The organism is Psychroserpens sp. Hel_I_66, assembly GCF_000799465.1.
GTDB lineage: Bacteria > Bacteroidota > Bacteroidia > Flavobacteriales > Flavobacteriaceae > Psychroserpens.
Genome location: NZ_JUGU01000001.1, coordinates 1,095,758 through 1,153,428, shown reverse-complemented (window position 1 = coordinate 1,153,428; position 57,671 = coordinate 1,095,758). Strand labels below are relative to the sequence as shown.

At 32.6% G+C, this 57,671-nt stretch carries 39 protein-coding genes (2 of these 39 running past the window's edge); 6 read left to right on the top strand and 33 right to left on the bottom strand.

The window, feature by feature from the left end; all coding sequences use genetic code 11:
* Positions 1 to 554, bottom strand: the 5' portion of a protein-coding gene (locus tag GQ40_RS05160) for an ExbD/TolR family protein (protein ID WP_047546353.1). The gene continues 13 nt to the left of window position 1, outside the view; only the first 554 of its 567 coding nucleotides appear in the window; it begins with the start codon at positions 552 to 554; its stop codon lies beyond the left edge, outside the window.
* Between the two features lie 636 nt (positions 555 to 1,190).
* On the opposite strand from GQ40_RS05160, the gene GQ40_RS05155 reads away from it, so the two are divergent.
* Positions 1,191 to 2,705: a DEAD/DEAH box helicase gene (locus GQ40_RS05155; protein WP_047546352.1), complete on the top strand. Its 1,515-nt coding sequence runs from the start codon at positions 1,191 to 1,193 to the stop codon at positions 2,703 to 2,705.
* A gap of 88 nt (positions 2,706 to 2,793) precedes the next feature.
* The gene (locus tag GQ40_RS05150; protein WP_052184155.1) at positions 2,794 to 3,510 is read left to right on the top strand and encodes a hypothetical protein; all 717 of its coding nucleotides are present in this window, start codon (positions 2,794 to 2,796) and stop codon (positions 3,508 to 3,510) included.
* Here the strand turns inward: GQ40_RS05150 and GQ40_RS05145 are convergent.
* From GQ40_RS05145 to GQ40_RS05130, 4 genes are read right to left on the bottom strand one after another with little or no spacing between them, the layout of a single operon-like run.
* Complete coding sequence (locus tag GQ40_RS05145; protein WP_231565544.1) at positions 3,507 to 4,943, bottom strand: TolC family protein; 1,437 nt, start codon at positions 4,941 to 4,943, stop codon at positions 3,507 to 3,509. The two genes, GQ40_RS05150 and GQ40_RS05145, sit on opposite strands and share 4 nt — an antisense overlap.
* Positions 4,912 to 6,264 (bottom strand): HlyD family secretion protein, encoded by a 1,353-nt coding sequence (locus tag GQ40_RS05140; RefSeq protein WP_047546350.1) that lies wholly within the window; start codon positions 6,262 to 6,264, stop codon positions 4,912 to 4,914. Before GQ40_RS05140 ends, GQ40_RS05145 begins: the two co-directional genes overlap by 32 nt.
* A 4-nt stretch (positions 6,265 to 6,268) precedes the next feature.
* Complete coding sequence (locus GQ40_RS05135) at positions 6,269 to 7,933, bottom strand: peptidase domain-containing ABC transporter (protein WP_047546348.1); 1,665 nt, start codon at positions 7,931 to 7,933, stop codon at positions 6,269 to 6,271.
* Complete coding sequence (locus tag GQ40_RS05130) at positions 7,933 to 8,610, bottom strand: TetR/AcrR family transcriptional regulator (protein WP_047546346.1); 678 nt, start codon at positions 8,608 to 8,610, stop codon at positions 7,933 to 7,935. The genes GQ40_RS05135 and GQ40_RS05130 overlap by 1 nt, the downstream gene beginning before the upstream one ends.
* A 155-nt stretch (positions 8,611 to 8,765) precedes the next feature.
* Between GQ40_RS05130 and GQ40_RS05125 the strand changes: the two genes are divergently transcribed.
* Positions 8,766 to 9,224, top strand: a complete 459-nt coding sequence (locus tag GQ40_RS05125; RefSeq protein WP_047546344.1) for a cold-shock protein — start codon at positions 8,766 to 8,768, stop codon at positions 9,222 to 9,224.
* An 83-nt stretch (positions 9,225 to 9,307) separates the two neighbouring features.
* Here GQ40_RS05125 and GQ40_RS05120 read toward each other — a convergent pair whose 3' ends face one another.
* The 4 genes from GQ40_RS05120 to aroB form a co-directional block, all read right to left on the bottom strand.
* Positions 9,308 to 9,880 (bottom strand): pseudouridine synthase, encoded by a 573-nt coding sequence (locus GQ40_RS05120; protein WP_047546342.1) that lies wholly within the window; start codon positions 9,878 to 9,880, stop codon positions 9,308 to 9,310.
* Complete coding sequence (locus tag GQ40_RS05115) at positions 9,880 to 12,204, bottom strand: type IA DNA topoisomerase (RefSeq protein ID WP_047546340.1); 2,325 nt, start codon at positions 12,202 to 12,204, stop codon at positions 9,880 to 9,882. Before GQ40_RS05115 ends, GQ40_RS05120 begins: the two co-directional genes overlap by 1 nt.
* A 56-nt stretch (positions 12,205 to 12,260) precedes the next feature.
* Entirely contained in the window at positions 12,261 to 12,830 is a 570-nt protein-coding gene (locus GQ40_RS05110; protein ID WP_047546338.1) for a hypothetical protein, read from the bottom strand.
* A 353-nt stretch (positions 12,831 to 13,183) separates the two neighbouring features.
* On the bottom strand, positions 13,184 to 14,260 hold the full coding sequence (gene aroB, locus GQ40_RS05105; protein ID WP_047546336.1) for a 3-dehydroquinate synthase: 1,077 nt from the start codon (positions 14,258 to 14,260) through the stop codon (positions 13,184 to 13,186).
* A gap of 70 nt (positions 14,261 to 14,330) precedes the next feature.
* Here aroB and GQ40_RS05100 point away from each other — a divergent pair, with 70 nt between their 5' ends.
* Positions 14,331 to 15,503 carry a proline dehydrogenase family protein gene (locus GQ40_RS05100; RefSeq protein ID WP_047546334.1) on the top strand — a complete coding sequence of 391 codons (1,173 nt, stop codon included), beginning with the start codon at positions 14,331 to 14,333 and terminating at the stop codon, positions 15,501 to 15,503.
* A gap of 109 nt (positions 15,504 to 15,612) precedes the next feature.
* On the opposite strand, the gene GQ40_RS05095 is transcribed toward GQ40_RS05100, so the two are convergent.
* The 24 genes from GQ40_RS05095 to GQ40_RS17035 form a co-directional block, all read right to left on the bottom strand.
* On the bottom strand, positions 15,613 to 17,967 hold the full coding sequence (locus GQ40_RS05095; RefSeq protein ID WP_047546332.1) for a GumC family protein: 2,355 nt from the start codon (positions 17,965 to 17,967) through the stop codon (positions 15,613 to 15,615).
* 16 nt (positions 17,968 to 17,983) lie between these two features.
* Entirely contained in the window at positions 17,984 to 18,784 is an 801-nt protein-coding gene (locus GQ40_RS05090) for a polysaccharide biosynthesis/export family protein (RefSeq protein ID WP_047546330.1), read from the bottom strand.
* Between the two features lie 24 nt (positions 18,785 to 18,808).
* Positions 18,809 to 20,701: a polysaccharide biosynthesis protein gene (locus GQ40_RS05085; RefSeq protein ID WP_047546327.1), complete on the bottom strand. Its 1,893-nt coding sequence runs from the start codon at positions 20,699 to 20,701 to the stop codon at positions 18,809 to 18,811.
* On the bottom strand, positions 20,698 to 21,822 hold the full coding sequence (locus GQ40_RS05080) for a DegT/DnrJ/EryC1/StrS family aminotransferase (RefSeq protein WP_047546325.1): 1,125 nt from the start codon (positions 21,820 to 21,822) through the stop codon (positions 20,698 to 20,700). The genes GQ40_RS05085 and GQ40_RS05080 overlap by 4 nt, the downstream gene beginning before the upstream one ends.
* 218 nt (positions 21,823 to 22,040) lie before the next feature.
* Positions 22,041 to 22,796, bottom strand: a complete 756-nt coding sequence (locus GQ40_RS05075; protein ID WP_047546323.1) for a 4'-phosphopantetheinyl transferase family protein — start codon at positions 22,794 to 22,796, stop codon at positions 22,041 to 22,043.
* The gene (locus GQ40_RS05070) at positions 22,789 to 26,802 is read right to left on the bottom strand and encodes a non-ribosomal peptide synthetase (protein ID WP_047546321.1); all 4,014 of its coding nucleotides are present in this window, start codon (positions 26,800 to 26,802) and stop codon (positions 22,789 to 22,791) included. Before GQ40_RS05070 ends, GQ40_RS05075 begins: the two co-directional genes overlap by 8 nt.
* A gap of 31 nt (positions 26,803 to 26,833) precedes the next feature.
* Positions 26,834 to 33,481 carry a type I polyketide synthase gene (locus GQ40_RS05065; protein ID WP_047546319.1) on the bottom strand — a complete coding sequence of 2,216 codons (6,648 nt, stop codon included), beginning with the start codon at positions 33,479 to 33,481 and terminating at the stop codon, positions 26,834 to 26,836.
* A gap of 426 nt (positions 33,482 to 33,907) precedes the next feature.
* Positions 33,908 to 34,768: a methyltransferase domain-containing protein gene (locus tag GQ40_RS05060; RefSeq protein ID WP_081990174.1), complete on the bottom strand. Its 861-nt coding sequence runs from the start codon at positions 34,766 to 34,768 to the stop codon at positions 33,908 to 33,910.
* Positions 34,769 to 34,792: 24 nt separating this feature from the next.
* Complete coding sequence (locus GQ40_RS05055) at positions 34,793 to 35,368, bottom strand: hypothetical protein (protein ID WP_156115515.1); 576 nt, start codon at positions 35,366 to 35,368, stop codon at positions 34,793 to 34,795.
* Positions 35,369 to 35,702: 334 nt separating this feature from the next.
* A complete protein-coding gene (locus GQ40_RS05050; protein ID WP_047546312.1) occupies positions 35,703 to 36,842 on the bottom strand; it encodes a glycosyltransferase family 4 protein in 1,140 nt (379 codons plus the stop codon).
* Positions 36,843 to 37,838: a polysaccharide deacetylase family protein gene (locus GQ40_RS05045; protein WP_047546311.1), complete on the bottom strand. Its 996-nt coding sequence runs from the start codon at positions 37,836 to 37,838 to the stop codon at positions 36,843 to 36,845. It lies immediately after the preceding gene.
* Between the two features lie 77 nt (positions 37,839 to 37,915).
* Positions 37,916 to 38,932 (bottom strand): peptidoglycan bridge formation glycyltransferase FemA/FemB family protein, encoded by a 1,017-nt coding sequence (locus GQ40_RS05040; RefSeq protein ID WP_047546310.1) that lies wholly within the window; start codon positions 38,930 to 38,932, stop codon positions 37,916 to 37,918.
* Between the two features lie 259 nt (positions 38,933 to 39,191).
* Entirely contained in the window at positions 39,192 to 40,223 is a 1,032-nt protein-coding gene (locus GQ40_RS05035; RefSeq protein ID WP_047546309.1) for an ATP-grasp domain-containing protein, read from the bottom strand.
* A complete protein-coding gene (locus GQ40_RS05030) occupies positions 40,223 to 40,843 on the bottom strand; it encodes a sugar transferase (protein WP_047546308.1) in 621 nt (206 codons plus the stop codon). The genes GQ40_RS05035 and GQ40_RS05030 overlap by 1 nt, the downstream gene beginning before the upstream one ends.
* Positions 40,840 to 41,988, bottom strand: a complete 1,149-nt coding sequence (locus GQ40_RS05025) for a glycosyltransferase family 4 protein (RefSeq protein ID WP_047551500.1) — start codon at positions 41,986 to 41,988, stop codon at positions 40,840 to 40,842. Before GQ40_RS05025 ends, GQ40_RS05030 begins: the two co-directional genes overlap by 4 nt.
* Positions 41,989 to 42,005: 17 nt before the next feature.
* Positions 42,006 to 43,907, bottom strand: coding sequence for an asparagine synthase (glutamine-hydrolyzing) (gene asnB, locus GQ40_RS05020; protein ID WP_047546307.1), 1,902 nt, complete (start codon positions 43,905 to 43,907; stop codon positions 42,006 to 42,008).
* A 2-nt stretch (positions 43,908 to 43,909) separates the two neighbouring features.
* Positions 43,910 to 45,070 (bottom strand): glycosyltransferase, encoded by a 1,161-nt coding sequence (locus GQ40_RS05015; RefSeq protein ID WP_052184154.1) that lies wholly within the window; start codon positions 45,068 to 45,070, stop codon positions 43,910 to 43,912.
* Positions 45,070 to 46,149, bottom strand: coding sequence for a glycosyltransferase (locus tag GQ40_RS05010; protein WP_047546304.1), 1,080 nt, complete (start codon positions 46,147 to 46,149; stop codon positions 45,070 to 45,072). Before GQ40_RS05010 ends, GQ40_RS05015 begins: the two co-directional genes overlap by 1 nt.
* A gap of 3 nt (positions 46,150 to 46,152) precedes the next feature.
* Positions 46,153 to 48,003, bottom strand: coding sequence for an asparagine synthase (glutamine-hydrolyzing) (gene asnB, locus GQ40_RS05005; protein ID WP_047546302.1), 1,851 nt, complete (start codon positions 48,001 to 48,003; stop codon positions 46,153 to 46,155).
* Positions 48,004 to 48,187: 184 nt separating this feature from the next.
* The gene (locus GQ40_RS05000) at positions 48,188 to 49,135 is read right to left on the bottom strand and encodes a glycosyltransferase family 2 protein (protein WP_047546300.1); all 948 of its coding nucleotides are present in this window, start codon (positions 49,133 to 49,135) and stop codon (positions 48,188 to 48,190) included.
* A 70-nt stretch (positions 49,136 to 49,205) separates the two neighbouring features.
* Positions 49,206 to 50,330, bottom strand: a complete 1,125-nt coding sequence (locus GQ40_RS04995) for an O-antigen ligase family protein (protein WP_047546298.1) — start codon at positions 50,328 to 50,330, stop codon at positions 49,206 to 49,208.
* A gap of 24 nt (positions 50,331 to 50,354) precedes the next feature.
* Positions 50,355 to 51,470: a glycosyltransferase gene (locus tag GQ40_RS04990; RefSeq protein WP_047546297.1), complete on the bottom strand. Its 1,116-nt coding sequence runs from the start codon at positions 51,468 to 51,470 to the stop codon at positions 50,355 to 50,357.
* Positions 51,471 to 51,486: 16 nt separating this feature from the next.
* Positions 51,487 to 53,034 (bottom strand): lipopolysaccharide biosynthesis protein, encoded by a 1,548-nt coding sequence (locus GQ40_RS04985; protein ID WP_047546295.1) that lies wholly within the window; start codon positions 53,032 to 53,034, stop codon positions 51,487 to 51,489.
* A 43-nt stretch (positions 53,035 to 53,077) separates the two neighbouring features.
* Positions 53,078 to 54,106 carry a glycosyltransferase gene (locus GQ40_RS17035; protein ID WP_052184153.1) on the bottom strand — a complete coding sequence of 343 codons (1,029 nt, stop codon included), beginning with the start codon at positions 54,104 to 54,106 and terminating at the stop codon, positions 53,078 to 53,080.
* A gap of 236 nt (positions 54,107 to 54,342) precedes the next feature.
* Between GQ40_RS17035 and GQ40_RS04975 the strand changes: the two genes are divergently transcribed.
* Positions 54,343 to 55,158, top strand: a complete 816-nt coding sequence (locus tag GQ40_RS04975; RefSeq protein ID WP_047546293.1) for a class I SAM-dependent methyltransferase — start codon at positions 54,343 to 54,345, stop codon at positions 55,156 to 55,158.
* A 453-nt stretch (positions 55,159 to 55,611) separates the two neighbouring features.
* Positions 55,612 to 57,671 carry the 5' end (the start) of a hypothetical protein gene (locus GQ40_RS04970; RefSeq protein ID WP_047546291.1) on the top strand. The gene runs 2,743 nt beyond the window's last position, so only the first 2,060 of its 4,803 coding nucleotides appear in the window; the start codon lies at positions 55,612 to 55,614; the stop codon falls past the right edge of the window.

Genomic DNA, 57,671 nt, shown 5'->3' with positions numbered 1-57,671 from the left:
TCAGCTTCAGATAAAATAAAGGGATAGGCTTCTTTTACTTGTTTTAATTCTTCCGAAGATAACTCAGCAGTGGATTTTTTAATCATATCTCTAGCGTAATCATCTCTTAGTTCATAATAGGCTTTGGTAATTTCATCCTGTACTTTTATGTAGAACTTGTAGGTCGTCATTTTGTCGTTAACCAATGATATAACTGCTTTATTGGGATTCTCTGATAAGTCAGTGACTTGTGGTCCAACACAATAATCGCAAGTGCCATCGCCATTATTGTCGAGAAAACCTTTAGCGATGTCTTTAAGTTCTTCTACAGAAACCATTTCATTTTCTACGAGTAATTCGTCATTTGCATTGATGCGAACTTCTAAAATATTGCGCTCCTTTGTTTTGTTGCCAGAGCAATCTTCGTTTTGAGGACAGGGTGGTGGTAATTTTCTGTGTAGACCTTTGTCATTGGGAATTACAGAAGTCACCAAGAAAAAAATGAGCAGTAAAAATGCGATGTCTGCCATAGAACCTGCATTAACTTCAACGTTTTGTCGTCTTAAGCTTTTCATAATAAATAGTTTTTAGATTCCTCTTGTAATTAGAGTTATAGAGAAATGATTGTTAATGATGCTCAATTCACAAAAACGATACCATTAATTTTTTTAAGACTAATACAATCAAAAAGACCAGCAAAAATTATGTTTGCTGGTCTTTCTGGATTATATATTGAAAAAGATTCAATATAAAAGTTGATTGATGAAATGATTAATAATTAACACATACTTCGTAACGTCTCTAAGTCGTCATTTGTTGTGTGTGACGTGTTGATAATTTTAGATAAGACTTTCATGATTGATTGATTTTTTGATTGATACATTAAAAAGTTCTTATCTGTAACGTCTTTTCTGGTTCCAAGTGTAGATTCTTGTTTCTGTTGCTGTGTTTGATAATTGGTTGTTGTTTAAAGTTCTCATAATATTTTGATTTTATGCTGAATGTAATTTCAGCTGGTTTGATTGATGTTATACTTTATAGACGATGCAATAATTGTTTTGTTACAGTACTTTGTATTGCATAGTAGTAATTTAACATATTTTAACAAAAATAGGGTGTAATTAATTTTCAATTGTTTTTAACAAAATGCCTTGATAACCTTATAAAAGATTAATTTTGTGAGAATTTTTTTTTCAGAAGCTATTAATTCTATGTCCGACACTCTAGCAGTATCAACAAAAAACGAATCGAAAAAGCGTTTATACGATTATCAAATTGCCGATTTAAAGCGCATTTTTAATGTATTTCAATCTGCCCCAGATAATTATAATTTACTTTACCAACTACCAACAGGTGGAGGGAAAACGGTAATTTTTTCTGAAATTGTAAGACAGTACATTAAGAAGCATAAGAAAAAAGTGGTTATCCTAACCCATCGTATTGAGCTTTGTAAGCAAACCTCTAAGGTGCTTCATGGTTTTGGGGTTAAAAATAAAATCATAAACAGTAAAGTAAAAGAACTGCCAGATCAAGACCAATTTGAGTGTTTTGTAGCAATGGTAGAAACGTTGAACAACCGACTTAACGATAAGAAACTCAATCTTGAGGATATAGGTTTGGTGATCATTGACGAGGCACATTATAACTCTTTTAGAAAACTATTTAAATTTTTTGAAAACTGTTTTATTTTAGGAGTAACAGCAACACCTTTGAGTAGTAATATTAAATTGCCAATGAAAGACAACTACAAAGAGTTGATCGTTGGTGATAATATCTCAACTTTAATAAAAAACGGATTTTTAGCTTCTGCGGATATTTACAATTATGACGTATCGCTTAATTCTCTTAAAATTGGGATAAATGGGGATTATACTGTAAAATCTTCCGAAGCATTATATACCAATACTGCGATGCAAGGTAAATTGCTATTTGCATACGAGGAACTGGCAAAAGGGAAGAAGACCCTTATTTTCAATAATGGAATCAATACGTCTAAAGAAGTGTATTACACATTTAAACGTGCGGGTTATAACATTCAGCATTTAGATAATACAACAAGTAAACAGGAGCGAAAAGATATTTTAAAATGGTTCAAGAGCGCAGAGGATGGTATTTTGACTTCCGTTAGCATATTGACAACTGGTTTTGATGAACCTTCTGTAGAATCTATTATTTTAAATAGAGCAACGCGATCCTTAACCTTGTATTTTCAAATGATAGGTCGTGGTTCAAGGATTTACAAAGACAAATCGGAATTTAAAGTTATTGACCTTGGTAATAATGCAGTGAGATTTGGACCATGGAGCCAACCTGTTGATTGGCAGCATATTTTTAAAAATCCTGATTTTTATCTTGAAAATCTTCGTAATGATGAGGATATAGAGCGTGAGTTCGTTTATGCTATGCCAGAGTCTTTAAAAAAGCGTTTTAAGAAAAACCCTAATGACGATTTTGATATCAAAAAGGAATATAAAAAAGTAACGAGAGCAGGCCATAAGTCAATGAAGGCTATAGAAAACAGTATTGATCAACATTCAAAACTGGTGATTGCAAATAGCGAAGATGTTTTTGAAGCCAGAGAATTGGCAAAATTGCTTCATGACGATATTTGCTACCGCATAAAACAGTATTGTTATTGTATTATGAACAGTACAACCAATTATAAAGACTGGTTATTAGAAGAGTATGTACGTAAACTTCGCTTAAGTTTTAACGGAAAGTTTTAACTATTTATTTAAATAATTACGTTTTAAACACGTTACTTTTGAAAATAGGTATAGTTTTTGAAATACATTACCAAACAAAAAACACGTGATGAAAAAACACATCATCTTAGTATTATTTTCATTTTTTGCCCTACAACTGTTTGCGCAACCAGACACTAATGAGAAAAAATCTATAAAAATTCCTGCAAAGGAAACCGAAAAAAAGGACACCACTCAAGTTAGGTTAGATATCAAGCCAAATTCTAGCATTAGTATAACAAATACCAAAAAGAATATCTCAGGTATTACTGTGCCTAAAGAGAGTAAAGAGTCTTTAACTACACCAACCAAAGAATTCTCAATGATAGACAACAGTGGTTTGCGAAATCCTGGCGAACTTTTTGAGAAACGTTTTAATAAAGTGGCTGTAGAGCAAGGACTTAAAATAGAAACGATGGCAGATGTCTTTTTAGGAGAAATAAAAAGTAATGGAGCCTTTGTTAAAATTATTTGTCGAGATCATGAGTATCCAGATGGTGATTTGGTTCAAGTTAAAGTTAATGATGATGTCATTATACCAAGATTATTATTAACTGGAGGCTACAAAGGATTTAATGTAGATTTACTCGTCGGAAATAATAAAATAGAATTTTTAGCTTTAAATCAAGGAGATTCTGGACCAAATACAGCAGAGTTTATAGTTTACGATGACAACGGAAATCTAGTATCCTCTAAAAAATGGAATCTTCTCACAGGCGTAAAAGCTACCGTAATGGTTATTAAGGATGCTAATCCTATTACCGAAAAAACAAAGGAAGACAATTAAAGGTTTTCTAAATCTTTGGATAAACTATTAAATAGCTTAGCCTTTGTATTCAAGAATTTATTCTGAAGTTCTATCGCTTTCAACTGCGTATCTATTAAATTCTTTTCACGGGAGTTGATCAAAAAAATAGAACTTTCTCCAAAATTGAATTTCCGTTCTTCGGCATTAAGCATCGTTTCATAATCATCTATAATATTGTCGATAAGCTCGTTTTGGGTTTCAAAAGATTCCAGCTCTCTGTAAATTGCCAATACTTTATTCTGAATTGTGATTTTTGCATTCGCAATATCAAATTGTGTATCTTGTAATTTAAATTTGGCAAGCTTTAAATCACCGCGTTCTTTCCGAAGAAAAAGGGGAAAAGCAATATTGAATCCTCCTTTATATTGGTTGCTGTTAAAGGATCTGGCGATGTCTGGATCTTGGGTTATAAAATTATATTGTATGTCTATTATTGGTAATAATTTATTGGCTTTTAATCGTTTATCAACTTCCAAACCTTGGAATTTATAATTTAATGATCGCAATTTTGGGTGGTTTTCCAATACAAAATCGGTGAGTGGTAACCCTGAAATTTCTAGTACGTCATCAACTGAATCTTCAATGAAAGCATCTGGTACGACATTAGATTGGAGTTCTACGGGAATATCATCGTTAAGCCATAAATAGGTGGATAACTCTAACGAAGCTTTCATGAATTTAACCTTTGCCTGTTCTAAGCCAAGTAATCTGTTTTTTACTGTAATTCCTGCTTCAATAGAATCTATTGCTGCTTTATCACCATTTTCTACACTACGTTTTACACCATTTAACCGTATTGTGGCATTTTCTAAAAACTGCTCATAAATTTGAGTCTCCTTAAAAGCTTGTAACCAATCAAAATAGGCTAAAGAGGCGTCAAATAAGATTTGATTGATTAAGATTTCTCTGTCTGCAACAGTTTGCTCCCTAAAAAATTTTGCTCTTTTCAAATCTGCCATACGTTGGTTTATAAACAATCCTTGTCCAAGCGATGCAGAAATTCCTGCACCATACAATCCGTCGTCTGGAACGTTTTCTTGAGGATTTAAATATTCACCTTCATTTTGCTCAAAGTTCCCTTTAAGTTCAATGCCATACCAAGTTGGGATTTTAAATGTCGCATTTAGTAGGTCATAATATTCAGTATTCTTAAAAATCTTACGATAATTATCAACTTCAATTTTAGGGTCAAAACCGCCTCGAGCTTTCATTAAGTTCGCTTGACCAATTTGTATGGTTAATTCGGCTTGTTTTGCAATAGGATGAAATTTCTTAACGTAACCTAGATACTCACTAAAACCCAATACAATGGTATCATTTGATTGGCTATAAGAGGTCAAGGAAAAAAGTGTAAAAACAATACTAAAATATCTGTTCATTTTATTTCTCCTTTTGAGTTGCTTTTGCTTCATTAGGCTGGTAGTAATTTGGTGGAAACCCATTGAGTTTTCGCCACATTTCAAACCAAATAGGCACATCTTCTAAAAGTGCAATTGTTTTAGCCCCAGAGCCTACACGTATGGCTTCTGGCCAATCGTGTTCAGTTTCGTCTGGAGCAAGTAAAACTCTAAATTTTCCGTTGGGACTTATAAAATTTTCTATGGCAACTATTTTTGCTCCGTAAGTTCCGTAGGAGACATTTGGCCACCCGCTAAAAACAATTGCAGGCCAACCATCAAACTGTACACGTACTTTTTCATCTAGATGTAAAAGTGGCAAATCAATAGGATCTACATAAGTTTCTACAGCTAAGTCATAATTGGATGGCATAATCCCGACTAATTGTTCACCTTCCTTAAACGTTTCACCAATACCACCTTTTATAGCTTTGTTGATATATCCATTTTGGGGTGCCTTTATATAATACATCTCATTACGCATTTCGTAATTTGTAAAATCACTTTCTAATTTAGTTACTTGAGCTTCAGCATCAAAACCACCAGACTCTGCAGTGTATTTATCACTCTGTGCTTTAGATATTTTATCAGCATATTCAGCCTGTACACGATTGATTTCTATCATTGCGTTTATCACCTCATTTTTTGCTGCTAGAAACTTATTTTCTTGTGAAATCAATTTAGCTTGAGATTCTTGAAATTTTGAACGTTTTTCTTCTAACTCTGTTAAGGACTTAAGTCCTTCGTTGTAGAGTTCTTCAATAGCACCAATTTGTCTTTCTGCGATGCCTAGATTAATTTTCACAGCTTGTAAATCTATACTATCGCTTTTAACTTTAAGTCTTGATTGTAATAACTTATTTTGAGCTTGGTCCAGTTTTAATTGACGTTCTCTGCTCAAAGCACCAATTTGATTGTTAAGTGCATTTACTTTTGAACTATAGGATACTACAGATGCCTCTTTGGCTTTAATTTGTTGGCCTGTGCGGTCAATAAGATTGGGGTCAAAATATTCATTTTTTACTTCAGAAATAAACAATATCGTATCACCTTTCTTTACAAAATCACCTTCGCGTACATACCACTTTTCGATTCGTCCTGGTATTGGTGATTGGATTGTTTGTGGTCTTTGGTCTGGAGTTAATGTCGTCACACTGCCACGACTGTTAATGTTTTGTGTCCATGGTAAAAACATAACAATAAAAACAACGACAGCAAATGCTAGCAAAAAGCGATTAAAATGTTTAAAATGCCTTTTGTGAAATACTTTTTGGACAGATTTAAATCTAGATAAATCTACTGTTTTGTTTAATTTATTATATGAAATGTTGAGCATAATCTTAACTATTTGAAACTATTTTACCGTTTTCTAGATTAATAAGTCTTGTGCAATGCGCTTTCCACTCTGTATTGTAGCTTACCACAATAAGTGACCATGGTTGTTGCGGGTTTGTTAGAAACTCCATAATACTTTTAGCTTCCTTTTTTTCAAATTGATCTAAAGGATCTTTAAGTAATAACAATTTAGGCTTCTTAAGAATACTTCTCGCTAAAATTAATTTTTTGGATACTGTAGAGGATAATCTTTTGCCTTCAGGATATAAAATAGTATTAAGACCTTTAGGTTGCGATCTTACAAAAGCAACTAATTTAATTTCTTCTAATACAGTATTGATGTCTTCATCTGTAATAGTCGTATCTCCAAATGTTAGATTTTCTCTAATAGTACCTTCAAAAGGAGATTCCTCAGGTAATGATTGCCCTATGTTTGAACGGTATTCGTTTAAATTAATACCTTGAATTGCCGAATTATTAATAAGAAGTGATCCAGAGGTTGGTTGGTTGATTCCTGCTATTAATTTCAACAGAGAAGTTTTGCCAGAACCGTGTGAGCCATAAACCATTATGCGATCTTTAGGGGTTATTTTTAAAGTCACATTATCAATTATTGGTTTTGACATATCGGGAACTTTATAGCTTAATTCATCCAATTCTACTATAAATTCTTTTGAGAGGTTAATGTGTCCACCTTCCTGGGATTCTAATTCTTTATCCACAACTTGACCTAATTTTTCAATTGAGGTTAAGACATCGTAAAATGGTTCTAATCCTAAGATTAATTTTTCTACGGAAGTTATGACCAAAAGTATAATGATTTCCGCAGCAACAAATTGTCCAATATTCATTTCTTGACTTAATACCAAAAAACCACCAATCACCAATAATCCTGCAGTCACCAAAACTTTAAAGCCTATCAGTTTAATAAATTGTTGTACTAAAATTCTAAAGTGGCTTTCTCTGGAGTCTAAATAATCAGAAACTAATTCATCATTTTTATTAAGAGCCAAACTAGTTCTGCCAGAAAGCTTGAAACTTAAAATGGAACGAGCTATTTCTTGAAGCCAATGTGCTACTTTATATTTTTGCTTAGACTCATCTAAACTTGTATCCAAACCACGTTGAGCAGAAAATTTAAAAACCAGATATATTAAAAGTATAAGTAAAATCCCATAAATAATAAAAAATGGGTGATAAAAAGAAAGTAACATCAAACCTAGAACAATCTGTAAAATTGCAGCAGGAAAGTCTATTAATATTTTTGACAATCCTTTTTGAATAGTAAGCGTATCAAAAAATCTATTAGCAAGTTCTGGCGGGTAATAATTACGTAGCTCACTCGATTTTATCTTCGGAAAACGATAGGCAAACTCAAAAGAAGATCTTGTGAAGATTTTTTGCTGTACATTCTCTGTAATACGTAATTGCATAAGTTGCAAAACACCAACAAATGCAACACCAAGCGTTACTAGAATTACAAGAACAATCCATGAACTACTAATTTGTGCGCCCTGTAAAAGATTGATAATGGCTTGAATACCCAACGGAAGTGATAAATTCACCAAACCAGCAAAAATCGCGTAGTAAAATATTTGTCTAATATCTTTTCTATCGAGTTTTAAAAGGCCTACTAAACGTTGCCAGGAAGTTAAAATCGTTTTTGCCATTATTTGCTTTTTATTACGTTGGTTACTAAATGTGTAAAATAGTCTGATGTTTTTGTTTTATCATCACAATCTGTTAAGGATTTAAAGTGATCTTTCAAAAAATGTTGATGAAGCGCTCCCTCAATAACCGTACTCGCCAAGCTATGAGGGAATTTATAATTGGGATTGACCTCAATGATCATATCGTGCAGACGCGTAACTAAACGCTTATATATCGCAAAATACCCCTCTTTGTTTTCGTCATCTACTTCTTTTGTTAAATATGATTTAGAGTACTCATTTATAACAACCTTGTTCAATATCACTTCATCTATATGTTTAAATGTAGAATCAGACTTGATTGTTCGGGTTAATAATGTAATGGCTTTATTTAATTTTTCTACTGGATTGGACATATTGGTCGTAGAAAAAACCAGCTGATATTCCAGCCATGCCCAATACCAGGACGTTAAATAGAGGAGAAGCTTATGTTTACTTTCAAAATATCTGTAAATTGAACTTTCGTTAGAGCCAATGATCATCCCTAGTTTTTTAAATGTGAAATTATCAAAACCTATCTCATCTATAAGCTTGATACTTTGCTCAATAATTCTCTTTCCAAGATCTGAAGATTCTGGATCTTTTAAATAGATATTTTCATTGATATCTATTTTAAGATTTGATAGTAAAGTTTTCATGATAAATTAAATTACACGCAAATATAATAGTAATACTATTAATGTCAATTTGTTTAACTTTTTGTTAACTATTATAATTAATTCAATATTTACACTTATCTTTACAAGAATTGATGTATTGTGCATCATATTAACAAAACCCCTGAGGATAAAGAATGGCAAAGTCGCAACAGACATTTAGTAAAAGTGAAAAAGAAAAAAAACGTTTAAAAAAACGCGAAGACAAACGTAAAAAAATGGAAGCGCGTAAGTTGGATAAAGAAGAAAACGGAGGAGAAAGTATACCATTTGCTTATGTAGATCAATTTGGTAATCTTACAGATACTCCACCAGATCCAGCAGACAAAGTAAAAGTTAAGGCAAAGAACATCGTTCTAGGTGTGCCTAAAAAAGAGGATATCGAAGAAGAAGAATACGATCCAATTAGAAAAGGAAAAGTATCATTTTTTGATCACTCTAAAGGATTCGGTTTCATTATTGATACTGAAGATCAAGAAAAATATTTCTGTCACGTTAGTGGATTAATCGACGAGATTAATGAAAATGACAAAGTACAATTTGAATTAGAAAAAGGGAATCGTGGTATGAATGCGGTTCGTGTAAAAGTAATTTAAGTTCTATTTTGCACACATTTAATTTGATGTGCTAAAAAAAAGATTTGAAGTCAAAATTGAATACAATCAGTTTTGACTTTTTTTTATGGAATACGTTCTAATTCTTCAACTTCTCCCATCTTTATTCCTTCTAAAGTAATCTTCCCAACACGAACTCTTACCAGGCGCAACGTGGGAAAACCAACCACAGCAGTCATTTTACGAACTTGTCTAAATTTCCCTTCCGTAATGGTAATAGAAATCCATGTGGTTTTACCATGACGCTCGTCTCTAATTTTTTTTACACGCTCAGGAAAATTTGGATGACTTTCTAATTTAGATACTTTGCAAGGTTTCGTTTGGTAAAGCTCTTTTCTATGGCTAATTTTTACACCATCCCGTAGCATAGAAATTGCTTCCTCTGTAATTTCGCCATCCACTTGCACATAATATTCCTTTTCGGTGTTTGCGCTCGTTACGTCATAGCTCACTTTTCCGTCTGTGGTGAGTAGGAGTAGACCTTCCGAGTCTTTGTCTAATCTGCCAATAGCCATCGTTCCTTCCGGAAAATCAAATAATTCTCCCAAGAATTTTTTATTGATCTCGTGTTTAGCATTGGTTTGAAATTGGCTTAAATAGCCATAGGGTTTAAAAAGTCTGAAATGGCGTTGGTGCATCACGCCTCATTTTTTAAAATAGAATACACTAAGTCTTTGGTGAGCTTTCTATCTTTTGCCTTCTCGCGAATGGTATCAAAAGACATCCTAAAATCACAACCCGTTTTATAGGCACTGCAGCCATAAGCAGTTTTTCCTCTTACTATTGTTCCGTTTTGGCATTTTGGACAGGGTATACTATCATTTTTCTGATTCTGATTTTTTACTTCGGAAATTTTAGCGCTTCCTTTTTTTGCTTCTAAAACCATTTTGAAGCTATCATCAAAACGCAACAAGCCTTCGGTCGTTCCACTTTCCGAAGAAAACCCTTTTAAATTCACGGTTGATCCTTTTTTTAGAAGTCTGATAAATTGCTTTTCTGAAATTTTCTTTCCGAAGTTTTCAAAAGGCATTACAAAATTGCAACCCGATTTAAAATCACTACAGCCATAAGCCGATTTACCTTTTAAAATGTTTCCTTTTTTGCATTTCGGGCACATTTCCGCAGTAATACCAGCTGCTTTTTTAGTTTTGGCTTTGGCTTGTCTCTGTTTCACAACGCTGGCTTGAGAGATATTGGCACGATTGGTTTCGGTTCTTACATCGTACACGAGTTCATCTACCATCTTTTTCATGTTATTGATAAATTGACTCGCACTATATTCTCCTTTTTCGATATCCTTGAGTTGTTTTTCCCAAAGACCGGTGAGCTCTGCAGATTTTAGCAATTCATTTTGAATCGTGTCAATTAGTGCAATCCCAGTAACGGTTGGTAAAATTTGCTTTTTGTTTCGTTTTATATATTGTCTTTTGAATAACGTCTCAATAATATTGGCACGCGTTGATGGTCTGCCAATACCGTTTTCTTTCATTAAGTCACGAAGTTCGTCGTCATCAACCTGCTTGCCTGCGGTTTCCATGGCGCGTAGGAGTGAGGCTTCTGTAAATTGATTTGGCGGTTTGGTCTGCTTTTCTAAAAATGAGGGTTCGTGCGAACCTTTTTCTCCTTTTGTGAATGTTGGTAATGTGTCTTTATCTGATGTGTTTGAGGATGACGATTTTCCGAAGTTAAATACCACTTTCCAACCATCTTTTAAAATCTCTTTTCCTGTTGTTTTAAAATTGACATCTGCAGCTTTACCGATAACCGTAGTGTTTGATACGTCACAATCTGGATAAAAGACAGCAATAAAACGTTTTACAATGATATCGTAAACTTGTTGTTGGTTGTATTGCAAATTAATTTGAATGCCTGTTGGGATAATGGCATGGTGATCGGTTACTTTTTTATCGTTGAATACTTTTGAGGATTTCTTTATTTTTTTACCTAAAAGTGGTTGCGTCAATTCACTGTATTTTGTGAGATTTTTTAAGATCCCAGCCACTTTTGGGTACACGTCATTAGGTAAAAATGTGGTATCCACTCTTGGGTAGGTCACTACTTTTTGTTCGTATAGCTTTTGTACGATTTTAAGTGTTTCATCTGCTGAAAATCCAAATTTTGTGTTACAATAGACTTGTAAACCTGTTAGGTCAAATAGTTTTGGTGCGTATTCTTTTCCTTTCTTTTTTGTAGTTGATACGATTTCGAAATCCTCTTCCTTTACTTTTTTGGCTAATATTTCTCCGTCTTCCATTTTGAGAAAACGTCCGTCCTCATAAGCAAAAAGTGTATCGCGATACATGGTTTGTAATTCCCAATAGGGTTGAGGCTGGAAGTTCTCAATTTCCTTGAATCGGTTTACGACCATTCCCAAAGTTGGTGTTTGCACACGACCAACCGATAATACTTGTTTATAACCACCATGTTTTACAGTATATAAACGGGTTGCATTCATGCCCAACAACCAGTCACCAATTGCTCGGGAAAATCCTGCGTAATACAGGTTATCATAATCTTTTGAATCCTTGAGATTATTAAATCCTTCTTTTATAGCTTCCGTAGTTAAAGAAGAAATCCATAAACGCTGTACTTTACCTTTATAATTCGCTTGGTCTAAAACCCAACGTTGAATGAGTTCACCTTCTTGACCAGCATCACCGCAATTGATAACCACATCTGCTTTATCAAACAAGGATTTTACTATTTTAAATTGTTTTTGAATACCTGAATTTTCTGTAACCTTCGTTTTAAATTTCTCCGGTAGCATTGGTAGATTATTGAGATCCCAACTTTTCCAATAGGGTTTGTAATCGTTAGGTTCCATCAAGGTACAGAGATGACCAAAGGTATATGTTACAGCATAACCATTGCCCTCATAGTAGCCATCATGTTTGGTTTTAGCACCAAGAACTTGCGCGATTTCTCGAGCTACACTAGGTTTTTCGGCAATGCAGACTTTCAAGATTTTAGATGTTTTGAGCGTTTAAACAGTTATAAAATGGGGTTTACTGTGATGGTTCAATTGCATTTATCATTGTAGTATTTCACGATCGCTTCAAGACGAAGTTGTGAGTTACGACCTTCTTTCATTTTAACGTCTTTTCTAAATGCTTCTTTGTCTAGAAGCTCTATAAGCTGTGGACAATCTTGAAAATAGTCTTTAATTACTTTATCTGAACTTTTTGCAAAGGATTTAGCGGGATACATTTGAGCCAGTGGCTCATTGTCTTTCTCAACGAAATATAGATTCACCTTACCGTTATTGGTTTCTTTAAAATCTTTGTATAAGCTTACTTTGCCATCAATTAGTTTTATAACCAATCTATCAGTATTCTCAAGTCCGTTTTCAATGGTTTTATAGTACTGGGTGGCGAAACCTTCTAATTGTACTTTTTCTACGGTAGAAGCATTATAGATCAAAAATTTCTCACTGTTTTCAGTGAGTTTATACGTTATGTCGTGGTTGGCGTTAATGGCGACCAAACCTTCTTTTTTTGATCCATCTTTAAAATAAATAGTTCCTTTTTCTTTTTGAGCGTACAGAACGGAAGATAGACAAAGGGTTATTATGATTATGATTTTTTTCATAACTAAATGGTTTATAATATTGGATTTTAAGTAGTGTTGCAAAATAGGGAATACTAAGTATTTATAGAAAAAGAATTGCTATGAGTTATCAACTAAATTTAAACCTACGTTTACTTTGTTGATTATGAATATCAATATTGATCGTTTGAATTTCTTCGGAAAATAAGAAATGAATTAAATTATGAATTTGAAAATTTTTATTGTTTGTCTAATGTTTGGGTATCGACTGTTTAATTATAATATCCACAATTAGACGAAGTTCGACTATTTTTTTAAGAAAGTCAAGTGTTAGATTTTCAACAGTTTATACTAATACCACAAAAAGTCTTTTGAGTTTTGATACTTTATAAATGTCATTTACAGCTTTGAGTATAATATTCAAAACTCTTTTTAATTAACCCATTATCGACCAAGCAATCTACTTTGGGTTTACCAATAGCCTCTAACAAAACAAAGTTAATATTGCCATGCTCATTTTTTTTGTCATATTTTAATAACTCAATAATGGCATCGTAATCTGATGATTTAATGATTACTGGTTTATAAATGTTATTTAAAGACTGAGTGATGTATTCTAAATCTGGTTTTGGGAGATTTAAAATTTCCGAAGAGATAAAAGATTCCAAGATCATCCCAATGGCAATAGCTTCGCCATGCAACAGTGCTTCCTTTTTGGTGTGACTTAAAAAATAAGATTCTATGGCGTGACCTAATGTGTGCCCAAAATTGAGGTGCTTGCGTTCGTTTTGCTCAAAGGGATCTTTGGTGACAATGTCTTTTTTTATAACGACAGACTCATGAATTAAAGTGTCTAAATCATTTAATGTGAGTTTTGATAAGTTAGTTAGTTTATCAAAATAGTCTTTATCGACGATGAGACCATGTTTTAACATTTCGGCTAGACCAGATTTCATTTGATTTTGAGGAAGCGTATCTAAATAGGAGGTGTCAATAATTACCATATCGCCAGAACTAATCACTCCTACCTGGTTTTTTAGAGCACCAAGATCGACACCGGTTTTTCCTCCAACTGAGGCATCAACCATTGCCAGTAATGATGTTGGGATATTGATGTACTTGATACCTCGTTTGAATGTGCATGCTACAAAACCACCCAAATCTGTCACAACGCCACCACCAAGATTGAGGAGCAGGCTTTTGCGATCTGCACCTAAATCTGAAAACGCATTCCATACACCAACACAAGTATCTATGGTTTTATGCTCTTCTCCAGCTTCAATTTCTATGATTTCAATAGCGGTTTGAGTTTCTAATTGTGCCATAAACTTAGGTAAACAAAGTTGATGGGTATTGCTATCTACCAAAATAAAAATCTTAGAAAAATTGTGGTCATTTATATAGTTATTTAGCTCTAAATAAGCCTTTTCACTAAAATGAACGGAGTATGTTTTGGTTTCAATAGAATTCATGCCGAAAATTAGCAGTTTTTCATAACATAATCCCTAATGAATAATTATTTTTGTGTTATATTTTTATTGAATGAATACATCTACACTTTTTGATAATACCGAAGTTGCATTTGCCCTCAAAAATGATTCACAGCTTGAGCGTGCGTATTTTTTATTTAAAATGATATCGTACGAACCCATGGTGCGCATTGGTACAGCAGCTACAAATTTTGCTTTAAAGGCTCATTTACCTGTTGAGGGATTAATTCGTTCTACTGTTTTTGATCACTTTTGTGGAGGTGTAAATGAAGAAGATTGCTTGCCCGTAATCGATAATATGTATACCAAGGGTGTGAGTTCTGTTCTAGATTACTCGGTAGAAGGCAAGGAGGACGAATCTACATTTGATGAGGCTCGAGATAAGATTTTAAAGATAATTAGGTTTGCAGATGAAAAGGAGGCCATGCCAATAGTGGTGTTTAAGCCTACTGGATTTGGACGTTTTTATCTGTACCAGAAAATTGGTGAGGGTAAAAATTTGACTTCTGAAGAGCAAAAGGAATGGGATCGCATTGTTGCACGTTTTGATACGGTTTGCAAACTTGCAAAGGAAAAAGATGTTGAAGTTTTAATAGATGGTGAAGAAAGCTGGATGCAGGATGCAGCAGATGACCTTTGCGAGTTCATGATGCAAAAATATAATACAGATAAGCCTATTGTTTATAACACTTTGCAGACCTACCGTTGGGACAGATTTGATTATTTAAAAGAGTTGCATGAACGTGCCAAACAAAATCACTTTAAAATTGGTTTTAAAATAGTACGTGGTGCATATATGGAAAAAGAACGAAAAAGGGCAGAGGAGAAGAACTATCAATCACCAATTTGTGAAAATAAAAAGGCTACGGACGAGAATTTTGATAAGTGTATGTCCTACATTCTCAATAATCTTGATGATATTTCATTGTTTATAGGTACGCACAATGAGCAAAGTTGTTATCTGGCTATGGAGATGATGGCAGAAAAGGGCATTGAAAAAACCGACAACAATGTCTGGTTTGGACAGCTTTACGGAATGAGCGATCACATAAGTTTCAATCTTGCAGAGCAAGGCTACAATGTTGCTAAATATGTGCCTTTTGGACCCGTAAAGGATGTGATGCCTTATTTGATACGACGTGCGGAGGAAAACACTTCGGTTGCAGGTCAAACAAGTAGAGAACTTAATCTATTGAAGCAGGAAAAGAAAAGACGCAAGTTATGATATACCATTTTCTTCGGAAAATGTAATGCTCTGAACGTTTTTTCATTTCCGAAGAGAGAAAAAAAAATGAGATTAGAATTTATGTTTCTAATCTCATTTTTTTAGTTATTTACTTTTTGAACTGGTACCATTTCTTTTTTCGGTTGGGATTATTTCCATATCCGTACCCATAGCCATAACCATTTCTCTTGACGCTACCGTTTAATAATGTCACCATGTTTGGCAGTCGTTTTTCTTCGTACATTGTTTGTGCGATGTGCAATTGACGCTTATCAATATTATTGGCGCTCACCACATAAATAAATATATCTGCGTGGTCACTAATTAAAAGTGTATCTGTAACCAGGCCAACTGCAGCAGTATCTACCACAATGTAGTCGTATTCTGTTTTAGCTTTTTCAAAAAGATCGTTTACGCGATTGCTCATCAGTAATTCGGCAGGATTTGGCGGTATTGTTCCCGATGGAATCACATCTAAAAAAGGATTGTCCTTTATTTTTACTGTCACGTCTTCTACAGATAGACTTTTATCTGAAATATAGTCTGTAAGCCCTTTGCTTGCTTTAATATTTAAATAATCATTAACTCGAGGTACACGAATATCTGTTTCTATGAGTAGTACCTTTTTTTCTGAAAATGAAAAGGAAGAAGCGAGATTGGTTGTCGTGTGTGATTTACCTTCTTGTGCTGTAGTTGATGTTACAAAAATAGTCTTACAATGTACATCTACCTTTTGAAGCATGAAATCAATATTGGTTCTAATGATTCTAAACGCTTCTGCTCTTGGGGAATAATCTACTTTGCTAACCACTTTCAATTTACCGTCTCCTTTAGGGATATCTCCAATAAAAGGTGCTTTAATTAATCTTTGTACGTCTTCTTTTGTATGTATTTTATTATCAATTAAATCTTGAGCGTAAATCAATGAAACAGGTATAAAGAGCCCTATTAGTATTGAGGCTAAATAAATAATTTGTCTATTTGGCGCTACTGGACTGTCGCTAGCATAGGCTAGATCAACAACTTTTGCATTAGCGGATGACATACCTAAAGTTATAGCTGTTTCTTCACGCTTTTGTAATAAATATAAATAAAGAGATTCTTTGATATCCTGTTGACGCTTGATATCTCTAAACTGTCTTTCTTTGGTTGGAGCTGAGTATATTTGACCACGAATTCTCGAGTTCTCTCTATTTAGATTGTTAAGTGTGATTTGATTGGAAGACTTTATGTTCTCTATACTTTGATTGAGATTGTTCTTTAATGCATTTATTTGATTATTTAAATTAACTACTGTTGGGTTTTTGTTACTGGAATTTTTCAAAATTCTATCACGTTGTAATACAAGCTCATTATACTGATTTGTTATTTGAGACACATTACTGTCTGTTAATCCAATATCTGCAGGTAAAAGATCTGTATCACTATTATTGTCTTCAAGACGATCACTCATAAACTCAGCCAACTGTAATTGTGTACTGGTTTGATTAATTTGAGCTTCAGTTTGGCGCTCACTTTCTAGAAATATGTTTGATTGCGAACCTAAAGCTGTGAGTCTATTGTCTTTTTGTAGACTTTCAGCAGTAAAATCTACTTGTTCCAGTTCGTTTGAGACAACTTGTAATCTGTTAGTAATAAAATCAGTAGTGGTTTGAACAATTTTTTCTTTATCATTTATAACATCTTCGTTATATTTTTCAATGACTTTATTAAGTATAAGTCTAGCTTTTTCTTTTATTGCTTCTTTAAGCGATAGATTTATAACGTTAGACTTATCAGTAGTACTCACATTAATGTTCGCAAGGTATGATTCAGTTACACTATGAACAGGTCTTAAACTGATTTCGATATGAGACCCAGGAGTTGAGCCATAAGTACCTAAATTTGGTGTAAGCACAAACTCGCCAAAAGAGGATTTTACTTTTTCACCAAAACTATGGGTTGTTCTCTCACCATCATTAAACTCTAGTAATTTGTTGTAATCAATATTAGAAAGCTCATATTTTTGAGCCGATAAAATCTTAATGTATAATGATTTGCTAATGTTTTCAACAATAGAATCTGCCATGAAAAAATTTATATTCAATGGTGGATTAGAATATATTTCTTCTTTTTTTACCTTTCCGGTCAAATAAAAAGTAGTATTTAATTTAAGTTCTTCAACTACTTTTGTAATAATGGATCTAGATTTTATAATTTCTATTTCATCTAAAACATTTGGTAGGGCACTGCCTCCTAAGCCTCCACTTTGAAGCGCAGAAAGTTCTGATAAATTACGAGAATTCTCATCTTCCTTTAGTTTAATTGTAGCATTTGCCTGATATATATTCGTACTATATCTAATTTTTAAAAATGCTATTGAAAGTGCTATTATTAAGCAAAATATAATGAACTTCCATTTTGAAAGATATAATTCAATCAGACTTATTATGGTGTCTTTATTGGCAACAGAATTTTGAGGCATATTGTTCTAAAACGTATTAATTTCTAAAAATAAAAATAGCAGCTATAGTTGCTAATGTTGAAACAGCAGATATAAGTACACCTGTGTTTGGATTATAGGACGACGTTTTTATTTTGGCGTTATTAGGTTCTACATAAATGACGTCGTTTTGAGAAAGGTAATATACTGGTGAGTTCACAACATTTACAGATGTTAGATCATATTTAGCATATTTCTTTTTTCCATCAACTTCGCGTATAAGTAAAATATTATCTCGCTTTCCATATATTGTTAAATCTCCAGCTAAACCTAAAGCTTGAGAAAGAGAAATACGTTCACCTTGAACAGTAAACGTTCCAGGATTGTTTACATCACCTAATATTGTGATTGAAAAATTAATGAGTCGTATATTAACGATAAACTCTTTTACATATTCTCCAATTTTTTCTTTGAGCATTTCTGTTGCTTCGTTTCGAGTTAATCCACCTATTTTTATGGTACCCAAAACTGGAAATTCTATATTGCCACTACCATCTATTAAATAAGTTTGACGCAAAATTGTAGCTTGGCTTGTTGCATCAGCAGTAGAATTATAAGCTACAGTAGGTAAGTTAAATGGAGCTACAGACTCCACATTTACTGCAGAGACATCAATGGTTAAAATATCGTTAGGTTTGTAACGAATCTCATAAAAATTATCTAATTCACTTAAACTTTGATCGGCAATTGGTTCATCTTGAAAGTATACTAGCTCTTTCTTAGACCCACAAGATGCTAACAGAAATGTAAAAGACAAAATAATTAATGACTTTATAATGAGTTTTAAAGGTTTAAGCATTTTATTTTATTGATTTATTTGTAATTATTTTTTGGAATCCAATACCTCATATTTAGAGTTATTAGAAATATATTCTGGGATGATTTCTTTAATTAAAGAAACAATCTCAAGGTTTTGTGATTTTGAGCTTACAGCACATAAATTAGATATCTTATCACTGATAGTAAGCACATCAATTTGCTTTGTTTTGGCAATCATGATTTTATCATGGTATGTTGGCCTTGTGTTTTCGCCATCAGCTAAAAGCTCTTCATATATTTTTTCTCCAGGTCTTAATCCTGTTATTTTAATATCAATATCTTCAGGGAAACGAAGTCCAGATAGAATAATCATGTTCTTGGCAAGGTCATATATTTTTACCGATTCTCCCATATCAAAAACAAAAATCTCTCCTCCATTACCCATTGTAGCAGCTTCTAAAACGAGTTGACATGCTTCAGAAATGGTCATAAAATAACGAGTAATATCTTTATGCGTTACAGTTAATGGACCTCCGTTGTCAATTTGCTTCTTAAACAACGGAATTACAGAACCATTGGATCCTAATACGTTTCCAAATCTTGTAGTTATAAATTTAGTTTTACCTTTTCCTTGCAAACAATTGACGTATAGCTCTGCAATACGTTTTGTGGCACCCATAACATTTGTTGGATTTACAGCTTTATCAGTAGAAATTAAAACAAATTTGTTTACACCATATTTTACAGAAAGACTTGCCATATGACGTGTCCCTCCAATATTCACGGTAACTGCTTCAAATGGATTGTTTTCCATTAAAGGAACATGCTTGTAAGCTGCAGCATGGAAAACGATATTGGGCTTATATTGTTGAAACAATTTTTCCATTCGTCTAAAATCCCGGACATCTGCAACGATGGCTATAAAATTCTTAACGTTCTTTTGAACAAATTCTTGTTGTAAATCATACAAAGGTGATTCCGCAGTATCAATAAGAATCAATTTTTTATAATTGTAATTAGTAGCTTTTTTTGCAATCTCGCTTCCAATTGATCCTGCAGCACCACTAATTAAAATAATCTGGTTCTCATACTCGTCTAGAAGTGCTGGATTTGTAATAGAGATAGGGTCTCTACCTAATAAATCCTCAATATTGACTTCCTTAATTTGACCTAAGCTCAAATCTCCATCAATCCAATGCTGTACAGGAGGCACGATTTTAACTTTTAGACCTAACTCAAATAATAATCCTGAAATTTGGAGTAACCTTGATGAATCGATATTTTGAACAGATATGATAACTTCTTCTATATTATCTCTTTCAATAAGTTCTTGATCGATTTTTTCAAGACTGTATACTAATAAAGTGTTTATTTTTTTACCAATTTTTCTCTCGTTATCATCAATAAAACCGATGACCTTGTGACTATTTGTAGGATCGTTTGAAATGGCATCGTAGGTAATCATTCCTGCGTTTCCCGCTCCAAAAATCAAAACACGTTTTTGCGTTTTAAAATCCTGCATTAGCTTGTTGTAAACAGACTTTATGAAAAGTTTTGAACCAACTAAAAATAGAATGTTAAGTAACAAGTGAATGTAAATTACAGAACCAGAAATATTGAAGATGCTCTCATAATTAAATCTTCGGCTAAAAAATGTCGAGACAATTAATATCGTCGCCAATATATTAACGCCAATTATAATATTGATTACATCCTTAAAACCTGTAAATCTAACAACCCCTTTGTAGGAGCCAGTAATGATAAAACTTATTAATGCTGCTAAGAAAACAAATGGAATTTGCTTTAGCATAATTAAGACGTCAAAGTTGATTATAAAATTAAATCGAATAATATATGCAGCAATAAAAGCAAAAGCTATAATGCACAAGTCAAACAGCATAACCAGCCATTTAGACGCATATTTATCTGATATATCTTGTAAAAACTTTTTAATCATGCTCTAAAATAAGTTTTTATTGCAGATGATACTCTATTTAGTTCATCATCAGTTAAGTTAGAACCGCTAGGCAAACATAAGCCTTTTTCAAACAACTCATCTGAAATACCATTGAGATATTGCGGGTAATCCTTAAATACAGGCTGTTGGTGCATTGGTTTCCAAAGGGGTCGGGTTTCAATATTATCCTTTTCTAAACTCAATCTAATCCCTTCTCTTATGCCTTCGGAAGGTGTTAGCACACAAGATAGCCAACGATTACTATAAAACCCTTCATGATCATCATTAAATTTAAGTTCTTCAATGTCATTAAAACTTTCCTTATAAAATTCATATACGCGACGTCTTGCCTTTACGCGATCATCTAAAACTTCCATTTGACCTCTCCCAATTCCAGCAAGTACATTAGACAATCTATAATTATAGCCTATTGAAGAATGTAAATATTCAACAGCTTTATCTCTTGCTTGGGTAGCGAGAAAGACAGCTTTTTCTTTTATTTCTGGATTTTTGCTTACTAACGCACCTCCTCCTGAGGTGGTTATGATTTTATTTCCATTGAATGACAAGACAGCAATATCCCCAAAAGTTCCACACTTCTCTCCGTGATAAGAACTTCCAAGTGCCTCTGCACTATCTTCTAAAACCGGAATATCGTATTTTTTAGAGATAGCTCCGATTTCTTTTGCCTTATATGGCATTCCGTAGAGATGCACAGCGATAATGGCTTTAGGCTTTTTTCCTTTGCTAATACGGTCTTTTATAGCAATTTCTAATTGTTCTGGACATATGTTCCAAGTATCTTTTTCGCTATCCACAAATACTGGGATAGCTCCTTGATAGATTATTGGGTTGGCAGATGCAGAGAATGTTTTACTCTGGCAAATAACTTCATCTCCATGACCTACATTCAACAATATCAAACCTAAGTGTAATGCAGCAGTACCAGAGCTTAAGGCTGCCACATGAATGCTTTGATTGAGATATTCTTGAATATCGCTCTCAAAACCAACCACATGAGGTCCCAATGGAGCGATCCAATTCGTATCGAAAGCATTATTTACATAAGATTGTTCTGTTCCACCCATATGAGGTGAAGACAACCATATTTTTGAATTCATAATTATTTAGTCAAGTTTAAACTATTCAATTAAAATTGTCTAGCGAGGGATCTTTGGGACAAATTTAAAACTTATAGGTTAGGTCAAAGTTAAATTTATGGATAAATATCTATGATTAACGTACAACAAACCAAATAAACACGATGAAAAACACTTATTTACGTTGATTCAATTGAAAATTTGAGTAATTTTTTTCACTACTTGTTTTAAAAACAAAACTATTTTAAAGCTTCAATAGTTTTTGGAAGATCATAAACTTGTATTTGGCTATTTTTAGTCAAGTCTTTACTTGAGGCAATTGAGCCTACGTAATCTTTATTAATATCAAAACTAAGAACATTCAAATCCTCAAAGCCTTCAATCAATTTAGGATTTACAGAATGCAAACCATCTAAAGCAGGAATTTGAATAACATGATCAGTCATGCCTTTTCCTGTGGCTTTCACAACAGCCTCTTTTCTTGTCCAATAAGTGAAAAAAGTATGTGGTTTATTTTCTGAATTTAAAATGTTATCGATTTCAATTTTGTTAAATACAGAAGGCAATATTTCTGAAAAATCAAAACTTTTATTTAAAAATTCTAAATCAACACCAATAGGTTGTTTGTCAATTGCTATAATCACAAAGTCTTCAGAATGTGATACATTAAAGTGAATTACTTCATAAGATATTATATATGGTTTATTGTTGGTGTCTTTTCTGATTTCAATTTGGCTTAAGGAAATTTTAGTAAATTTTGAAAGCAGAAATTTTAGTATAGATCTACAGATTATAAATCTGTTTTTATCCTTTTCAAAATGAAATGAATTTGCACGTTTTAATTCTTCTAAATTTAAAACACTTGTTAATTCTGAAACTAAGTGAACATAGGAGGAGAGTTGAATTTTAAATAATTTTAAATCTAGTTTATCTTCAGGTAGAGTTTGGAAATCTTTAATTATAATTTCAATATTTCCGCAGAAAATCTCACTCATACTGCTGAGAATTATAATTATCTAAGACATGTTGTAAACTTCTTGCAAACTCTGTAGCATTTTGTTTTTCAAACATATCCACATGGTTTCCTGGTACTATATGCCTACGAATACCTTTTTCTGCCATTTTTTTCCAGCCTAAAAACTTCTGGTCATGTACAAAATTCACTTCTTCTTTGGCCCTAAACAAATCAATAACAATATCTTGAGGTACAATGGTGTATTTACTTGTTGCAATATTATGATTTGTCATAAGCTTTAGAGCCACATTAAATTGCATTTCGTACTGTTTGGCTTTTCCATATTTAAGTCTTAAGTATAAGCCTTTAAGCTGTAGTTTTATCAATTCTGTTCGTCTAATAAAATTCTTTTTATTACTGAACATATTTAAAAAGATATAAACCACTTTGCCCATTAAATAAAAAATAGAATACACTTTTTTCTTGGATGGACTGCTATGGTAATACTCAGGAAAAACATAAGTGTCAAACTGTGCAAGAATAGTCACTTCCTTTCCTTTTGCCTTTAATTGTCTTGCCATTTCGTATGCAACAATTCCGCCATACGAAAAACCAGCAAGCGCATAGGGACCTTCTGGATTTGAGGCTAAAATTTCTTCAATATAGTCTGCTGCCATTTCATGGATGGAATCGTGAGGTTCTGTCAACCCATTGAGGCCTCTGGATTGTAGTCCATAAACTGGTTGTTCTTTATCTAGTTGTTGCGCTAGTTCATTAAAAATCAATACATGATGATTTGCACCATGCACAATATATAAGGGTGGTTTTGAGCCTTCTGGTTTTAAAGGTACTAATGAATCCCAAGTAAAAAATTCGCTATCCATAAAAGCTGCCAATTTTTTAATAGTGGAGTGTTTTAGCAGTGCAACTAAAGGAACTCTATTACCCGTCTCTTTTTCAAGTTTAGCCATAACTTTTACGCCAACTAGTGAATGACCTCCAATTTCAAAAAAGTCACTATTCACATCAATATTATCCAAACCTAGGCACTCTTCCCAAATAGATTGAATTATTTTTTCCGATTCGGTGGAAGGTTCAGCAAAACTAGTTTTAATGTTGTTTGTTGTTGAACTTACCAGCAATGCTTTTCGGTCTATCTTTCCATTTAAAGTCTTTGGAAATTCACCAACCAAGTTGAATAGTTGCGGAATCATATGAGCAGGAAGTTGCTGTTTTAAGCTCGTTTTCCATTGCTCGATTTGATTTGCATTTTTCTCTTTTTCCGAAGTAATCAAATTTGCCACTAAAAGGTCACCATTAAGTAATACAACAGATGACTGTACGCCTTGCAAACCGTCTAGCGCTTGCTCAATTTCACCCAATTCAATACGCTGACCTCTTATTTTAATTTGGTGGTCAATTCTACCCAAACATTGTACATTTCCGTCTGGTAATAATTTTGCCAAATCTCCAGTACGATATAATTTAGAATTTGAATTTGAATCAAAATGATTATCTACAAACTTTTCCTTGGTTAGATCCTCTTTTTTCCAATATCCTTTTGCAACACCATCACCTGCTATGCAAAGTTCACCAATCTTTCCTGGCGCGACCATGTTGTTGTTTTCATCTACAATATATAACTGTGTATTTGCTACAGGAAGACCAATTGGGATCAATTCATCTGTTTTTTCTACTTTAGTTATTGCAGACCAAATAGTGGTTTCTGTTGGTCCATATAAATTCCATAGGTCATCAACAAGATTTAGAATATTTTTTGCAAGCGATAATGGTAGAGCTTCGCCTGTGCTAAAAGCTCTTATTGGCAAGTGAGATTTCCATCCAGAGTCTAATAACATTTGCCAAGTCGTTGGAGTCGCTTGCATTAGAGTTACTTTCTCCTTTATCATCACATCCAATAATAAACGTGTGTCTTTTGAGGTTTCCTCGTTGGTTATTATCAATTTTGCACCAATTAATAAAGGCGCATAAAGCTCAACCATGGCAATGTCAAAAGAAATAGTTGTGATAGAAATAAGTGTGTCTGTTTCTTTTACGCCTGGATTTTCCAATACGCTATAGAGCAGATTAACAATATTTTTATGGGTTATTCCAACACCTTTTGGTTTACCTGTAGAGCCCGAAGTGTACAATAAATAAGCAACATCACTATTGTTTTTTTCTACGGAAATTGGCTGATCTGAAAATTCATCTAAACAAGAAAACAAATTATCCTTAACCAATAAATTAGCTTTAGAGTTTAAAGTTTTGGATAGCTCATTAGTGGTTATCAAAAATTTAGCCTCAGAATCCTCAATCATATAATCCAATCGTTGGACAGGATAGCTTGGGTCCAGAGGAACGTAAGCTGCTCCACATTGCATTATTGCTCTTAAAATAATAATAAGCTCAATAGAACGTGGTAAACAAACGCCAACAAAATCGCCAGATATAACACCTTTATCAGATAGTTGATTTGATAATTGGTTGACTTTTTGCTCGAGTTCTCCATAAGTGATTTGAGTATCTAAAAACTTTAGAGCTGTTTTATTTGAATATTTTAGTGCTTGTTGTGATAGTAAGTCTGATAAGTGTTCTTCTGGATAATACGATTTGGTATCATTTAGAAGCGTATAAGCTGAGTTGTCAATTTCAATAATATCTGAAATCTTAATGTTACTATCATCAACTATTTTTTTAATGATATTTTCAAAAGAAACCATCATTTGTTTTATCGTAGCTTCTTTAAAAAGAGACGAGTTATACGACCATTCTAAAATAAAATCGTCTTGAGAACCTGTTGCGTTTAAGAAAACCTCAAAGGTTTCATAAGTTCTTGGATTGCTAATGAGCTTATAATCTAGATCTTTAAAATCAACACTAGCAGTCATTCCCATATCAATGTTAAACACTATAGGAACAAGCGGAACACGGGAAGGGTCTCTTTGTATTTTTAGTTTTTGCAATAATTCGCCAAAACTTAATTGCTGATGATCATATGCATCAAAGATTAAAGATTTTCTGTGCCTTAAATAATTACTAAATGATTGATTACCGTCAATTTTACTTCTCAAAGGCAATAGATTGACACAATGACCTACCAATTGTGTTTTACCAGTTACAGACTGTCCTGCAGCAGGTAAACCAATTACAATATCATTTTGACCAGTTTGTTTGGAAAGAAAAATTTCAAAAGCAACCATCAAAGTAGTGACAAAACTAGCTCCAGATGTTAAACCAACTTTTTTTAATTTTGCAAGTAAATCTTTATCAATTGAAAAGTCTTGACGTTCACTTTTATTGGTTCTTAATTCTGGTCTTGGAAAATCTGTAGGTAAATTTAATACAGGAATCGAATCTTTATATTCGTTGATCCAAAATTTTTCGGTTTTTTCTTGCGTCTCGCTATCTGTATTTGATTGCAGTTCATCTGCATATTCGCTAAAATCATCCACTTTAGGGAGTGAATGTGGTTTGCCAGTTACACTTTCTGAATAAAGTGCGCCAATTTCCTCAAGTATGATGCCAAGTGACCAACCATCACAAACAATATGATGAGCAGTGATCACTAAATGGTGTTCAATGTCATTTATTTTAAGTAAACCTACTTTAAATAAAGGACCATTTTTTAAATCGAATACATAATTGGCATCACCCACGACGTATTCCTTAACTGATTGTTCAATCTGTGGAGGTGTTTGTTTAGAAAAATCGTGGTGTTCAATATGTACTGGCTTAAATTCCAGAACACTCATAAAACGACCATCAGCACTAAAAATTGATCTTAATGACTCATGACGTTGAACTAATTTTTGAATTGCAGTATCAACAGCACTAAAATTAAGTTCACCTTTTAAAACCAAAGAAACAGATTCATTGTAAGCTCTGTTTGCATCGTCTCCACCCAATTTACAGGCAATCCATATTTCTGCTTGAGATTGCGTGGTAAGAATTACTTTTTGAATGGTGGGTCCATTAAAAGGATTATGAGCAACATTTTTATGTTGTTGATCATGAGAATGTTTTACTGATTCGGTTAGACTCATAAAAAATTTTAAACCATTTATTATTGATTAACTACAAATCTATTTGAATATATTCACCAACTTTATCTTTATCAGCTACAAACCAAGCAGGATTACCAGACTTGTCCATACCCAAGCGCGCACCTTTTACTGGAGGTTGGTTTAATTCTTTTGTAAAGTTTTTACTTTGCCCATTATTTGATGGCAGATGGTGTTTATGAGGATCAGTTTTAATGATTCCTACAGCGACTAATTCTTCAATACATTCAATTGAGGTATCAATTAAACGCTGCACATCATCTTCAGTGTAGGCTGTTGTAAAATAGCATGGAAAACCATCCCAAACGTGAATTCCTTTTTTCCGCATTAAAACAAAAAATAATTCTGCATAAGGTAAATCTTCTAACATTTTCAATTTCCAAAGCGAACGATAAAATACAATTTCAATAGGAATTCCATTTGATTTTAGATGCGTGTTGACTTCCGTAGCAAAACGCTCTGTTTTAGCAGCAATGCTAGCTTGAAGTTGCACACCTTCTTTTTTCATATGTAAAAGTGATGCTTTACAGGTTGCTAATGCTAATGGATGACGTACAAAAGTTCCCGCAAAATAAGTAACTCCTGCTTCTGGGAATGAGTCATCTCCATATTGCCAAAATCCTCCATCTAGCGCATCCATACATCGCTTACTACCTGTGATTGCACCAATCGAAATCCCTCCACCAATTACTTTTCCATAGGTTGCCAAATCTGCTTTTACCCCAAATAATGCTTGTGCGCCACCAGGATGCATTCTAAAACCGGTAATAATCTCATCAAAAATAAGAACAGATTGTGATGCTGTTGTTATTTTCTTGACTTCTTTTAAAAATTCTATTGGTCTAAAGTCCGCTCTGCGACTCTGGATAGGTTCAACAAGTACCGCTGCAATTTCATGAGCACGTTCTTTTATGATAGCGAGACTTTCATCTGTTCCATAATCTAAGATTAACATATTTTGAACCGCTTCTGGTAAAATACCTGATGCTGCAGGAAATGATTTTAATTTTTTTGATCCTCTTACAAGAACTTCATCATTAATACCATGATAAGAGGTTGTGAATGCGACGATAAGTGATCGTCCGGTGACTGTTCTTGCAATACGCATTGCACCTAAAACAGCTTCAGATCCTGTGTTACACAAGGCTGCTCGATCTTGATTTGTAAATTCACAAAGTAATTCACAAACCTCACCAGCTAAAGGATGTTGAGGCCCAACCTCAAAACCAAGTTCTACTTGATCATGGATGGCTTTTTTTATAAAATCTGGTTGATGACCAAATAAACAGGCACCAAAACTATTTAAAACGTCCAAATATTCATTACCATCAATATCCCAAAGTCTGCTACCAGACGACTTATCAACAACAATAGGGTAGACCAATTCTTTTGTTAAAGGCTTAAATCCTGAAACGACTCGCGGATCTGACATATGATGACGATGCTTTTGGGTATATGCCTTGCTACCAGCTGTTTTTTTGTTATACGTTGAAATAAGATTATCTAAAAACGTTTTTTGTTCGCTATTAAGTTCCGCAGATAGTCTTTCTATTCTTGGCGTCGCTCCAAATGGTTTTTTATGTTCTATTTTTTCTTCTTCGGAAAGAATTTCTGTAGAAGAATCATTTGGAGGAGTCATCATTACAGGTTTTGGTTCTTGAATGTGAGAAACCGGTACATGTTGACTATTGTTCCCTTGAAGCAATTCTATTTGCTTGCCCAACAATTGTATTTGTTGAGCTATCAAACTTAAAGCTGTATTATTATTATTATTATTATTATTATTATTATTATTTGGTGCATTAAAGTTTTGTGAAACACTCTCAAATGAGTTTACATTGTTTGTGTTTTCTTGAACAGGATTAGCAACAGCAGGAGCATAAACCTCTTTTGGTAACACCTTATCCAAATGCTCTGCCAGTAATTCTGGCGAACCAAATTCGTCATTTAGTTGCCTAAAACTGATTGGCGTATTAAATTCATTTTTTAAGTTAATTGCCATTTGTGTAAGCACCAAAGAGTCAAGACCGAGTTCCAAAAAGCTGACGTTAAAGTCACTTGACTCGATTTCAATACCAGAGTTATCTTCAATAAGCTCAGATATTTTGTTAAGAATTATGGGTTTTCTCATAAACTTAGTAGTGTTATATTGTACAGTTTCTATAGGTTGAGTGACTGTGTTTTCTATTGTATTGTTATAATTTATAGTTGTTGGTTTTAAAGCTATCGGCTCTATCCAACAAGTTTTACGATCAAAAACATAAGATGGTAACCATAGTTTTTGTCGCGATTGATCACTGTAAAAATGTTTCCAGTTAATGTCAATGGCTTTAAGCCATAAATCTCCTAACGCTGTCAAAACAGTGTGATAAGCAGTTTCGTTTTCCTTCGGAAATGATAAACTTGAAATTGACGCTAAAGACTTTAAACCTTTTTTCTGCATTGATAAAGTTGTCAAAGCACGTCCTGGACCAACTTCTAACAAAATTGGATCTTCCAAATTTAAGACTGTGTCCATCGCTCCAGAAAAATTCACAGTAGCTCTCAAGTGATTGGTCCAATATGTTGCACTTGTTGCTTCTGCATCTGTAATCCAATCTCCAGTAACCGTTGATACCATTGGTATTCTAGGTAAATTGAGCTTTAACTTTTTAACTTCTGCCTCAAAAATATCAAGTACGGGATCCATCATTGTTGAATGAAACGCATGACTTGTCAACAACAGTTTGTTTGCAATGTTTTCTGTGTCTAAAACTTTTGAAAATGTCTCAACTTGTTCATCTTCACCAGAAATAACTATTAAACTATCTGAATTTATAGCAGCTACTGAAAGCGTATCTGGAATTAAATGTTCAATAGCCTTATGTGTTGAACGAACCGAAAGCATACTTCCGCCAGGCAATTCGCTTACCAATTTACCTCTTATCGTTATCAGGTGTAATGCATCTTTCAATGAAAATATGCCAGATAAATGGGCTGCAACAAATTCTCCAACACTATGCCCACAAAGCAAAGTAGGTTTTATTCCCCAACTCATCCAGAGTTGCGCGAGCGCATATTCAATGACAAATAGTGCTGGTTGTGTGTATTTTGTATCTTTTAATTTTGCTTCTGCTTCATCAGAGTTTTGCTCTGGGTAAACAACATTTAAAATGTCTAAATCAAAATTTAATGATAATAGGTTTGCACATTCATCAACAGCATCTTTAAAAACTTTTTCTTCGGAATATAGCGCTTTTCCCATATTGAGATATTGCGCTCCTTGACCAGGAAATAAAAATGCCAACTCACTCGGGACTACATTTAAGGTGCTTGATTTTATGTCTTTATTATCTTCGGAATTTAAAATATCTTTAGCCTGTACAGTACTATCTGCTATAATAAAACGTCTATGTGCAAATGGTTCTCGTGTTTGAGTTAAACTATAAGCTACGTCAGAAAGTGAAACTCCCGAAGTATTATTTAAAAAATCACCTAAGGCAGATTGATAACCAGTTAAACTATGCTCAGATTTAGCAGACCAGGTTAATAATTGTAAAGGTCTTCCTTCATCTGAAGGTTTTTGTTTGTTTTCATATTCTTCTAAAATCACATGAACGTTTGTACCACCAACACCAAAAGAGCTGATACCTGCTTTTCGCGGACTTTCAGCATCCCAAGATTTTAAAGTATTATTTACGAAAAACGGACTATTCTCAAAATCTATCGATGGATTTGGTTTGTCAAATCCTAAAGAAGGTACAAGTTGACGATGTTTTAAAGATAAAATGGTTTTAATAACACCAGCCACTCCAGCTGCTGCTGTAAGATGTCCCATATTACTTTTTATGGAACCAATGGCGCAAAAGCCATTTTGTTGTTGTTTTCCGAAGGCCATTTTAAGACCTTCTATTTCTATTGGATCACCAACTGGTGTTGCTGTTCCGTGGGTTTCGATGTAGCTAATTTCCGAAGCATCAATATTGGCATCAATCAAAGCATTTGCAATTGATCCTGCTTGACCTTCGGCACTTGGCGCTGTGAAACTTCCTTTATTACCACCATCATTATTGATGCCAACTCCTTTGACGAGAGCGTAAATAGTATCGCCATCGGCTTTAGCTTGCTCTAAATTTTTGAGAAGAATCACACCAGCTCCATCACTAAATACGGTTCCTTTTCCATTTTCGTCAAATGAGCGACAGTGACCATCTGGGCTCATCATTGATCCTTCTTGGTATAAGTGACCGCTAAAAATAGGAGTTGTGATGCTAGAACCACCAGCCAAAGCGACATCACAGTGTCCAAGCCTAATGGCATCTGCAGCTTCAGCAATAGCGAGTAGGGAAGTGGAGCACGCAGAATGCACACTAACCGCAGGTCCTTTTAAGTTTAAATGATACGCTGTACGCGATGATATATAGTCTTTTTCGTTAAGTGTGTTGGATTGGAATCGTCCAATACGGTTCAACACTTTTTCATTTGGCAGGATATTATTGACATAATATGTATTTGTTCCTGTACCAGCAAAAACGCCAATACTGCCATCGTAATGTGATGGTAAATGCCCTGATTGTTCCAACACTTCCCAGGCGATTTCTAAAAATAAACGTTGCTGAGGATCCATTGCTTCTGCAATCTTTGGATTAAGACCAAAAAAGGCTGAATCAAATGTTTTGGCTTCTGGCACAATGCCTCTAGCTGCGACGTAAAGTGGATCTTTCCGAAGTGATTCTGAAATTGTAGCATCCAATTCTTCAGGAGTAAAAAAGGAAATGGTTTCTTTACCATCTCTCAATACTTCCCAAAGTTCTTGAATTGTATTTGCACCAGGAAATCGTCCTGCCATGCCAATAATGGCGACATCGGATGATGAATTATTTTTATTTTTTGTCCTTGTTGCTTTAAATTCTATTTCTTTATTAGGTTCTAAATAATTAGATAATTCTGAAATTGTAGGATGTTGATATAACTTTATGATTGGAATTTCATACTTAAAATTTAGTCGTAGCGCAGAAACAGTTTTTTGAGCTAGGAGTGAAGTACCACCCATTTCAAAGAAATTATCTGAAACTCCAATTTTTGGTATCCTTAAAAGCTCAGACCAAATTTTTGCTATATTTTTTTCAATTTCTGAAATTGGCTTTTTGTATAAAGGTGCATTACTAGGTCTTGTATATTCTGGAAGTGGTAATGCTTTTTTGTTGATTTTTCCGCTTGATGTTTTAGGGAAATCCGTCATCCAAATATAATGTGTTGGCAACATATATTCAGGAAGTACTTTGCTGACCTGCTGTTTGAAATCTGGAATATCCTGTGATGGATTTGTTGATTGTAAATAGGCAATAAGTTGTGCTTGATCTGATAAGTGTGTGCTCGCTACAACAACTGCTTGCTGTATATTTGGTAATTTATTGAGTGCAATTTCAACTTCACCGAGTTCAATTCTATGACCGCTAATTTTTACTTGTTCATCCTCACGACCTAGAAATTCAATATTTCCGTTAGGTAAATAGCGAGCGATGTCACCAGTGCGATAAATTCTTAGTTCTTCGTTATCTGATAATTTTAGTACCGAAAATTTTTCTTTTGTTAGCGCATCATTACCTAAATAACCTTCTCCCAAACATGCACCAGTAATACAAAGTTCTCCAGTTTCGCCATTAGAAACTACATTTTGATTTTTGTCGAGTATGTAAATTTTAGTATTATCAATAGGCTTTCCAATAGTTGGTAATGCTGACCAATTTTCGGGATTGCCTTCTAGTTTTAACTCGGTAACTACATGGCATTCTGTTGGACCATATTGGTTAAAAAGTTTGCAATCGTCTAATTCTGAAAAGAAGGTCCGCAATTGTGTGGTGATTTTTAATTGCTCACCAGCAGTCATGATTTCTTTTAAGCTCTTCGGAAAAAGATTGATGCTCACAGCAGTTTCTGCTAATGCTTGCAATGCAACAAAAGGGAGAAATAGTCTGTTGACATTTTTCTTTTCTATCAATTTTAAGAGCTCAAACATATCTAACCTTTGCTCTTCATTGATTAGAACAAGTGTACCGCCAATACTGAGCGTTGCCATGATTTCTTGAAATGATACGTCAAAACTCAATGGTGCAAATTGTAATGTGCGAGATCCTTTTTGAGCTTCGGAATTTTTATTCTGCCAATTAATAAGATTTACTACAGCTTCTTGACCCATACAAACACCTTTTGGTTCTCCAGTGGAGCCTGAAGTGTACAAGATGTAAGCAGCATTTTCAGACATTTTATCCTGTACTTTTAAGCTAGGTGCGTTTTCTGGGTTTGGATTGGGTAGTGTTTTGAGGCCTGTTTCAGAAATAAAAACAGCTTCATCATCTGTAGTGAAACAGAAATTGAGTTTAGAATTGTTTATGATTTTTTCAATCCGATTTTTTGGGTATTTAAAATCGATTGGGAGATATGATTTGCCAGCTTTTAAAATGGCGAGCATGAAAACTATTTGATTAACACCTCTTGTAGTTGGTAAACCTATTATATTTTCATCTTTTGCGAACTTTACAATAGCGTGATGAGCCTCCAAAACTTTATCCTCTAATTGGCTGTAAGATAATTGAGAATCACCAAATATTAAGCAACACTCATTTGGATATAAATTAGCTGAACGCTCAAAAAATAAATATGTAGAGTTAGGTTTCTCCATTGCTCAAATTAGTTGATATTAAATATACTCTTTTTGTAACGATTTATATTCATTACAATATATAAAAGCTTTAAACTATAAATCTTTTATTTTATGTTAATAATCTAATAATGAGGGATTTTTAGGGCTTTTATTTTAAGTATAATAAACATAGAGCTAAATTGTTATCCCAGAAAAAAAATTAGTTATATGGCATTTTTTTAGGATTAACAATCAAAAATCAGACTCACAATATATGATTGATTTGTCATTACAAATTTAATGCAATATACTATCGTTTTTGTTTTAAATTAGAACTTTTAAATCTATATTAACGATAAATTATAATCTAATAATTGAAAATAAAATTTTATTCTCGGAAAGGTTTTAAATCAATAATTCAATTTGAGATATTAAAAAGGCATCAGTTTAAAACAGATTGATAATCTAGCTCTTAGCGCCTAAAAAGGTTTGCATATTACCTCCATTAAACCAAGGTTGTTGAGAGAAATGCCATATTTTAAATCCAGCATTTTTAAAAAGTAAAGGATAGTTGTGAGAAAATGACGGTTCATTTCCATAAAGCATAGTTTGTTTATGGGTATTAAAATCGTGATCTGAGCTATTAGGTTCTATTGCCACAAAAAAGGCGTTACTCAATTGATTGATTTCAATTAAAAAATCCTGTAAATCTTTCTCTAAAAAATACTCTAAAACACCTCTCGAGGAAACAAAGATTGTATTACTTTTTCCGTTTGATTTCACCCATTGTACTGCATCTGCAGCTACAAATTCTAATTTTTTTTCTTTTTCAAATTTTTTACGATTTAAATCAATTTGATTTTGACTAAGATCAATACCAACAAATTTTTCGATTTTAGGAAACTCATCATTCAGGTATTTAAGTACATCACCATTACCGGTTCCAATCTCTACCAAAGTATCGAACTCATTTTTTTCTTTTTGTAATTCATTTTTAAGGATTTCGAAGATAAATGAGCAGTGTGGCAAAAAATCTGTTTTAAAAGTATCTTCGGTTTCAGTAAATAATTCCGTTGCTGTATTATTGATCCAAAATTCACGGTTCTTTTCTGCAATAGTATTGTGGTCTTCTATCTTTTCAAGTTTTTGCACTAAGGCATAACGCATTAGTCTCTCTGTAATGGTTAAGTTTTTCTTATTCCTATGTATTAATGTTATTCTATTTTCTGATAGTTTATTTGCTTTCTTGGGTAGTAAGTATACAAGAATATCTCCAGTTGTTCTGGCAATTTTTTTAATAATATTTAACATTAGATTATTACTCATAATAACTCAAATTAAATTCATTTTTTAATTATTATTTATAAAATTTTTATTCGGTTTTATAAAGTAAACAAAACTCAACATGATTAAAAGATAAAGTATAGCAAAGGCTGTGAAAGTAGGTGCGCCTCCATTAGTAGGAGTAATTGGGAATGATGCTAGAGTTAAATTTAGCATGTATTGTAAAAGTAAGACACATAGACCACTTTTCGTTTTGCCATAAATCAATGCACACATACCTGCAGTTCCCATTACGTATATTAGCAATGATAAAATAGGAATTTCAGGAAATACGCCCTCACCAAGAAGAACAATTGGAATAAACCAAAGCGTCCAAAAGAACGCAACAATCTGTCCTGCGTAAAATGGTTTTGTAATTTTTGATAACTCGCGTATGCAGTAGCTTACCCAAACAACCTCTCCTAAAAAAGCCCAGAGTAATAAAGCAACAAATCCTCTAAAGGTTGTCATTCTTACTTGCATAAACGTAGAATATTCTACACCATAATACATGCTCTTTAGAAACAAAACAGCAATGGCGACTATAGGTCCCAAAAATAAACATAGAATATACCATTTGGGATGGATTTTCCATTTTGACATGGGCTTAAACAGGTTTATAATGCCCACATTGCCTCTAGTTATTTTTAAAATTATAATTAATAATAGTAGAAGTACGCAAAATCGCCCCGTGTTATATATATAACTAGGCATTAGTCCATTAATACGTGCATTCACAAAAAAAACATTAATTGTTGGACCAAGAATTAGAAATATCCAAACCTCATATTTCTTAATAAAATCTTTCATGATATTTTTCAATTTTATAGATACCAAAGGTAAATATATATAGACTATTCAAGTATAAATTTATATTTACATGATAGTAATTGTGAAAATTAGTTTATTCATTCAGAAATCTTAGTAATATAACAGCTTAATTAACCTTTTGGTACTCTTTCAATAACTCGACCCAAACATATTTATGTCTGTAATTTTCCACGATTAATTTTCTAGATTTGTTTTGCATAGTTTGATAGATTTCTGGATTTTCAATAAGGTATTGCATCGCACCCTCAATTGCTTTGGTATCTTTTACTGGAATAATTAATCCATTTTCATTCTCTTTTATGATTTCATTGCAACCATTTATGTTAGAAACAATACTAGGCACATTCATTGCTCCAGCTTGTAATACAACATTTGGAAACCCTTCTCTATAACTAGGAAAAACCAGCACATCGGCTATTGCAAAATAAGGCCTAACATCTTTTTGATAACCAACTTGTATGATGTCTTTATTTTGTTTCAATATCATTTCTGTTGTTGGATGTAATGGATCTAAATCAGTTTCACGCCAACCAACAAGTATTAATTTGGAACTGTATTTTTTTGAAAAATTATTAAAAGCTATTGCTAATTCGTTAATCCCTTTGTCTGAAACTAAACGACCTACGTAAATAAAGATAAATTCTTTAGTTATTTCTAATTGAGCTTTTAGTGTTTCCAAATCAGACTTTGTAAATAGATCACTATTAAAATGCTCTACATCAATCCCATTACTGCTTCCTTTACCAATGACCGCAAGTTTTTTTTCTGTTGTAAAACCTTCATTCAAAATTATTTCTTTTAGACCAAAGGAATTTGGAAATACTTTGGTCGCACAACTATAGGTCAGTTTTTCAACTTGGTTTAAAATTATTCTTTTAGTTCCAGTGGCGACTAATAGAGGCATACCTGCAACGGTATGAAAACGATGTTTAACACCCGCTAGTTTAGCAGCTAACATTCCAATAATACCAGCTTTTGGGGTATGTGTATGAACGATGTGTGGTTTTTCTTTCCGAAGAAATTTATATAATTTATAAACAGCTTTAATATCTTGAATTGGGGAGATGGTTCTCGTCATTTCTACGACCTCTGTTCTAATACCTTCATTTTCTCTTGTTTGAGCTAGTGATTCTCCATCACTTGAGACACCAATAACGTCATAATATTGATTAATATAACCTAATTGACCTTTGAGCAAATCCTTTAAAGAATCTGATATTGTGGTAATCCTAACTATTTTTTTCATTTAATTAGAAGTCAATTTCTTGGTTAACCCTGTCATTGTTTCACTTTTGAAATTGTAAGTTTTATTTAGTGATTGGTATGTTTCAAAAATAGTTTCTAAATTTTTAAAATTTTCTTCAATGTGTGTTCCAAAATTATGAGGATGCCACCATAAATGATAAACTTCATTGTTTTTTGCTGCATGGGTCATGGCCTTTTTGATTCTCCTCAATTTAAGACTTTCAAAATATCTAAGTTTTAAATTATAAGGTCTTAAAAACCGACTTGACGGAATATTAAATATTATGTAATTCTTATTGACTTCATTTAAATTATAAGTGTTATAGCCTGTAATATTAAAATAAGCATCTAAAGGTTTCAATGCTTTGAAAATAAATAGGTTACGATATTTTTTTGAACTGTGTATATTATAGATAAACGATTTTTCTTTTCCTCTAAAATTGGTTATTCCATATTTTTTACAAATATCTAGGTAAGGTTTATCAAATTCGTCGTTGGGATTTATTTGATTCTTCGGAAAAACGATACTATTGATTTGTAATGGTTTAGCAATATGTATTGCTGCATTTAAATCTTGGTCAAATTGCTCTGGAGTTTGACCTTCTGCGTGACAATAGAAATGAGAAAAGGTATGTGTGCCAATTTCGTGATTGCAATCATTTTCAATTTTCCGAATTAAAGATTTTGCATAATGGAAAGGATCATCAGCTTCATTGTAGCCAATTGAGTCAATTATTTTATAAGGGTTCAAGGATTCTAAAGTATATGTCGGTTTCTTCTTTGGAATATGATGAAGCAATTCGTCTTTATCCTTTGCAAATAAAAATCCTACGGTAGAAAATGTTAGTTTAATATTATAGTTATCACTTAGTTCTAATAATTTTTCAATTACAAGAGTCACGTTTTTGAGATTTTCGAAATAATCACTAACCGATTTATGGTCAAACACTCCCCAATGTAACTCAAAGTCTAATGAAATTACTAAATGACCTGCCATAATTGATTTTTATCTTTTTCAAAAGTAAATAATATATCAGGTATTTTTATGAGAAGGGAGAAGACTTAATTTTTTTTTTAATTGGGATCTCTATAGTTCGGAAAATAATCTGATGCAACAGTTCCTTTTAGATTTGTAAACTCGTCATATACATCCTGATTTACTATATATCTCCATACTTGAAAATCTGTAAGTTTTTTTGAGAATGACATTTTAAATCTAAGTAAAGAATCGTCCTTGCTACCATATCCTCCTCCAAGATTGAAATGATTGAAGTTTTCATTTGTAGAAATGATCCTCATTTCATCAATTAACAATTTTAAGGGCGTTAAATCTAGATGTTCTTCTTTTGTGCCAGAAAGATGATATTGTACAATATTATTTGTTTTTACAAAAAGACCTCCAGCAATTATTTCTCCAGTTTCTTTTAAAGTTACAATTAAAAAGTCTGTATTTAAACTATTGCTTTCTAAGAATTTATAAAAATATTCTTTATTGAAATAGTAAGACTCTCTAGCTTCAACCCGATCCATGTTTTCATAATAAATATCAATGAACTCCAGCATCTCTTCTTTAGAAGAAGACTTTTTAACATCACATAATCGTCTAGCCTTATTGATTTGTGATTTAATTCTACGTTGGTAATTCTTTCTTTGAAGATCTAAATCTTGATCTAAATCAATATTAACAATTTTACCAGTTGTTTCTATATGACCAATATTTTTTAATACATTATATTGATGAGGAATGAACGGATTTAACCTACTAAATACCGATACAATTTTAAGCTCTGTCAAACAGTCATATAGTGATTTCGAAAATTTTTCATTATTGAAATTTTCATTAACATTCTTTGATATTGGTCCCGCGTAACCATAAACAGAAGTGATATCTTTAAACTCACTATTTGAAATATTTCTAACTATAAACGGAAGTCCTAGTTTTGATTCATTTTCAGTATATAACATTAAAATGCACTCCTCATCTTTGTTAAGTGAAAGCTCATGATAATCATAAGTATGATAAAAATCATAATAATCAACTTCATCCAAAAAGGAATCCCATTTTTTTTTAGTTTTAATTATTTCAATCATAAGTATTTTAAAACAATCTGTAAATCTAAAAACTTTATTGAATTACAAATAATTTAGTTTGGTTGGTTTTTTTTATTTGACTAAAATACAGCGAAAAACATCTAATTTTCTTTAAAACAAGTTTTATTTAAGACAAAAATTTTTTTGAAATTTCAAAAAAATTTGAATTTCAAATATAGGAAAATCAAAAACCAATTTTACTAAATTTCTATAATATTTTCTTAAAATTAAGTCTTCAAACACTCTATATTATAAGATGTTAGCTTTTTTTGAAGTTATTTATTTGAATAAAGTTATCACATTTAGAGAAAAGCTTATTAGGTTTATAATTATTGAATTGATCAACATCATTATTTCCCTTAAGCCATTCAATATATATGGCAGCTGTATTTATTCCTGCTTGATGTGAAAAAGGATATCCGCCACCAAATCTTGGGTTAAGTTCTAAAACATAAATCTTGTCTTTGGTTACAAAAAAATCACAATCTAATGTTCCCATATGTTTTAAGTTAGATGCTATCTTTTGTCCTATTTTTTCAAAACGATCGTCAATAATTGAAATAGCTTTATCGGTTTCTCCACAACGCATACTATATTTCTCTCTCGCAAAAGATCCATAATAGTTGTTTTCAAAATCGTTTAAAACATCCATACCATATTCTTTGCCATTAATTTTTTCTTGTATTAAAATGGCATGATCAGCATCATTAAGGCTAACGGTGTTTAAAATTGATTTCTTTAGTTTTAGATGTTGCAACTTAAAAGCTAATTCTAATTCTTCAATAGATTCAACAAAATCAACACCAATTGATCCGCTTCCCCAACGAGGCTTAACTACTAAAGGGAAATCTATTTTTTTGATTGTTAATGCGTTTTTTACAACTTCTAAAGTGGTATATGTAAGTGGTGTTTCCAGACCAATACTTTTAAGAAATTTAAATGTTTCTATTTTATCAAAAGATATATCAATCACTTTCTCACTTGAAATAATCACTTTAGTGCCAAGCGATTCTAATTCTTGTTTATGTTTTGATAAAATTGGTAATTCTAAATCATTAAGCGAAATGATGGCATCAATTTTATGATCTTCTATAATGTTTTTTAATTCAGCGATATAGTTTTCACTGTAAACACTTGGCACTAAAATAGCAACATCTGCATCTACCATTGATGGAGCAGATAAGTTTATATCTGCAGCAAATATTTTACCATTATTATTAATGGCAGTCTTAAAATAATTTATGAGATAATTACGCCTTCCTGAACAAGTAAATAAGATGTTAAGTTTCATTAATTATCCGGTTTGGTTCCTGTAAAATCTGGCATAATGTCTTCGTTTGTAGTGTAAATTCCGTCTTTTTTAAAAACTTTGTATACTGTTAAAAATAGAATTTTTATATCTAATAACAAAGATAGATTTTTTACATACCAAACATCTAGAGCAAATTTTTGATCCCAACCAATAGCATTTCTACCATTTACCTGTGCCCAACCCGTAATTCCTGGTCTAATATTGTGTCGCTGTTTTTCTGTTTCATTATATAGAGGCAGATACTTTATTAACAGAGGTCGAGGCCCAATCAAACTCATATCGCCCTTAATGACATTGAGAAGTTGAGGGATTTCATCTAAAGAATATTTCCGCATAAAAATACCTGTTTTTGTCAATCGCTGCTGTGCTGGCAGCAACTCGCCATGAATGTCTTTTTTATCATTCATGGTCTTAAATTTTATAATCTTAAAAATACTTTCGTCTTTTCCCGGTCTTTCTTGGTAGAAAAATGCGCTTCCATTATTTTTGATTAATAGTATGATCCAAACAACCAAAAACAGAGGGAATAACAGCACAAAGCCAATTACAGAAGCGAAAAAGTCTAATATCCGTTTGAAGAAATTGCTGTATAATTTCATTGCTCTAAGCTTTTATAGGTTTTTAAAATTTCGTTCCAAACAAATTGCTGCTCAAAACGCTCAACAATATGTGCTCTCGCCACAGTAGCCATTTGTTTACGTTTTTGTGGATGACTAATCATAAACTCCATAGCCTTTACAAGAGCTTTTTCATCTTTAACAGGAACTATAAGCCCATTGGTGTTTTGCTCAATAATTTCATTACAACCATTAATATTAGATACGATACAGGGTAATCCCATACAACCAGCCTGCAGAACAACATTAGGAAATCCCTCTCTATAGCTTGCAAAAGTCAACGCGTGGGAAATTGCCACATAAGGCCTTATATCTTTTTGAAGTCCTACCGCTAAAATCTGTTTGTTTTCAGTAATTATAGTCTCAGTTACGGGTAAAAGGGGGTCAAGATTATTTTCTTTATAACCTACTAAAATGAGCTTGGTGTTTAGATTTTTTTTGCTGAGTTTATTATACGCGCCTACCAATTCATTAATTCCTTTATCTTTCACTAAACGACCAATAAAAATGAAAACGATATCATTTTCTTTAATATGTAATTCTTCTTTTAAGGCTTCTTTTTTTTCTTCGGAAACTAAAGTTGCATCATAATGGCTCGTATCTATCCCGTTTGAGCTACCATTACCAATAACCTTAAGTTTTGACGGTTTTGCATAGTTGTTATCTATGATTATTTTCTCTAGTCCGTGAGAATTGGGCAAAATAAATGTTGCGCAACTATACGTGAACTTCTCAACAACATCCAATAATTTACGTTTACTTCCCGATGCTTCCAATAATGGTAATCCAGCTATGGTGTGCAATCTATGAGGCACACCAGCTAGTTTTGCAGCTAGCATGCCAACAGTGCCAGCTTTTGGTGTATGTGTATGTACGATAAAGGGACGTTCCTTTTTAAAAAATTTATACAATTGGTACGTTGCTTTTAAATCTTTAAAAGGTGTAATCGTACGTGTCATTTCCACAACGTGAGTTCTAATGCCTTCGTTTTGTTTTACTTCATCAAGTGCATCACCTTTTCCCGAAACGCCAATAACTTCAAAATAATCACTCATAAAGCGATGCTGTCCCTTTAAAAGTGATCTCAAGGAGGAGGGAACTGTTGTTATGCGAATTAATTTTTTCAAATGCTGGATTTTCGGAATTAAGAATTTAAATACGTGTGAATGTACCACTTTTGAAAACAGAAAAATGACCATACCTTAAAGGTATTATCTGCTTTTCCGTCGATGTGATTGTTTACTAGTTTTAAAATTTCCGAAGTATTAAAAATTCCCTGAGACTTTAACAGCGGTAATTCTATATAGCTCATCAACTCTTTTTTAAGACCGTCGCGCAACCAATCTCCAACAGGTACGCCAAAACCTTGTTTTGATTTTTCTAAAAATCCCTTTGGAAATGCTTCGGAAAAAGCTTCTTTTAAAATATGCTTTTTACTCCATTTTTTTAATAGATAATCCTCAGGTAAACTCATGGTGAAATTGAACAATTCCCTATTTAAAAACGGAGATCTGCACTCTAGGGAATTGAGCATACTTGTTCTATCAACTTTGACCAACATATCGCCTTCGAGGCTCATGTGACGGTCAATAGTTCTAAAATCGTTTAAGGATTTAGGATTGCTAATCCCTGATTTTTTCTTGTAATAATCAAAAATGTTTTGCTCTTGAAAATCCTCTACCAAAAGGGTTTGAATATCAACTTCAGTCAATCCCAATGAAATAATATCCCAATAATAATTGTTGCCATAATCTATAGCATTTATCAATTTATTGAGACGGTATTTAATACCTCGACTATCATCCTTTTGCTGCAGTAATTTTTTAGAAATTGTATTGACTTTACTGTGAACACGTTCTGGGACAATATTGGTGTATTTATTGTTGAGTTTCCCAATATAATATTTATTATAGCCACCAAAAACTTCGTCACCGCCATCACCAGTCAACGCCACTTTGACGTGTTGTTTCGTTTTTGCAGAAACGAGAAAGGTTGGGAGGGAAGAAGAATCGGCAAAAGGTTCATCAAAGTTTAAGAGAATCTCATTAGTGTGTGTTTTAAGGTCATTTTCACTTACGATAAATTCATGGTGGTTACTGTTTACCATTTTCGCAACCACTTGGGATTTATCGGTTTCATCAAAAGATTTTTTCTCAAAGCCTATTGAAAACGTATCAATTTTAGCATCTGTCATCTCTGCAAGACAATAGGTCACCACTGAAGAATCTACGCCTCCCGAAAGAAATGTTCCCAATGGCACATCTGAAATGGACCGACTTTCAACACTTTCAAAAATTTTTTTATTGACCTCTTTTTTTGCTTCATCAAAAGAAAGATTTGATTTTTCTATAGTGTTATCTGGATGGATTTTATCGATTTCTATTGTGTTATTTTCCAGATCATAACTAATAAAATGATTTGGCTCTAATTTATATATACCATCATAAATGGTATTTGGAGCAGGGATATAAGTTAATCTAAAAAACAGATTAAGTCCTGTTTTACTAATAACTGGCTTTGCTGGGAGACTATTAATTATTGACTTTAGTTCAGAAGCCCAAAAAAACTCTCCCTTAGTTGTTGTATAATACAGGGGCTTTTCTCCAAAATAATCTCGAGCTATAAAAACTTTATTTTTATTGAAATCATAAATACTCAAACCAAACATCCCGTCAAGATCCCTAAAAGCTTCCGTTCCTTTTTCTTCGTAAAGTTTTAATATAACTTCTGTATCACTAGTTGTTTTAAATTGTACACCGTTGTTTTCGAGTTGATGTTTCAGCTTTAAAAAATTATAAATCTCACCATTAAAAACAATTGCAATATTTTTATCTTCGGAAAACATAGGTTGTTGGCCAGAGCTTAAATCTATGATTGACAGTCTACGCATCGCCATACCAACGCTATGGTTTTTTGTGGTTTTAATAAACGCACCATCATCATCTGGTCCTCGATGGATAATGAGATCATTCATAACCGTAAGTGTTTTTTTTACGGTATGTTCATCTTGTTCAGACTTAAATATTACGCCATTAATTCCGCACATACTTAATTGGTTTGGTTGTTTATTAACTGCTTTACCTGCTCATAAATTTTGGGCAAACTAAAGTTTTGGGCTTTTTGAAAACCTAGATCGCTGTATTTTTTTCGATCTTCCTTATGGTTACGCAAAAATAATATAGCTTTTGACAATGCAAGGTCATCTTCAGTATTTATTAAAATGCCATATTTGGCCAAGTAAAATTCGCCTTTTGGTATAGAAACTGGTTCATTATCGTTAAGAATTTCCAAAGGTCCAGATAGGCAATTTGTTGAAATTACAGGAAGTCCAGCAGCCATGGCTTCTAAAAGTACATTGGGAAAACCTTCTGTATTTGATGAAAGTACAAAACAATCATTCTGTAAGAGATAATCTTTGACATTAGTCACACTGCCTGGTAAATTGAGCTGATTTTCTAAATTATTTTTTTCTGCAAAATTATTTAATTCATCAGTAAGTGGTCCCGCTCCAGGAATTGTTAGACTATAACCTGAGTTGAGATGCCTAACAGCTTTTAATAGCAAAATCTGGTTTTTTGCAGGTGTATGACTTCCAACACTAATCACCTTAAATTGTTCATTTAATTTATATGAATCTTTGTGTGTTTTTTGGTCATCAATTTCTATTGGATTGTATATTAACTCTGTTGGGATTTTTATTCCGAAGTTATCTTTTAAATCCTTGTTTATATGCAAAGAATTTGAAAACAATACATCTGTTTTATTGTAGTATCTTGGATAAAATGTTTTTGCAACTCGCATTGCAAAATTGTTTTTGTCGTACATTTTAGTAGGGAAACAACGCTCGCTAATTATTGTTTTTGGTTTTGGTGTTAATTTTGTCGTGACCATTCCATTAATGATATTTGGAAGCGCTAAAAAGGACATGACCACATCAAACTTTTCACTTTTAGCGATGGCACGATATTTAAATACAAATTGTGCCATATTTTTTAATTTTGAGAAAGGTGATGTCGTGTCTAATACTTCTGGTTTTCCCAAACATATGATTTTTAGATTTTTTGGAGTTTTAAAGAAAATGTTATTGGATAGCAAAATTAATGTCACATCAAAATCATGAACTAGGTTTTTGAGCAATAGGCTTATTACTCGCTCTGCACCTCCAGATGATAGGCTTATGGCTAATACACAAAGTTTCTTTTTCTCCATTATTTTTGGAATACTTGTTTTATGAGATCTTCAAATTGTTTAACAATTTTATCTTTTTTAAATTTAGTAAAAACACTGTCGCTCACTTTTTTAGAATCCAATGGGTTTTCATTGAGTTTTTTTAAATACTCTAGAAATTCTTTTTCATTTTTTGCTAAATAGCCATTCACACCATGTTCTACAATTTCATTTGTGCCACCAGGTGCATTAAATGCAATTACAGCAGTACCAATGGCGCAGCTTTCTAAGAGTGCATTAGGAAATCCCTCTGCATAGGAGCCTTGTAAAAATAAATCGCTGTACTCTAAATATTGTGGGATTTGATCTGTATACTCGACAAATTCTACTTGTGCCTCAAGATCAAGTTCAGTTATGTGCTTTTTAATGTTGTCTTCCCATTCGCCAGTCCCAATAATAAGATACTTAAATGGCGTTTCTAGTTTTGATAGCACATTCAATAGTCTTAAATGCCCTTTTTCTTCGTGTAGTCTTCCAACAGTGATGTATTTTTTTATTTCATCGTTTTTTTTATTTGAAGCTAGTTTAAAAGCATCAGATATTGGATTGTTTATAACCGTAACCTTGGATTTTGGGACATTTAATTCTGTAATAAGCTCATCTGCCATGTCTTGAGATTGACATATGATAGCATTGGTTCTTTTATCTGCAATTTTTTTTAGCACATTTCCGAAGAAAGACTTTTGAGATCCATAATATAGCGCAGTTACTTTTTTAATATTGGCTTCGCGATTTATCAATTTAATTTTTGGAAAGCGCAATAAAATAAGGGCAAGAGCAGTATTTAAATGTGACATACAGCTCACAACTACGTCTGGCTTATTTTTAGATATGAATTTGTATAACTTCGGAATACCCTTAACAACACGAGGCTGGTTGAGATAAATAACATGCAGTCCATCGACATTATAGGCTTTTTCTCTCTCGTAGCCTATAACAACTAAAGTGGTTTTAAAATCTTTTGTGTTTAGATTTTTTGCCACCAAAGACATCACACGTTCTGCACCTCCAGCAACTAAGGATGGTAAAACGAAAACAACATCTATTTTAGATTTTGGCATCACTTATTTTATCGAATACGATTTCCCGTTGTTATTGAGCCATTGTTTTAAAACCAGAAGATTCCAAATAAGAGGATACCTGTTCCAGCTACCATCCATATGTTGTTTTATCATAAACTGAACTTTCTCAACGTCTATACAAGGAATAGACTTTAAGGATTGGTCATCTAATTCACTTAAAACATAATCCTTTAAATCCTCTTTGAACCAACGTGCAAAAGGCATGGTGAACCCAGCTTTTGGTCGATCAAAAATATGTTTTGGTACAGACTCATAAAGCACATCTTTTAAGATACGTTTCATGACACCATTATGAAATTTATATTCCGTAGGAAGGGAATTTGCAAAATCGACTATTTGATGATCAAGTAGGGGAGCACGGGCTTCTAGAGAGAATGCCATCGTAGCTCTATCTACCTTTGTATTAATATCGTAATTGAGGTATGTTTTGGTGTCAAAATCTGAAATACGTTCATAAAAGTTTTTATTCTCGTGCACTAAATATTTTAAGTCCTCAATATCTCTAGTATCATAAGGTGTATCGACATAAGATCGATCCACTCCAGTCATCGCACTTAGATACACTTCATTTTCATCTTTATAACGAAGTGCTTTTGAGATAACCTTTAATTTATAATGCGGAGCATACTCTAAAATATTGGCGCCAAATTTTCTAATGGATAATGGCAGTTTGTATATAAGACTTCCTTTTTTTGCCCAATTGTAGCGGTGATAACCAATAAAACTTTCATCACCTCCATCTCCAGAAAGTGCAACAGTGACTTGTTTTCTAGTGTGTTTTGCTAATAACATTGAAGGAATAGCAGAAGAATCTGAAAATGGCTCATCATAATAGTGACAGAAATTTTTGATTAGGTCTATACCTTCATCATAATTACATTCTATAACATTATGATCGGTCTGTAAATGGTCTGCTACTTCTTGTGCATATTTGCTTTCGTCGAATCCCTTCTCATTGAATTTTACTGAGAATGTTTTGATTTTTGTAGATGATGTTTGAGATGCTACGGAAGCAACCAAAGAAGAATCCACACCACCAGAAAGAAATACACCAACCGGAACATCTGCAAATAGGCGTGCAGATACAACGTCTTTTAAAATACCATTGAACTCTTTTTTTGCATCTTCATAACTGCCTTTATATGGTCTTTCATTTTTATAATCGATATCCCAATATGCTTTTGTTTCAAAGTCACCAGTCTTTAAGTCAAATGTAAATTTGTGACCAGCTTTAAGTTTTTTTACTTCGTTAAATATAGATTGTGGGTCTGGAACATTTCCCCAGGCTAAGTAATAGGCAATCGCTTTTTCTGAAATTGTAAGATCATCCATATGCAATTGGATTGAAGAAATCTGGCTTGCAAATTCAAAATCTTTACCATTATGGTAATAATAAAAAGGTTTCTTCCCTAAACGATCTCTTGCCCCAAAAAAGACTTGTTTTTTTTCATCATAAATCACAAAAGCAAACATTCCTTGAAAGTGGTCTACACAGTCTTGCCCGTATTCTAAATATGCTGCACATAAGACCTCAGTATCACTGGTAGTTTTAAACTCATAACCTCTTTTTTTAAGGGTTTCTTTTATGGACTTAAAATTGTAAACCTCTCCATTAAATACAATATGAACATGATCGTAATATGTAAAAGGTTGGTTTGATCTTGGATCTAAATCAATAATTGACAACCGATTATGACCAAATGTGATTTGCTGATTATCGGTTTTGTAAAACTCCCAACCCATCTTGTCTGGACCTCTAAACGCTGTTCGCTTTAACTTGTCTTTGACTTGTTGTTCGCTATATTTTAGGGTTGTTCCGTATATTCCACACATATAAATCCAATTTGGGTATTAATCTATGACAAAAATAGATATTTAATCAACTTAAAATTAATAATGTCTATTAAATGTACTTTTAAGCTATGAAATGAATATGCTTTTATTTATTTCTTTGGAAAGGTCAATCAAAATGGGCATTACAACGATTTTTAAATATTTATATAAATGGTCTTAATCTCTAAAAAAATCTTTTAAATGGCCATAATATGATTAAGAAAAATCTCACTATAAATGAGTCAATAGCATCAATGTAGTTTTTAAGTTGAAAATCTAGATGTGTGGCACTTTTCAGCAAAAAATAAAGGTTTTTAAGAAAAAATATAGGTGATTTAAAAAAGTAGCTGTTAAAGAACCAATTGAAATTTACGATATTTTGAATTACAGACCCTAAAGCGGTATTCCTTTTTGATGCAGAACTTATTGAGTTTTCTACATTTAAATGGTATATTCTCAATGTCTTATTGATGTATTTTGTTTTAAATCCTTCTTTTGCCAACAAATTCCAGATAATGCCCTCTTTCATGAAACCGTTGTGTATAAATTCATCTTCAAAAACAATTCCTTTAAGAACGTTTGTTTTTGTAAATCCCCATTTTTCTCCAGTGATTTTATCAATCGCAGTTGATTTGAAAGTATTACTAAAATAAGGATTGGTTGGAAATTTGCTTCCTATTGGATTTCCATTTTGGTCGATACACAAGCCAGTCACAGCACTTACTATAGATTTTTCTGAAGATGGAATTGACAAATATTCATTATTAAAAACTTCTAAAGCTTCTGGGACACACTCATCATCTGCATCAAATGTCAATAAAAATTCACCCTTTGCGAAATTTACAGCTTGAAGAAAGCATGCCATTTTATGTTGATTTTTAGCGTTATTAACATAATTGATTTTAAGAGGTGAATGCTCAATGATTTTTGATATAACTTCGTGAGATTTGTCTTTAGAACCATCATTAATTATAAGCCATTCAAAATCTTTAAAATTTTGATTTAGAAGAGATTGATGGACGCGTTCTATAGTGCTTTCCGCGTTGTATACGGGAGTGAATACAGTAAACTTATGCAGATAGTCAAAATTAGCTGGATTAGTATAGAGAGGAATTAATTTTCTGAAATTCATAATGCTATTTCAATTTTGTTTCTCTAAAGTAGACGTCTATTTCAAAGTTATTATTAAGATGAACTATATTTTAAGCTGCCAAACACTCAGTTTCGTTATGATTCTCTAAGTTACTGAGTGACTGTCTTTCTAAAACAATTTGATATTGAATCCACATCGTCGCAAATAATACATAATAATGTGTAAAGAAATTATGATCTGTCAATAAAAACATCGACAAGGCAATAGTTTGCATTATTAAATAGGGCGTTTTTTTAAAAAAGTAAATGCTCCAAAAAAAGAGGTATGCCATGTATGCTAAAAATATTAGAAAAGGAATAATACCAGCTTCGCCAATAATCATTAAATAGCTATTATGTACGCCTAAATTTCCAGTTCCTCCAGAGAATGACCCGTATCCATTTCCTATAAAAGGGGAATGTAGAATTTCATCAAAATGCCCAGCCCATGTATCTACTCTTGAATCTTCATTTATAGTATTTACAGATACATTTTTATTGGTAACAATATTAGTTAATTGTTCAAAACGAGGATTATTTAGCCCCACGACTTCATCAATAAATATAAGGGAGCTAAAAATCAAAACCCCAATACCTAAAACACGAAGATTCTTAATGCTTATCTTTAATGAAATAATATTGAGAATAACCCAAATAACAATAAATGTTCTTGAGAAAGTCAATAAACCCATCAATGTGAAAACAAACTGACCTAATAGTTTTATGCTTGTGTTTTTAAGACTATAAACCAAAGCATAACCATAAATGCATATAAAACCTGCCTCATTAGGATTAAGATAAAAGCCTGAATATCTACCTAACTTCGTCGGAAAAAACAACGCCTCTATAGCTACCGTTATCGAGCCCAATAAAAGAAAGAAAAAAAGTTGTTCTTTTCCTACTCTTTTCACAAGTTCATAAGCACCTAAGATAAATACAAAAAACTTTGCTAATTCTAACATAAAAATTTTTGGTGTACCGTAAAATTGGAAACTGGAAATTATAAAATACATTAAAGCTAAAATTATAATCCACCAATTTGGTGTTGTTTTTTTTTCAAATAGGTAATAAACTCCTAATAGACTAATAGTAGCATAACTCAATAAACTGCCAATACTATCACCAAAAGCAGAAAGGCCTATTGAGGGAATATTCCAAATTATTAATACTAATGTAATTATTCTAATGATCTTCATCCTTGAAATTTAATAATACATATATTAGTATTTTTCTTTTAGCAATAATAAGGAATTTATTAACTGTTCCCACTGAGCAACAGCTTTTTTACTTTCATAATTTTCTGTTCTTTGAATTGATCTTTGAGAAAAGATATGTCTTAATTTTTTACTATCTATAAGTTGAGACAGACGTTCTCTTAACACAATGCTATCATTTAAAGGTATAAGAAATCCATTAGTACCATCATTTATTAAATCTGAGGGGCCAAAATCACAATTTGTTGATATAGAGGGAAGACCAAAGTGCATAGCTTCTAAAAGAGCGTTGGGAAATCCTTCTGTTTTTGATGTAAAAACAAAAATTGAAGCTTTATTATAATAGTTTTCAATATCTTTTACTTTAGAAATAATTTTGATTTTATCACTTTGGTGAGATGATTTTATAAGTTTTATTAGTTTTTCTTTTTTATCTCCGTCTCCAATAATCAATAATTTCCAATTATGTACTTTAATAGTCTTAAAAGCTTGTATTATATCCTCATGACATTTGTTTTCATCTAATCGCCCGACTGTAAGTATTAAATTCTCTTTTTTGATTGTATGATCCCTTAGATTTGTCAATTCCGAAGCAATAGGATTTGGTAAAATTGAAATCTTATTTTTTCTGATCTTATTTTCGTAGATTTTTTTAACACCTTCAGTTTGTAATACCATCTTATCTGCTAATGGATAAACCAAGCTTCTTAATAGAACCCAAAATTTAGGAACTTCCTCAACCAAGGGATTGTTGCGTTCACTTATAATGCATGGGATGCCATAGAATTTAGATGCTATTGTAGATAAAATGTTGGCAGAAGTTATAAAGCCTATAGAAACATTGACATGTTCTTTTTTTAAAATTTGAAATATTCTTTTTGTTAGGAGATAGTTCAATTTTAAGGATTGAAAAATTGATTTTGGTTGTTCTATTTTATCAAGACAGGATATGACTTTAATTCGTTGATCTAAATTGTAAAAAGGTTTAGATTCTGAAAATGTAATAATTATAATTTCGTAATTTTCTATTAAAGTATTACTTAAATTAGATATGACACGTTCTGCTCCTCCTGAAGCAAGGGACGCAATAACAAAGGCTATTTTTTTCTTAGGATTGCTCATAGTTTGTTTTGAAACCTTAATTACCTTTATTAATCTTTCTCTTAACCAATAGAAAAACTCTATAATTAAAATCTCTAAAACCTTTAGAGCCTATGTGCATAAGAAGACCATATATAATAAAAATTATAACAGTTAACTTGATGGCATTTATAAACCATGAGAAAAAATTTAAATTATTATTAACTATATAATTGTTATATAAAAAGTTAATGATGACTGCTGAAATGAGAAAAACAATAGTTAATGGTATGAAACCTTTCCAATAATTCCAAGTACTAATTTTAAAACCTTTTGTATAAAGTAAATAAGGTTTCCATAACATGACAATAACCATCAAACTGGAAAAGGTTCCCAATAAAATACCAGAAATCCCCCAAAGCTTTCCGAAAATAAGTGATACAACAAGATTTAAAATTATTTCTAATCCTGGAGCCCAAGTATCTGAAAACAAACCGTAAGCATTTTGAAAATGTTGTACGGGAGATCTTACCAAACTAATAAAAAAGTTGCCAATCATCAACAAGACAATTAATTCTTCAAGAACATATTCATCTCCAATCCATAGTATAACAAAGGGAGTAATTAGATAATACACCGCAATACTAAAAAAACCAGCTATAAAAAATTGTAAAGCCATCATTTCCCAAAAAACCTTATCAATATTTTTTTTGTCATTTTCTGCAACTAAATTTCCAACACCTGCTCCTGTGCCAGAAAATATAACTTGCATCAAACTTATTAAATTCATAAAAATAAGCTGATAATTCCCGAAAAAAGCAACACTTTGTAAGTTTACTAGGGCATATACCAATATGTTATCTGTACCATCTTTTACAAAAGAGCCCATTTTATGTATAAATAATTGCTTTGTTTTTTTTATAATCTCTGGATAGCTTTTAATTAAACTGGAAGTTTCTTTTGAGGCAATTATCAACCAAGGATAATGCTGCTTGATTTTTTTTCTCAATATATAACTCAATAATATTGAAAAAATCAATTCCATAATAACCCATACATAATAATTTTGTAAATAATATGCTATTAGAGCCTGTATTAGCAGTCTTAAGATGTTTGCGCTTTGAAAATAAACCTGCACGACATATCCTTTTTGGTCGGCCTCTAGTAAAGTCATGTGATAATTAAAAAAATAACTTAATAAAGTAGAGGTTAAAAAAGAGAAAAACACAAAATAAATTAATCCAAGAGAGAATTGGGTATCACCAAAAAAATATGGGAAAAATAGCGATAATATCAAACCAACGCTAAATATAAAAACCCCAATTTTTTTGTATAAAATGCCCAGAAGCGCTATGATTTTATTCATTTCTGAATGATCATCATCAAAAATAGGTCTATAGAGTGCGTAACCGATAGCTGTTCCAATTCCTAGTTCCGCTAGATTTAAAAATCCCAATATACTTCTTAAGGTAGAGGTTAGACCTATAAAGTCATCTCCTAAAAAGTCTAGAAAAATTTTTCTTGTAAAAAATTGTGCAAAGATTGATATGAGAAAAAAGAATGCACCAATTTTAGCATTTTTTATAGATTTGGAAATTCTCGACATTTTGCGTGTTAAATTAAGATGCGAAAATATAAATTAAAAACTATTAAAAAGGATTTGTTTTAAAAAGCCTATGTTTCAATTTATTTAGATTTATTACAACTTCAAAAGAATTGACCGAAAGGTAATAAGCAAGTCTTAAGTAAAAATCTTGGTTTTCACCTTTAAAATAATTATCGTTTATTAACTGTTTCAATCGCTTACGGTGTATATAGTTATGATCTAAAGTAGAATTATAATTAAGCATTTTATAATGAAACATAAGTTCTCTTAACAAAAACCCTTTAATTTCAGTAATCAATTCATGGTCAATTGAACTTAAGCTAGATTCTATAGAATTTGTAGCCAATGGCATAAGCCTTTCTTTAACAAAGAAACAAGAACTTATAGCATCATCAAAACGTTTAAGATTATATTGGCTTTTAGTTGTGCCTTGGGGATTTGGTCTATAATTGTAAAAAGGAAAATTATAAAAGCCTATTTTATTAGCTTTAGGGATGTTGTTAACTACGAAAAGCGCATCTTCTGATGTTCTATTAAGCAAAAATCGAGAATTAGCGATTACAGATTTCCTGAATAATTTTGTACAAACTGAAAATTGTGTAGTTTTTAGAATTCGCTTTATCGCATTCCTAACGGTTTCTATTTCTATATTTCTCTTATCAATCTCATTTTTCTTTTTACCAGATACATCAATACTACATTCTGCAATATCCAAGTCGTGTACCAAAGCAAGATCTATCATTGTTTTGTACATATCTGGTTCTATCCAGTCATCACTGTCAACAAACCCAATGTAGCTTCCAGAAGCTATATTTAAACCATTATTTCTAGCGCTACTTTGACCTTGGTTTTCTTGATGGATAACTAATACTCTATTATCTTTTTTTGAGTAATAATTACAAATCTCACCACTTTTATCAATTGACCCATCGTTGATAAGAATAATTTCCAATTCCTTGTATGATTGGTTAATTATACTATCAATACATTTTTCTAGATATTTTTCTACGTTATAAACTGGTACAATTATACTGATCTTGGGATCAATTTTAATTGCTTGTTTTTCAGTCATGATTTGAGGCTGTTTTTAATAAAAATCAGAGAGCAAAATTATAAAAAAAAAATTACTGAGGAGCTAAGTGAATTTGTTTGTTTAAAATTCAGAAAATGATTATTTGAACATTTAAATACCATATATAGTTATATTATTTTATCTAAATTTAATTAACTGTATTATAGATATTTAGATTATTTTTGAAAGACACTGTTTTACATATAGTAAAAATTAACTTGAAATAAATTTTAATAATGGAAGAAAGAGACCAAAAAACACGTTTTAAATTTGGAAACAACTGGAGGAACTTTTTAAATTGTTTAAATGATGAGAGAATAGAGGACTCAAAAAGAGGGTTAATTACTATGCTAGGTAAAACAGATTTAACTGGAAAACGCTTTTTAGACGCTGGTAGTGGCAGTGGATTATCTTCTTTAGTTGCAAGAAAAATGGGTGCTGAGGTTTTTTCTTTTGATTATGATGAACAATCGGTTGAATGCACAAAATATTTAAAAGAAAAGTATTTTAAGGATGATTTGCTTTGGAATGTAGAGCAAGCGTCAGTTTTAGATGAGGATTATATGAAAAGCCTTGGTGAGTTTGACATAGTTTACTCTTGGGGTGTATTGCATCATACGGGTAATATGAATGTAGCCCTTGCTAACGTTGATGCTAATGTTAAAAAAAATGGGACTTTATTTATTGCAATTTATAATGATCAAGGTAATAGATCGAAGATTTGGCATAAGATAAAATCTACCTATGTTAAATCTCCTAAATTCTTTAAATTTTTTATAGTTACATTTTGTTATATTAAAATTTGGGGCAAGATTTTTACTTATGATTTATTCTTTAGAGGTAATATGTTGCATACATGGAAGCTTTCAAAAAATAATAGAGGAATGTCTCCACATTATGATTTAATTGACTGGGTTGGTGGTTTTCCTTTTGAAGTTGCTACACCTGAATTCATATTTGACTTTTATAGAGATAGAAATTATAGATTAGAGAAACTAAAAACTAATGGTAAAGGTTATGGATGTAATGAATATATTTTTACAAAACTCTAATTTATCTTAATTCAACTTTTTATTCGCTAAACAACTTTCTATTTTTTTCGTAAATTTTAAATGGATTCAATTTGGGTATAAATTTCAAATAATCTATTTGAATGAATTTCAAGAACCTTTATAAAAAAATTTCATAGAAGTTTTTTATCCAATGAACTACATTAGTTTTAAATAGAAAACGAACAGATTTTCTTTTGCACTCAGATATTTTAAAAAACATAAATGTAAGAATATTACTTCAAAATACATACACTACATCGAATAATAGGTGTTTTTAACGTATTTATAGGAAAAAGTTATATAGATTGTCATCATTATTAAGTCCCCAAAATTTAATAGCAAATGAAGTCCCCAAATTTCCTATGCTATACCTTGCCTACTATCAAGGTATACAAAAAAGTATGTTGTCAAAAAAGTATTTTGACTTTTATCCTCTTATTATTAACCTATAACATGTCTTCCCAGCAGTTGGCTTTTCCTTCCGCAGAAGGTGCTGGCGCATTTATTACAGGTGGTCGAGGAGGTGTTGTTGTTAGAGTTTCAAATCTCAACCCAACAGGACCAGGTAGTTTACGAAATGCTCTCTTAATGACCATGCCTAGAACTATTGTCTTTGACGTAAGCGGTAGAATCAACTTGACTAGCCTTTTAGAACTGGGAGTTGCCAATTCAAATTTCACCGTTGCAGGACAAACTGCTCCAGAAGGAGGCATAACCATTAGCGGGAAACCGATTCAAATGGGTAATTCAAGTCAACCATGCAATAATGGCATTTGGAGATACATAAGATTTAGAAACGGAAGTTATACCGGTCAAAACGATGTTTATGACCATAATGGTTTTATATCTAATGGTACAGACGGTTTAATATTTGACCACTGTTCGTTTAGCTTTTGTGATGATCAAGCAATATCTATGGATTCTTACTACGGTCCTTTAAAAAATATAACAATCCAAAGATGTACTTTTTCTGAAAACTCAACTCAAATCATTTTAGGTCTTGGTGGTAATTATGAAAGAGGAGATATGACTTTTAGCAACAATCTTTTTGTAGATGTCACTCATAGAACACCTAACATGGGCGGTAATCTTCAATGGGATCTTATAAATAACGTATATTTTAATTGGGGAAATCGATTGGCTAATGCCAACAAAAATTCTCCTAAGATTAATCATATTGGTAATTACTATAAGTTAGGTTCTTACAGTTCTACTGAAAGGGCTAACGTAGTACAAAGTCCCTCTACACCAATTATTTATACAGCAAATAATTATCATACTACATTTTATCCTACACCTCAGTTAGATGATAGAGATCTGTGGACCGACTTTTACTATCAAGGTCAGGCTCTACCAGCAAATAGATTTACAACAACTCAACACGAATTATTGGGTCAAGCACCAATTTTAAAATCACCAGAATTGGCTTATACAGATATTACAAGTGACGTAGGTGCAAACCGCTATTTAAATGAAGATGGCACATTTGGTGAGTATGCAGATAGTTTTGATACTTTAAAAATTTCTAATGTTTTAAATAGTATTAGTTCAAATCCGTCAAACAAAGTGTGGGTACAACCAACTTTACCGAACAATACAAGACCTGATGATTTTGATACAGATAATGATGGTATGCCTGATGTTTGGGAGCTTAACCGATTTAATAACTTAAATAATAACGGTCAATCAGATTCTAATAATAATGGTTACACAGAATTAGAAGATTACTTAAACGGTGTAGATGGCAGCTCAGCAGAGAACGCTGGTAGTCAAGTTATTATTATAGCTAATACAGAAGCTCTTTGCCAAGGAGAAACTAGAGTACTAACAGCATCTGGAGCAGATTCATATCTTTGGAATACAGGAGAAACCACTCCAACCTTAGAAATCTCTCCAGATTCGACAACTACTTACACCGTAACAGGAACGCATATAGATGGTTCCACCACCCAAGATGAGATAACAATAACAGTATATGAGGTGCCAATAGCAAATGCAGGACCAGACCAAGAGATTTGCCTAGGTTCTCAAGTAACACTTACAGCTACAGGAGGCACAACCTACCAATGGAGTACAGGCGCTACAAGCGCAACTATTACTGTGACTCCAACTGGCTCAACAACATATACAGTTGAAGTATTTCAAAATGCGTGTTCTAGCCAAGATCAAGTTGCTGTTACCGTAAGTGAAGTTCCTACGGTTGATGCAGGAGAAGACCAAACCATTTTTGAAGGTCAAAGTGCCACATTAACAGCAACAGGAGCAGACACATATCTTTGGAGTACAGGAGAAACAACTCAAAGTATAATTGTTAATCCATTGCTCGATACATCTTATTTTGTAAATGGAACAACAAACAATTGTGAAAACACAGATACCGTAACTGTTTTTTTGCTAGATGACAGTGTCAATGCTAATGCTGGAGCTGACACGGAGGTTTGTACAGGACAAACAACAACATTAACAGCAACAGGAGGAGCAACTTATGAGTGGAGCACAGGCGAAACCACAGC

Bases quoted from the DNA above. Each gene is read 5' to 3' on its own strand.
- GQ40_RS05110 (WP_047546338.1), bottom strand. From the start codon at position 12,830: ATGAAAAAAATCATAATCATAATAACCCTTTGTCTATCTTCCGTTCTG.
- GQ40_RS05070 (WP_047546321.1), bottom strand. From the start codon at position 26,802: ATGAGTCTAACCGAATCAGTAAAACATTCTCATGATCAACAACATAAA.
- GQ40_RS05095 (WP_047546332.1), bottom strand. From the start codon at position 17,967: ATGCCTCAAAATTCTGTTGCCAATAAAGACACCATAATAAGTCTGATT.
- GQ40_RS04985 (WP_047546295.1), bottom strand. From the start codon at position 53,034: ATGTCGAGAATTTCCAAATCTATAAAAAATGCTAAAATTGGTGCATTC.
- GQ40_RS05035 (WP_047546309.1), bottom strand. From the start codon at position 40,223: ATGAAACTTAACATCTTATTTACTTGTTCAGGAAGGCGTAATTATCTC.
- GQ40_RS17035 (WP_052184153.1), bottom strand. From the start codon at position 54,106: ATGACTGAAAAACAAGCAATTAAAATTGATCCCAAGATCAGTATAATT.
- aroB (WP_047546336.1), bottom strand. From the start codon at position 14,260: ATGAATTCTATTGAAACCAAAACATACTCCGTTCATTTTAGTGAAAAG.
- GQ40_RS05150 (WP_052184155.1), top strand. From the start codon at position 2,794: ATGAAAAAACACATCATCTTAGTATTATTTTCATTTTTTGCCCTACAA.
- asnB (WP_047546307.1), bottom strand. From the start codon at position 43,907: ATGTGCGGAATTAATGGCGTAATATTTAAGTCTGAACAAGATGAACAT.
- asnB (WP_047546302.1), bottom strand. From the start codon at position 48,003: ATGTGTGGAATATACGGAACAACCCTAAAATATAGCGAACAACAAGTC.
- GQ40_RS05040 (WP_047546310.1), bottom strand. From the start codon at position 38,932: ATGATTGAAATAATTAAAACTAAAAAAAAATGGGATTCCTTTTTGGAT.
- GQ40_RS05120 (WP_047546342.1), bottom strand. From the start codon at position 9,880: ATGCACCAACGCCATTTCAGACTTTTTAAACCCTATGGCTATTTAAGC.
- GQ40_RS05125 (WP_047546344.1), top strand. From the start codon at position 8,766: ATGGCAAAGTCGCAACAGACATTTAGTAAAAGTGAAAAAGAAAAAAAA.
- GQ40_RS05065 (WP_047546319.1), bottom strand. From the start codon at position 33,481: ATGGAGAAACCTAACTCTACATATTTATTTTTTGAGCGTTCAGCTAAT.
- GQ40_RS05140 (WP_047546350.1), bottom strand. From the start codon at position 6,264: ATGCTCAACATTTCATATAATAAATTAAACAAAACAGTAGATTTATCT.
- GQ40_RS05155 (WP_047546352.1), top strand. From the start codon at position 1,191: ATGTCCGACACTCTAGCAGTATCAACAAAAAACGAATCGAAAAAGCGT.
- GQ40_RS05050 (WP_047546312.1), bottom strand. From the start codon at position 36,842: ATGAAAAAAATAGTTAGGATTACCACAATATCAGATTCTTTAAAGGAT.
- GQ40_RS04995 (WP_047546298.1), bottom strand. From the start codon at position 50,330: ATGAAGATCATTAGAATAATTACATTAGTATTAATAATTTGGAATATT.
- GQ40_RS05010 (WP_047546304.1), bottom strand. From the start codon at position 46,149: ATGCCAAAATCTAAAATAGATGTTGTTTTCGTTTTACCATCCTTAGTT.
- GQ40_RS04990 (WP_047546297.1), bottom strand. From the start codon at position 51,470: ATGAGCAATCCTAAGAAAAAAATAGCCTTTGTTATTGCGTCCCTTGCT.
- GQ40_RS05075 (WP_047546323.1), bottom strand. From the start codon at position 22,796: ATGAGTGAGATTTTCTGCGGAAATATTGAAATTATAATTAAAGATTTC.
- GQ40_RS05080 (WP_047546325.1), bottom strand. From the start codon at position 21,822: ATGAATTCAAAAATATGGTTGTCTTCACCTCATATGGGTGGAACAGAA.
- GQ40_RS05100 (WP_047546334.1), top strand. From the start codon at position 14,331: ATGAATACATCTACACTTTTTGATAATACCGAAGTTGCATTTGCCCTC.
- GQ40_RS05030 (WP_047546308.1), bottom strand. From the start codon at position 40,843: ATGAAATTATACAGCAATTTCTTCAAACGGATATTAGACTTTTTCGCT.
- GQ40_RS05130 (WP_047546346.1), bottom strand. From the start codon at position 8,610: ATGAAAACTTTACTATCAAATCTTAAAATAGATATCAATGAAAATATC.
- GQ40_RS05145 (WP_231565544.1), bottom strand. From the start codon at position 4,943: ATGAAGCAAAAGCAACTCAAAAGGAGAAATAAAATGAACAGATATTTT.
- GQ40_RS05060 (WP_081990174.1), bottom strand. From the start codon at position 34,768: ATGAGTAATAATCTAATGTTAAATATTATTAAAAAAATTGCCAGAACA.
- GQ40_RS05135 (WP_047546348.1), bottom strand. From the start codon at position 7,933: ATGGCAAAAACGATTTTAACTTCCTGGCAACGTTTAGTAGGCCTTTTA.
- GQ40_RS05045 (WP_047546311.1), bottom strand. From the start codon at position 37,838: ATGGCAGGTCATTTAGTAATTTCATTAGACTTTGAGTTACATTGGGGA.
- GQ40_RS05015 (WP_052184154.1), bottom strand. From the start codon at position 45,070: ATGGAGAAAAAGAAACTTTGTGTATTAGCCATAAGCCTATCATCTGGA.
- GQ40_RS05090 (WP_047546330.1), bottom strand. From the start codon at position 18,784: ATGCTTAAACCTTTAAAACTCATTATAAAGTCATTAATTATTTTGTCT.
- GQ40_RS05055 (WP_156115515.1), bottom strand. From the start codon at position 35,368: ATGTCAAAATGGAAAATCCATCCCAAATGGTATATTCTATGTTTATTT.
- GQ40_RS04975 (WP_047546293.1), top strand. From the start codon at position 54,343: ATGGAAGAAAGAGACCAAAAAACACGTTTTAAATTTGGAAACAACTGG.
- GQ40_RS05000 (WP_047546300.1), bottom strand. From the start codon at position 49,135: ATGAATTTCAGAAAATTAATTCCTCTCTATACTAATCCAGCTAATTTT.
- GQ40_RS05085 (WP_047546327.1), bottom strand. From the start codon at position 20,701: ATGATTAAAAAGTTTTTACAAGATATATCAGATAAATATGCGTCTAAA.